The organism is Streptomyces sp. NPDC092369, assembly GCF_044755245.1.
GTDB lineage: Bacteria > Actinomycetota > Actinomycetes > Streptomycetales > Streptomycetaceae > Streptomyces.
In genome coordinates, this window is the sequence record NZ_JBIVQP010000002.1 from 307,010 (window position 1) to 364,324 (window position 57,315).

Annotated in this window: 46 protein-coding genes, 1 tRNA gene and 1 pseudogene (2 of these 48 only partly in view); 25 read left to right on the forward strand and 23 right to left on the reverse strand. The window is 70.5% G+C overall.

The genetic code is table 11. The features are described from left to right. On the reverse strand, positions 1-1,412 hold the 5' portion of the coding sequence (locus tag ACIQI8_RS11050; protein ID WP_402347338.1) for a lytic transglycosylase domain-containing protein. 316 nt of this gene lie to the left of the window's left edge; only the first 1,412 of its 1,728 coding nucleotides appear in the window; it begins with the start codon at positions 1,410-1,412; its stop codon lies beyond the left edge, outside the window. Between the two features lie 316 nt (positions 1,413-1,728). Here ACIQI8_RS11050 and ACIQI8_RS11055 point away from each other — a divergent pair, with 316 nt between their 5' ends. Further along, positions 1,729-2,586 (forward strand): DUF4184 family protein, encoded by an 858-nt coding sequence (locus ACIQI8_RS11055; RefSeq protein WP_402347341.1) that lies wholly within the window; start codon positions 1,729-1,731, stop codon positions 2,584-2,586. Here the strand turns inward: ACIQI8_RS11055 and ACIQI8_RS11060 are convergent. Together ACIQI8_RS11060 and polA are read right to left on the reverse strand one after the other, a co-directional pair. After that, the gene (locus ACIQI8_RS11060) at positions 2,543-2,818 is read right to left on the reverse strand and encodes a hypothetical protein (RefSeq protein WP_402347344.1); all 276 of its coding nucleotides are present in this window, start codon (positions 2,816-2,818) and stop codon (positions 2,543-2,545) included. The genes ACIQI8_RS11055 and ACIQI8_RS11060 overlap by 44 nt on opposite strands. A 141-nt stretch (positions 2,819-2,959) precedes the next feature. After that, positions 2,960-5,686, reverse strand: a complete 2,727-nt coding sequence (gene polA / locus ACIQI8_RS11065) for a DNA polymerase I (RefSeq protein ID WP_402347347.1) — start codon at positions 5,684-5,686, stop codon at positions 2,960-2,962. A gap of 188 nt (positions 5,687-5,874) precedes the next feature. On the opposite strand from polA, the gene ACIQI8_RS11070 reads away from it, so the two are divergent. The 8 genes from ACIQI8_RS11070 (at position 5,875) to ACIQI8_RS11105 (ending at position 15,385) form a co-directional block, all read left to right on the forward strand. Continuing rightward, entirely contained in the window at positions 5,875-8,154 is a 2,280-nt protein-coding gene (locus ACIQI8_RS11070) for an FdhF/YdeP family oxidoreductase (protein WP_402347350.1), read from the forward strand. A 56-nt stretch (positions 8,155-8,210) separates the two neighbouring features. Beyond that, positions 8,211-8,699, forward strand: a complete 489-nt coding sequence (locus tag ACIQI8_RS11075; RefSeq protein ID WP_402347353.1) for a hotdog fold thioesterase — start codon at positions 8,211-8,213, stop codon at positions 8,697-8,699. A gap of 75 nt (positions 8,700-8,774) precedes the next feature. Continuing rightward, positions 8,775-9,488 (forward strand): hypothetical protein, encoded by a 714-nt coding sequence (locus tag ACIQI8_RS11080; RefSeq protein WP_402347356.1) that lies wholly within the window; start codon positions 8,775-8,777, stop codon positions 9,486-9,488. Between the two features lie 224 nt (positions 9,489-9,712). Continuing rightward, on the forward strand, positions 9,713-10,930 hold the full coding sequence (locus ACIQI8_RS11085) for a branched-chain amino acid ABC transporter substrate-binding protein (protein ID WP_402350363.1): 1,218 nt from the start codon (positions 9,713-9,715) through the stop codon (positions 10,928-10,930). Positions 10,931-11,077: 147 nt separating this feature from the next. Then, on the forward strand, positions 11,078-12,007 hold the full coding sequence (locus ACIQI8_RS11090; protein ID WP_402347358.1) for a branched-chain amino acid ABC transporter permease: 930 nt from the start codon (positions 11,078-11,080) through the stop codon (positions 12,005-12,007). Between the two features lie 5 nt (positions 12,008-12,012). Beyond that, positions 12,013-13,803, forward strand: a complete 1,791-nt coding sequence (locus ACIQI8_RS11095) for a branched-chain amino acid ABC transporter permease (RefSeq protein ID WP_402347361.1) — start codon at positions 12,013-12,015, stop codon at positions 13,801-13,803. Positions 13,804-13,808: 5 nt separating this feature from the next. Next, entirely contained in the window at positions 13,809-14,672 is an 864-nt protein-coding gene (locus ACIQI8_RS11100; RefSeq protein WP_402347363.1) for an ABC transporter ATP-binding protein, read from the forward strand. Beyond that, positions 14,669-15,385, forward strand: coding sequence for an ABC transporter ATP-binding protein (locus ACIQI8_RS11105; protein ID WP_402347366.1), 717 nt, complete (start codon positions 14,669-14,671; stop codon positions 15,383-15,385). The genes ACIQI8_RS11100 and ACIQI8_RS11105 overlap by 4 nt, the downstream gene beginning before the upstream one ends. A 98-nt stretch (positions 15,386-15,483) precedes the next feature. On the opposite strand, the gene ACIQI8_RS11110 is transcribed toward ACIQI8_RS11105, so the two are convergent. Next, positions 15,484-16,140 (reverse strand): ANTAR domain-containing response regulator, encoded by a 657-nt coding sequence (locus tag ACIQI8_RS11110; protein ID WP_402347369.1) that lies wholly within the window; start codon positions 16,138-16,140, stop codon positions 15,484-15,486. Positions 16,141-16,239: 99 nt separating this feature from the next. On the opposite strand from ACIQI8_RS11110, the gene ACIQI8_RS11115 reads away from it, so the two are divergent. Next, positions 16,240-16,314, forward strand: a tRNA-Leu gene (locus ACIQI8_RS11115). A 104-nt stretch (positions 16,315-16,418) separates the two neighbouring features. Beyond that, positions 16,419-17,165, forward strand: a complete 747-nt coding sequence (locus ACIQI8_RS11120) for a hypothetical protein (RefSeq protein WP_402347372.1) — start codon at positions 16,419-16,421, stop codon at positions 17,163-17,165. Between the two features lie 17 nt (positions 17,166-17,182). Here the strand turns inward: ACIQI8_RS11120 and pyk are convergent, their stop codons facing one another. Both pyk and ACIQI8_RS11130 read right to left on the reverse strand, forming a co-directional pair. Continuing rightward, positions 17,183-18,619: a pyruvate kinase gene (gene pyk, locus ACIQI8_RS11125; protein ID WP_402347375.1), complete on the reverse strand. Its 1,437-nt coding sequence runs from the start codon at positions 18,617-18,619 to the stop codon at positions 17,183-17,185. A 141-nt stretch (positions 18,620-18,760) separates the two neighbouring features. Continuing rightward, positions 18,761-19,489, reverse strand: coding sequence for an SIMPL domain-containing protein (locus ACIQI8_RS11130; protein ID WP_402347378.1), 729 nt, complete (start codon positions 19,487-19,489; stop codon positions 18,761-18,763). A gap of 149 nt (positions 19,490-19,638) precedes the next feature. Between ACIQI8_RS11130 and ACIQI8_RS11135 the strand changes: the two genes are divergently transcribed. After that, positions 19,639-21,447, forward strand: coding sequence for a bifunctional metallophosphatase/5'-nucleotidase (locus ACIQI8_RS11135; RefSeq protein ID WP_402347381.1), 1,809 nt, complete (start codon positions 19,639-19,641; stop codon positions 21,445-21,447). Positions 21,448-21,507: 60 nt separating this feature from the next. Here the strand turns inward: ACIQI8_RS11135 and ACIQI8_RS11140 are convergent, their stop codons facing one another. The 7 genes from ACIQI8_RS11140 to ACIQI8_RS11170 form a co-directional block, all read right to left on the reverse strand. Next, on the reverse strand, positions 21,508-22,512 hold the full coding sequence (locus tag ACIQI8_RS11140) for a chitinase (RefSeq protein ID WP_402347384.1): 1,005 nt from the start codon (positions 22,510-22,512) through the stop codon (positions 21,508-21,510). A 189-nt stretch (positions 22,513-22,701) separates the two neighbouring features. Next, positions 22,702-23,850, reverse strand: coding sequence for a GDSL-type esterase/lipase family protein (locus ACIQI8_RS11145; protein ID WP_402347386.1), 1,149 nt, complete (start codon positions 23,848-23,850; stop codon positions 22,702-22,704). A 98-nt stretch (positions 23,851-23,948) separates the two neighbouring features. Further along, complete coding sequence (locus tag ACIQI8_RS11150; protein WP_402347389.1) at positions 23,949-25,370, reverse strand: lysine N(6)-hydroxylase/L-ornithine N(5)-oxygenase family protein; 1,422 nt, start codon at positions 25,368-25,370, stop codon at positions 23,949-23,951. Further along, complete coding sequence (locus ACIQI8_RS11155; protein WP_402347392.1) at positions 25,367-26,749, reverse strand: pyridoxal phosphate-dependent decarboxylase family protein; 1,383 nt, start codon at positions 26,747-26,749, stop codon at positions 25,367-25,369. Before ACIQI8_RS11155 ends, ACIQI8_RS11150 begins: the two co-directional genes overlap by 4 nt. 191 nt (positions 26,750-26,940) lie before the next feature. Next, positions 26,941-29,427, reverse strand: coding sequence for an aminopeptidase N (gene pepN, locus ACIQI8_RS11160; RefSeq protein WP_402347395.1), 2,487 nt, complete (start codon positions 29,425-29,427; stop codon positions 26,941-26,943). Between the two features lie 85 nt (positions 29,428-29,512). Further along, positions 29,513-30,049 (reverse strand): two-component system response regulator, encoded by a 537-nt coding sequence (locus ACIQI8_RS11165; protein ID WP_402347398.1) that lies wholly within the window; start codon positions 30,047-30,049, stop codon positions 29,513-29,515. Positions 30,050-30,198: 149 nt separating this feature from the next. Continuing rightward, entirely contained in the window at positions 30,199-30,549 is a 351-nt protein-coding gene (locus ACIQI8_RS11170; protein ID WP_402347401.1) for a chorismate mutase, read from the reverse strand. A 39-nt stretch (positions 30,550-30,588) separates the two neighbouring features. Here ACIQI8_RS11170 and ACIQI8_RS11175 point away from each other — a divergent pair. After that, a pseudogene (locus ACIQI8_RS11175) lies at positions 30,589-31,080 on the forward strand (beta-galactosidase); the annotation flags it as partial. A 96-nt stretch (positions 31,081-31,176) separates the two neighbouring features. On the opposite strand, the gene ACIQI8_RS11180 reads toward ACIQI8_RS11175, so the two are convergent. Beyond that, positions 31,177-31,971 carry a S1 family peptidase gene (locus tag ACIQI8_RS11180; protein ID WP_402347404.1) on the reverse strand — a complete coding sequence of 265 codons (795 nt, stop codon included), beginning with the start codon at positions 31,969-31,971 and terminating at the stop codon, positions 31,177-31,179. Positions 31,972-32,135: 164 nt separating this feature from the next. Here ACIQI8_RS11180 and ACIQI8_RS11185 point away from each other — a divergent pair, with 164 nt between their 5' ends. Then, positions 32,136-33,068 (forward strand): hypothetical protein, encoded by a 933-nt coding sequence (locus ACIQI8_RS11185; protein WP_402347407.1) that lies wholly within the window; start codon positions 32,136-32,138, stop codon positions 33,066-33,068. A gap of 127 nt (positions 33,069-33,195) precedes the next feature. Here the strand turns inward: ACIQI8_RS11185 and ACIQI8_RS11190 are convergent, their stop codons facing one another. Together ACIQI8_RS11190 and ACIQI8_RS11195 are read right to left on the reverse strand one after the other, a co-directional pair. Then, positions 33,196-34,101, reverse strand: coding sequence for an SDR family oxidoreductase (locus ACIQI8_RS11190; protein ID WP_402347410.1), 906 nt, complete (start codon positions 34,099-34,101; stop codon positions 33,196-33,198). A 1-nt stretch (position 34,102) separates the two neighbouring features. After that, entirely contained in the window at positions 34,103-34,909 is an 807-nt protein-coding gene (locus ACIQI8_RS11195; RefSeq protein ID WP_402347413.1) for an SDR family oxidoreductase, read from the reverse strand. Positions 34,910-34,962: 53 nt separating this feature from the next. Here ACIQI8_RS11195 and ACIQI8_RS11200 point away from each other — a divergent pair, with 53 nt between their 5' ends. The 4 genes from ACIQI8_RS11200 to ACIQI8_RS11215 are packed head-to-tail and all read left to right on the forward strand — an operon-like array spanning position 34,963 to position 38,367. Continuing rightward, a complete protein-coding gene (locus ACIQI8_RS11200; RefSeq protein ID WP_402347416.1) occupies positions 34,963-35,727 on the forward strand; it encodes an enoyl-CoA hydratase family protein in 765 nt (254 codons plus the stop codon). Positions 35,728-35,729: 2 nt separating this feature from the next. Then, positions 35,730-36,581 (forward strand): CoA transferase subunit A, encoded by an 852-nt coding sequence (locus ACIQI8_RS11205; protein WP_402347419.1) that lies wholly within the window; start codon positions 35,730-35,732, stop codon positions 36,579-36,581. Further along, entirely contained in the window at positions 36,578-37,318 is a 741-nt protein-coding gene (locus tag ACIQI8_RS11210; RefSeq protein ID WP_402347422.1) for a CoA-transferase subunit beta, read from the forward strand. Before ACIQI8_RS11205 ends, ACIQI8_RS11210 begins: the two co-directional genes overlap by 4 nt. After that, positions 37,315-38,367, forward strand: a complete 1,053-nt coding sequence (locus tag ACIQI8_RS11215) for an NAD(P)H-dependent flavin oxidoreductase (protein WP_402347425.1) — start codon at positions 37,315-37,317, stop codon at positions 38,365-38,367. The genes ACIQI8_RS11210 and ACIQI8_RS11215 overlap by 4 nt, the downstream gene beginning before the upstream one ends. Before the next feature lie 50 nt (positions 38,368-38,417). Here ACIQI8_RS11215 and ACIQI8_RS11220 read toward each other — a convergent pair whose 3' ends face one another. From ACIQI8_RS11220 to ACIQI8_RS11230, 3 genes are all read right to left on the reverse strand, one after another. Beyond that, positions 38,418-39,575 carry an acetyl-CoA C-acetyltransferase gene (locus ACIQI8_RS11220; RefSeq protein ID WP_402347428.1) on the reverse strand — a complete coding sequence of 386 codons (1,158 nt, stop codon included), beginning with the start codon at positions 39,573-39,575 and terminating at the stop codon, positions 38,418-38,420. Positions 39,576-39,601: 26 nt separating this feature from the next. Beyond that, the gene (locus ACIQI8_RS11225; RefSeq protein ID WP_124004331.1) at positions 39,602-40,213 is read right to left on the reverse strand and encodes a TetR family transcriptional regulator; all 612 of its coding nucleotides are present in this window, start codon (positions 40,211-40,213) and stop codon (positions 39,602-39,604) included. Positions 40,214-40,414: 201 nt separating this feature from the next. Then, entirely contained in the window at positions 40,415-41,221 is an 807-nt protein-coding gene (locus tag ACIQI8_RS11230; RefSeq protein ID WP_402347432.1) for an SDR family oxidoreductase, read from the reverse strand. 48 nt (positions 41,222-41,269) lie between these two features. Between ACIQI8_RS11230 and ACIQI8_RS11235 the strand changes: the two genes are divergently transcribed. After that, positions 41,270-42,409: an acyl-CoA dehydrogenase family protein gene (locus ACIQI8_RS11235; RefSeq protein WP_402347434.1), complete on the forward strand. Its 1,140-nt coding sequence runs from the start codon at positions 41,270-41,272 to the stop codon at positions 42,407-42,409. Further along, entirely contained in the window at positions 42,409-43,368 is a 960-nt protein-coding gene (locus ACIQI8_RS11240; protein ID WP_402347437.1) for an acyl-CoA dehydrogenase family protein, read from the forward strand. The genes ACIQI8_RS11235 and ACIQI8_RS11240 overlap by 1 nt, the downstream gene beginning before the upstream one ends. On the opposite strand, the gene ACIQI8_RS11245 is transcribed toward ACIQI8_RS11240, so the two are convergent. Beyond that, complete coding sequence (locus tag ACIQI8_RS11245; RefSeq protein WP_402347440.1) at positions 43,343-45,001, reverse strand: cytochrome bc complex cytochrome b subunit; 1,659 nt, start codon at positions 44,999-45,001, stop codon at positions 43,343-43,345. The two genes, ACIQI8_RS11240 and ACIQI8_RS11245, sit on opposite strands and share 26 nt — an antisense overlap. 208 nt (positions 45,002-45,209) lie before the next feature. Between ACIQI8_RS11245 and ACIQI8_RS11250 the strand changes: the two genes are divergently transcribed. Next, on the forward strand, positions 45,210-46,121 hold the full coding sequence (locus ACIQI8_RS11250) for a rhomboid family intramembrane serine protease (RefSeq protein WP_402347443.1): 912 nt from the start codon (positions 45,210-45,212) through the stop codon (positions 46,119-46,121). Positions 46,122-46,167: 46 nt separating this feature from the next. Then, complete coding sequence (locus tag ACIQI8_RS11255; protein ID WP_402347446.1) at positions 46,168-47,034, forward strand: chitosanase; 867 nt, start codon at positions 46,168-46,170, stop codon at positions 47,032-47,034. A gap of 130 nt (positions 47,035-47,164) precedes the next feature. On the opposite strand, the gene ACIQI8_RS11260 is transcribed toward ACIQI8_RS11255, so the two are convergent. From ACIQI8_RS11260 to ACIQI8_RS11270, 3 genes are all read right to left on the reverse strand, one after another. Then, on the reverse strand, positions 47,165-48,628 hold the full coding sequence (locus ACIQI8_RS11260; protein WP_402347449.1) for a glutamate synthase subunit beta: 1,464 nt from the start codon (positions 48,626-48,628) through the stop codon (positions 47,165-47,167). Then, positions 48,621-53,213, reverse strand: a complete 4,593-nt coding sequence (gltB, locus tag ACIQI8_RS11265; RefSeq protein WP_402347452.1) for a glutamate synthase large subunit — start codon at positions 53,211-53,213, stop codon at positions 48,621-48,623. Before gltB ends, ACIQI8_RS11260 begins: the two co-directional genes overlap by 8 nt. Before the next feature lie 402 nt (positions 53,214-53,615). Continuing rightward, positions 53,616-54,347: a VIT1/CCC1 transporter family protein gene (locus tag ACIQI8_RS11270; RefSeq protein WP_402347455.1), complete on the reverse strand. Its 732-nt coding sequence runs from the start codon at positions 54,345-54,347 to the stop codon at positions 53,616-53,618. A 274-nt stretch (positions 54,348-54,621) separates the two neighbouring features. Here ACIQI8_RS11270 and ACIQI8_RS11275 point away from each other — a divergent pair, with 274 nt between their 5' ends. The 3 genes in view from ACIQI8_RS11275 to ACIQI8_RS11285 are tightly spaced (at most 26 nt apart) and all read left to right on the forward strand, a layout consistent with a single transcriptional unit that may run on beyond the window. Continuing rightward, a complete protein-coding gene (locus ACIQI8_RS11275; protein WP_402347457.1) occupies positions 54,622-55,674 on the forward strand; it encodes an ADP-ribosylglycohydrolase family protein in 1,053 nt (350 codons plus the stop codon). A 26-nt stretch (positions 55,675-55,700) separates the two neighbouring features. After that, positions 55,701-57,245 carry an ADP-ribosylglycohydrolase family protein gene (locus ACIQI8_RS11280; RefSeq protein ID WP_402347460.1) on the forward strand — a complete coding sequence of 515 codons (1,545 nt, stop codon included), beginning with the start codon at positions 55,701-55,703 and terminating at the stop codon, positions 57,243-57,245. 8 nt (positions 57,246-57,253) lie between these two features. Then, positions 57,254-57,315 carry the start of an ADP-ribosylglycohydrolase family protein gene (locus tag ACIQI8_RS11285; protein WP_402347463.1) on the forward strand. It continues 1,114 nt past the right edge of the window, so 62 of the gene's 1,176 nt are visible here — the first part of the coding sequence; it begins with the start codon at positions 57,254-57,256; its stop codon lies beyond the right edge, outside the window.

Genomic DNA, 57,315 nt, shown 5'->3' on the forward strand with positions numbered 1-57,315 from the left:
TCCTTGTAGGTGGCCTTCACCTCGACCTGGTCGGCGAACTCTCCGCCCGCGACACAGGTCAGCGCGGTGGTGCTGGTGCGGACGAGGGTGTCGGCGACGCGCTCGGTGACGGTGGCCGTGTAGCCGAGGGCGGAGACAGAGCGGCCCACGACCGTGGCGCGGACGGTGAAGTCGCCGGTCTTCTCGCCCGCTTGGAGCGCGGGCGCGACGGCCACGCCGGACGCGTTGGTGACGACCGTGGCCACGCTCTCGCCGCCGGTGAAGGTGGCGTCCGTGGTGCCCACGATCGTGAAGCGGACCCGGACCTTGGCGACCGCCTTGCCGGCCTTGGTCTCCGCCTTGGTGCTGATCTTCTTGGTGAACGCCTCGCCCGCCGTCGCGGTGAGCTTGGCGGTGCCCGCGTCCTCCAGGTGGTCCACCGTGTCGGTGGGCGTCTGCGGAGGCGTCGTGGGCGGGGTGCTCGGGTCGGTCGGGTCGGCCGGCGGCGTGCTGGGGTCGGCCGGCTTCGACGGCGTCGTGGGAGGCGCCGAGGGCGTGTTCGACGGCTTCGGGTCGGGCTGGTCGTCGTCGCTGCGGTTCGACGGGATGGTGCCGGTGCCGTTCGGGATCTCGTGGGTGCCCTTGCGGTAGTACTCCAGCCACGACAGGACCGTGTGCAGATAGTCCTGCGAGTTGTTGTAGCTGAGGATCGCGTGGTTCAGGTCGGCCTGCACCGACAGGTCCCAGCCGTTGCGGCACAGGTAGTGGCCGGCGGCGAGGGCGGCGTCGTAGACGTTGTTCGGGTCCTTGACCCCGTCGTCGTTGCCGTCGCGGCCCGCCCACGCCCAGGTGGACGGGATGAACTGCATCGGCCCGACGGCCTGGTCGTAGGTGCTGTTGCCGTCGTACCGGCCGTTGTCCGTGTCCTGGATGAGCGCGAAGCCGTTGCCGTCGAGCTGCGGGCCGAGGATCGGGGTGATCGTGGTGCCGTCGGCGGTGACGTTGCCGCCGCGGGCCTGGCCCGACTCCACCTTGCCGATGGCGGCGAGCAGTTGCCAGGGCAGGTTGCAGCCGGCCTTCGACTGGGCCAGCTCGTCCGCGGCCCTCTTGTAGGCGTCCAGGACGGTCGCGGGTATGCCGGCCTCGCCGTCGCCCTGCACGACCGGGGTGCCCACGGTCGGACTCGGCGCGGGGTTGGGGCTGTTGAGCGGCGGGAGGTCCGTGTAGTACGGGGAGTTGCCGGTCGCGCCGCCCTCGTCGGAACCTGTGCCGGTGGCTTCGGGGGAGGACTGGGCGTCGGCGGCGCTGGTTCTGCCGTGGTCGTCGACCGTGGCTCCCGGTGCCTGGGACGCGGACAGCGCCGCGACCACGACCGCGGCGACCGCGGTGGTCGCCGCTCCCTTGCGCAGCCTCATGCCGAATTGCGCCGCCATAGAGTGAACCAGCCCCTCCGTTGGACGCGCCCGTGCGTCCGTCGCTGTCTGCCGCGGGCCTGTTGGGCCCACCCTGTTGTGACGATCAACCCGGTGCGTCGGTTGCCCTCGTCACGGATATCGGTGCTTTTCTCACCTGTTCGACCGCGCTCCCCCGGGTTCCACCGGCACGCCGACCCAGGCGACACTACGACAACTTCTTTTGCACGGGCACCCGTTCGTGCCCGATTTTCACCGGTTGGCCATATGAGGTTGGTGCCTTGGTGCGGCCCGCATACTGGATCGCGGCGATCACCCCTGCTGACCAGGAGCTCCCTTGCCGTTCACCCTGAGCCACGCGGCCGCCGTCCTGCCCGCCGTGCGCGCCGACGGAACGGGCCGGGGCCGACTGGTTCCGGCCGTGCTCGTGGCCGGTTCCTTCGCACCCGACATGACCTACTACGCGGCGAGTGCCCTCCCCGGGGCCATGGAATTCGGCGAATTCACGCATTCCTTCACGGGCGTCCTCACCTTCGACGTCCTGGTCTCCTGGACGCTGGTCGCCCTGTGGCTGCTCCTGCGCGAACCACTGGTGGCCCTGCTGCCCCGGTCCCGGCAGTCCCGTCCCGCCGCCCTCCTCCGGTGCGGCACGCCCCCCGCGCGCGTGGGCCCCGCTCTCCTGGCCCGGTGGTACGTCTCCGCGGTGCTCGGCGCGCTCACACACGTCGTCTGGGACGCGTTCACCCACCACGACCGCTGGGGCGTACGGCTGCTACCGGCACTGGACCGGGAGCTCGCGGGCACCCCGCTCTTCCAGTACGTCCAGTACGGCAGCTCGCTGGTGGCCGCGATCGTGATCGCCGTGTTCCTGCACCGCATGCCCACCACGGCCGGCCCCTCGGGCGTCCCCGCCCTCTCCGTGCGCGACCGTTGGTGGGCCGCCGCCGTGATCGGGGGCTGCGCGCTGGTCGCGGCGGTGCAGCGGGCGACGCGCTGGTGGGCGTACTGGGGCTCGACGGCCAGGCTCTGGGAACTCATCCCCACGGTCTGCTTCGGCGCGGGCGCGGGACTCGTGCTGGGGTTGCTCGTCTACGCCGTGGGGGTACGGGTGTGGCGGCCGGCGCCGGACGCGGAGGGCTTGGCGGGTGTGCTCACGGGGTCGAGTCGTCGGGGCGGGGACCGGCCAGCCGGATGAGGTGATCGCCCAGCAGACCGGCCCAGAGCCGCCAGGCGGACGGCTCTCCCGAGCCGGCGCCGAGGGCCGCTCGGGGCAGCCCGCGCCCCAGGACCAGAGCGGGTTCGGCAGGGATGCGGGCGGTGCTCGCGTCGGCCGCGAAGACCGGGACCGGGGTGGACGTCGGGCGGGGGCTCGCATCGGTGCTCGCCTGCGCTGACGCCGTCCGGCGGTGGAGCGTGCGTATACCCATGCCCGCATCCTTACGGGAGGACACGGACGGGGGCGCTTCTGCGGGGGCCACGTGAGTGACGGGCCCTGCGGGCGCGCGTCGGCGCCGGGCTCTGTCGCAGAGCCCCGCACCGACCCGCCCCTGCCGCCGAACCGCCGGAGGCTAGTGCGCGGCCGACTCCCAGTCCGGCCCCACGCCCACCGACACGTCCAGCGGGGCCCTCAGGTGCACGGCGTCGGCCATTTCGTGGCGGACGATCTCCTCCACCGCCGCGCGCTCGCCGGGGGCGATCTCCAGGACGATTTCGTCGTGGACCTGGAGGAGCATGCGGGAGGTGAGGTCCGCCGCGCGCAGGGCCTTGTCGACGTTCAGCATGGCGATCTTGACGATGTCGGCCGCGGTGCCCTGGATCGGCGCGTTCAGCGCCATCCGCTCGGCGGCCTCGCGGCGCTGGCGGTTGTCGCTGTTGAGGTCGGGGAGATAGCGGCGACGGCCGAACAGGGTCGCCGTGTAGCCGGTCGCCCGGGCCTCGTCGACCGCCCTGCGCAGGTAGTCGCGGACCCCGCCGAAGCGCTCGAAGTAGGTGTCCATCAGGACCCTGGCCTCGCCCGCGTCGATGTTCAGCTGCTGGGAGAGCCCGAAGGCCGACAGGCCGTACGCCAGGCCGTACGACATCGCCTTGATCTTGCGGCGCATCTCCGCGTCGACGTGGTCCTTGTCGACCGAGAAGACCTGCGCGGCCACCGTGTTGTGCAGGTCCTCGCCGGAGGTGAACGCCTCCAGGAGTCCCTCGTCCTCGGAGAGGTGGGCCATCACGCGCAGTTCGATCTGGCTGTAGTCGGCCGTCATCAGCGACTCGTAGCCCTCGCCGACCACGAAGCCCCGGCGGATCGCGCGGCCCTCGTCGGTGCGGACCGGGATGTTCTGCAGGTTCGGGTCGGTCGAGGAGAGGCGTCCGGTGGCCGCGACCGTCTGGTTGAAGGTGGTGTGGATGCGGCCGTCCGTCGCGATGGTCTTGATCAGGCCCTCGACGGTGACGCGGAGCTTGGCCTGCTCGCGGTGGCGGAGCATGATCACCGGCAGCTCGTTGTCCGTCTGGCCCGCCAGCCAGGCCAGCGCGTCGGCGTCCGTGGTGTAACCGGTCTTCGTCTTCTTGGTCTTGGGCAGGCCCAGTTCGCCGAAGAGGACCTCCTGGAGCTGCTTGGGCGAGCCCAGGTTGAACTCGTGCCCGGCCGCCGCGTGCGCCTCCTTCACCGCCTGCTGGACGGCGCCCGCGAACATCTGCTCCATGGCCTCCAGATGCGCCCGGTCGGCCGCGATGCCGTGCCGCTCCAGGCGGGCGAGCAGGGCCGAGGTCGGCAGCTCCACGTCACGCAGCAGCTCCGCGGCGCCGACCTCCTGGAGGCGGCCCTCGAAGGCCTCGCCCAGGTCGAGGACGGCACGCGCCTGGATCATCAGGGCCTCGGCCTCGGCACCCTCGTCGGTGCCGAACGCCAGCTGGCCGTCCGCCGCGGCCGCGGGGGTCAACTCGCGGCCCAGGTACTCCAGGGACAGCGCGTCCAGGTCGAAGGAGCGGCGGCCCGGCTTGACCAGGTACGCGGCGAGCGCGGTGTCCATGTCGACGCCGGCGACGCTCCAGCCGTGCTCGGCGAAGACCCGCATCGCACCCTTGACGTTGTGGAAGACCTTGGGCTTCGCCGCGTCGGCCAGCCAGCCGGCGAACGCCTTCTCGTCGGCCTCGTCCAGCTGGGTCGGGTCGAACCAGGCGGCCGCGCCGTCGGACGCGGCGAGCGCGACCTCGGCGACCGAGCCGGTGCCCAGCGCCCAGGTGTCGACCGTGGCGACCCCGAGGCCGGCGGTGCCGTGCTCGGTGAGCCAGCCGGGCAGCTCGCCCGTGCCGAGCACCGTGCCGTCGACCTCCACGCCGTCCGCGACGACCGGGGTGCCCTCGGCCTCCTCGGCGCCCGGGTCCACGGCCAGCAGCCGCTCGCGCAGCGAGGGGTTCCTGATCTCCAGGGTGTCCAGGACCAGCGCGAGCGCCTTGCGGTCGTAGGGCTCGCGCGCCAGGTCGGTGACCGCCTTGGGCAGCTCGACCGTGCGCACCATCTCCGTCAGGCGGCGGTTGAGCTTGACCGCGTCCAGGTGGTCGCGCAGGTTCTGACCCGCCTTGCCCTTCACCTCGTCGACGCGCTCGACCAACTCGGCGAAGGAACCGAACTGGTTGATCCACTTCGCCGCCGTCTTCTCACCGACTCCGGGGATGCCCGGCAGGTTGTCGGACGGGTCGCCGCGCAGGGCCGCGAAGTCGGGGTACTGCGCGGGGGTGAGGCCGTACTTCTCCTCGACCTTCTCCGGGGTGAACCGGGTCAGCTCGGAGACGCCCTTGGTCGGGTACAGCACCGTCGTGTGCTCGGAGACCAGCTGGAAGGAGTCGCGGTCACCGGTGACGATCAGCACCTCGAAGCCCTCGGCCTCGGCCTGGGTGGCGAGCGTGGCGATGACGTCGTCCGCCTCGAAGCCGTCGATCGCGAACCGCGACACGTGCATCGTGTCCAGCAGCTCGCCGATCAGCTCGACCTGGCCCTTGAACTCGTCCGGGGTCTTGGAGCGGTTCGCCTTGTACTCGGTGAACTCCTCCGAGCGCCAGGTCTTGCGGGAGACGTCGAAGGCCACCGCGAAGTGCGTGGGCTCCTCGTCACGCAGGGTGTTGGCGAGCATCGACGCGAAGCCGTAGATCGCGTTGGTCGGCTGGCCCGTCGCCGTCGTGAAGTTCTCCGCGGGCAGCGCGAAGAACGCGCGGTACGCCAGCGAATGCCCGTCCATGAGCATCAGCCTGGGACGCTTGCCGCCGGCGGTTTTCTCGGTCTTCTTCGCTGCTGTCTCTGCCACGCCCCCGATCCTGCCACGCCGCACTGACAGTCGGCCCCGCCCACCGCCGACGACGGCACGGACGGACGACCCCGGCCGTCCGCGAGCACTGCCGGTGCCGTCTACACCGACCGGGCTCCGGAGCTGTCGGCGACGGGTGAGAGGATCGATGAGGTACCCGACGTGCGCGTGTGTGAGGAGAGTGGGCGATGGCCACCAAGCCGCCTCAGGGCGATCCGGTCCAGGACGCCCCGAAGGTCGTCGAGCCCAAGCACGCGGCGGCGGGACTGCCGGCGATCGGGCACACCCTGCGCATCGCCCAGCAGCAGATGGGCGTCAGGCGCACCGCGTTGACGCTGCTGCGGGTCAACCAGAAGGACGGCTTCGACTGCCCGGGCTGCGCCTGGCCGGAGCCGGACCACCGGCACGCGGCGGAGTTCTGTGAGAACGGCGCGAAGGCGGTGGCCGAGGAGGCCACCCTGCGCCGGGTCACCCCGGAGTTCTTCGCCGCGCACCCGGTCGCCGACCTCGCGACCCGCAGCGGCTACTGGCTCGGCCAGCAGGGCCGCCTCACGCACCCCATGTACGTCCCCGAGGGCGGCACGCACTACGAACCGGTGTCCTGGGAGCGCGCCTTCGACATCGTCGCCGAGGAGCTGCACGCCCTCGCCTCCCCCGACGAGGCGCTCTTCTACACGTCCGGCCGCACCAGCAACGAGGCCGCGTTCCTCTACCAGCTCTTCGCCCGCGAGTTCGGCACGAACAACCTGCCGGACTGCTCCAACATGTGCCACGAGTCGTCCGGTTCGGCGCTCAACGAGACGATCGGCATCGGCAAGGGCAGCGTCCTGCTTGAGGACCTCTACAAGGCCGACCTGATCGTCGTCGCCGGCCAGAACCCCGGCACCAACCACCCGCGCATGCTCTCCGCCCTGGAGAAGGCCAAGGCCAACGGCGCGAAGATCATCAGCGTCAATCCGCTGCCCGAGGCGGGCCTGGAGCGCTTCAAGAACCCGCAGACCCCGCAGGGCATGCTCAAGGGCGCCGCACTCACCGACCTGTTCCTGCAGATCCGCATCGGCGGCGACCAGGCCCTGTTCCGGCTCCTCAACAAGCTGATCCTGGAGACGGAAGGCGCCGTCGACCGGGCCTTCGTCGACGAACACACCCACGGCTACGAGGAGTTCGCCGACGCCGCCCGCGCCGCCGACTGGGAGCAGACGCTCGCCGCGACGGGCCTCACGCGCGCGGAGATCGAGCAGGCGCTCGCCATGGTGCTCGCCTCCGAGCGCACCATCGTGTGCTGGGCGATGGGCCTGACCCAGCACAAGCACTCGGTGCCCACCATCCGAGAGGTCGTCAACTTCCTTCTGCTGCGCGGCAACATCGGCCGCCCGGGCGCGGGCGTGTGCCCGGTGCGCGGCCACAGCAACGTGCAGGGCGACCGCACGATGGGCATCTTCGAGCGCCCCGCGCCGGCCTTCCTGGACGCCCTGGAGAAGGAGTTCGGCTTCGCCCCGCCGCGCGAACACGGCTATGACGTCGTCCGGGCCATCGGCGCCCTGCGCGACGGCGTGGCGAAGGTCTTCTTCGCGATGGGCGGCAACTTCGTGTCCGCCTCCCCCGACACGGAGGTCACCGAGGCGGCCATGCGGCGCGCCCGGCTCACCGTGCACGTGTCGACCAAGCTCAACCGCTCGCACGCCGTCACGGGCGCGCGGGCGCTGATCCTGCCCACCCTCGGCCGCACCGAGCGCGATCTGCAGGGCGGCGGCGAGCAGTTCGTCACCGTCGAGGACTCCATGGGCATGGTGCACGCCTCCCGGGGCCGCCTGGAGCCCGCGAGCAGCCACCTGCTGTCCGAGCCGGCCATCGTGTGCCGCCTCGCCCGGCGCGTCCTGGGCGAGGAATCCCGCACTCCCTGGGAGGAGTTCGAGAAGGACTACGCGACGATCCGCGACCGCATCGCGCGCGTGATCCCCGGCTTCACCGACTTCAACGCGCGCGTGGCCCGCCCCGGAGGCTTCGCCCTCCCGCACGCCCCCCGCGACGAACGCCGCTTCCCGACGGCCACCGGCAAGGCCAACTTCACCGCCGCGCCCGTCGAGTTCCCCCAACTGCCCGAGGGCAGGCTGCTGTTGCAGACCCTGCGCTCGCACGACCAGTACAACACCACGATCTACGGCCTGGACGACCGCTACCGCGGCATCAGGAACGGCCGCCGGGTGGTGCTCGTGAACGCCGAGGACGCGCGCGTGCTGGGCATCGCCGACGGGTCCTACGTCGATCTGGTCGGCGAGTGGAAGGACGGCGTCGAGCGGCGCGCGCCGGGCTTCCGGGTCGTGCACTACCCGACGGCGCGGGGATGCGCGGCCGCGTACTACCCGGAGACCAACGTCCTGGTGCCGCTCGACGCCACCGCGGACACCAGCAACACCCCGGCCAGCAAGTCCGTGGTCGTCCGTCTGGAACAATCGACCACCGACTGAGCGTTTGCTCAGCCGACAGGTCCCCGCGTCAGGCGTACGAGAACGGAGCCGGCCCCATGGGCGAGCAGCAGCACGTGAAGTTCCCGCAGGAAGTCATCGACGAGTACGCGGCGCTGGGCGTCGACCTGCCGGCTCTGTTCTCCGCGGGGCACCTGGGCACCCGGATGGGCGTCCAGATCCTGGAAGCCTCCGTGGACCGCGTCGTCGGCACCATGCCGGTGGAGGGCAACACCCAGCCGTACGGGCTCCTGCACGGCGGCGCCTCCGCGGTGCTGGCCGAGACCCTCGGCTCGGTCGGGTCGATGCTGCACGGCGGCAGCTCCAAGATCGCGGTCGGCGTCGACCTGAACTGCACCCACCACCGCGGCGCCCGCTCCGGCCTGGTGACCGGCGTGGCCACGCCCGTGCACCGGGGGCGCTCGACGGCGACGTACGAGATCGTGATCAGTGACGAGGAGGGCCGGCGGGTGTGCACCGCGCGGCTGACCTGTCTGCTGCGGGACGTGCGCCCCGGGGACGGGGAGCACGTGCGCGCCGCCGGCTGACCGGTACCGCCCACCGGCACAGCGTCTTTCCAGCTCCGGCGCCCTGACCTACCGTTTCCCCATGGGGCTGCGGTCATGAGCGGCATCGGGCCCGTCGAACCCGTCAACGGGCCCGAGGCGGACGAGAGTGACGACGTCATCGGCTCCGACGCGCCGCGTCTCGCCGACCGGTTCAGGGACCGTCGTCCCACAAGGAGCCTCGCCGAGCACTGGGGCGCGCTGCCGCCCAGGACCCGCGGGGTCGTCCTCGCCGCGGGTGTGATCGCCGTGGCGGCGGCCGGAGTTGTGCTGCTGCCGACCGCCGGCGCCCCCGACCGGGCCGAGCCGCCCGAGCCCCTCCCGTATCCCGCGAACGTCACCGTCTGGGAGTACCTGGGACGCACCGCCCCTCCCGCCGCCCCCGACTCCCGTGCCACCAGCGGCCTCTTCCGGTTCGCCGTGTCCGTCGACCACGGGCCGCCGGTCACCGTGCGGGTCGACGGCGCCGCCTTCCCCGGCCTCACCGCACACGTCGCACCCGAGCGGAGTTTCACCGTGCGCGCCGGGACGCCCCGGCGGATCACCGTCGAAATATCCGTATCCGACTGTTCGGGACTGCCCCGGAACGCGGAGCTACCTTTTCTTGACGTAACGCTGCGTAACACACGCGCAATACAACGCCACAGCTTCATCTTCGACGGCGGGTACGCCCGGGACCTCTCCGAGCTCCTGCACGGGGCCTGCGGACCGGCAACCTTGCGACCAGGCCCGCGGCCAACCGGAAGTGCGGGTTCTCAGAATGCGGACTGAGCAGAAAATCCGCCAAAACGGCTGAGAGCCCGCTTTCGCCGGGCTTCTCCCGCATCACGGCATAACAAGAAAGTCACAAGCGCGGCTACGGCGATGCCGCCGCCTACAGACGGGCTTAGAGTCACGGCCAGTCACCGCTCCATCGGGAGTTCGGTACCAGAGGCATCTGCCGCCCTCACCCAGGCGAGCGGGCTGCGAAAGGACTGATTGTGCGACAGCGTTCCTTGGTGATACTTACCTCCGTTCTTGCGAGTGGAGCTCTGACCCTCACCGCCTGCGGGTCCCGAGACGACAGCGGTGACAAGAGCGACGGCGGCACCACGACCTACACGATCGGCGTGGACGCCCCGCTCTCCGGCGAGAACTCCACCACCGGCCTCGGCATCCAGTACGGCGTTCAGGTCGCCGTCGACGACGCCAACAAGAACAACTGGGTCCCGGGCGTCAAGTTCAAGGTCAAGGCCCTGGACGACAAGGCCCAGCCCGCCAGCGGCCAGCAGAACGCCACGGCCCTGGTCGGCGACAAGAGCGTCATCGGCACCGTCGGCCCGCTGAACTCCGGCGTGGCCCAGTCGATGCAGCAGGTCTTCGCCTCCGCCAACATGGTCGAGATCTCCCCCTCGAACACCAACCCCGAGCTGACCCAGGGCAAGAACTGGCAGACGGCCAAGAAGCGGCCGTACAAGACGTACTTCCGCACCGCCACCACCGACGAGCTGCAGGGCAGCTTCGCCGCCGACTACGCGTACAACGGCCTCAAGAAGAAGAAGGCCTTCGTCGTCGACGACAAGCAGACCTACGGCGCCGGCCTCGCCAAGATCTTCGGCGAGAAGTTCAAGGGCCTCGGCGGCACGGTCGTCCAGACCGACCACGTCAACACCGGTGACAAGGACTTCGGTTCGCTCGTCACCAAGATCAAGAACTCCGGCGCCGACCTGCTCTACTACGGCGGCCAGTACGACGAGTCCTCGCTGATCACCAAGCAGCTCAAGGACGCCGGCGTGAAGATCCCGCTGTTCGGCGGTGACGGCATGTTCGCCTCGACCTACATCGAGACCGCGGGCAAGGCCTCCGAGGGCGACCTCGCCACCTCCGTCGGCGTCCCGGTCGACACCCTGCCGGCCGCCAAGCAGTTCGTGGACACCTACAAGGCCAAGGGCTACAAGGGTGACTACGGCGCCTACGGCGGTTACTCCTACGACGCCGCCTCGGCGATCATCAAGGCGCTGAAGGCCGTCAAGGACGCCAACGGCGACAAGCTGCCCAGCGACATCAACGACATCCGCTCCAAGCTCATCCCCGAGGTCCAGAAGTCGGACTTCGAGGGCATCACCGGCAAGGTCTCCTTCGACCAGTACGGTGACACCGGCAACAAGCAGCTCACGGTCTACCAGGTCACGAACGGTGAGTGGAAGGCTGTCAAGACGGGCACCGCGGGCTGATCTGTCAGCCCCAGCACGTCGCACCACGGGCCGCGCGGAAGGAGGATCCCGACCGCGCGGCCCGTTTCCACACCCAGACCTTGTACACGCCCCGTGCACACCACCACCGAATCTGTGCACACGACCCAGCGACATGGAGGCCATGCGGTGAACACCCTGCCGCAGCAGCTGGCCAACGGGCTGCTTCTAGGCTCGATGTACGGGCTGATCGCCATCGGCTACACGATGGTGTACGGCATCGTCCAGCTCATCAACTTCGCGCACGGCGAGATCTTCATGACCGGGGCCTTCGGCGCCCTCACGGTCTACCTCTACATCCTCCCCGACGGCACCAACCTGGCCGTCGCCGTCCCCCTGATGCTGATAGGCGGTGCGATCGTCGCCGTCCTCATCGCCGTCGGAGCGGAACGGTTCGCCTACCGACCACTGCGCGGAGCACCACGCCTGGCACCGCTCATCACCGCCATCGGTCTCTCCCTGGCCCTCCAGGAACTGGTACGCAACTTCTACCCCGGTGCCGACCGCGCCCGCGCCTTCCCCGGCCTGGACACCACGCACGACATCGGCTCCGTCACCATCAAGGACGCCGACATCTTCCTCGTCGTCGCCGCCATCGTCTGCATGTCGGGCCTCGCCTGGTTCGTGCGCAAGAGCCGGACCGGCCGCGCGATGCAGGCCACCGCGCAGGACCCGGACACCGCGCAGCTGATGGGCATCGACACCAACCGCATCATCGTCATCGCCTTCGCCATCGGCGGTCTCTTCGCCGCCGTCGCCGCGGTCGCCTACGGCCTCAAGTACGGCAGCATCGACTACCGCATGGGCTTCCTGATGGGCCTGAAGGCCTTCACCGCGGCCGTCCTCGGTGGCATCGGCAACATCTACGGCGCCATGCTCGGCGGTATCGTCCTCGGCGTCGCCGAGACCCTCGCCTCCGCCTACATCGACGGCATCCCCGGCATGGACAAGCTCGGCGGTCAGAGCTGGGCCAACGTCTGGGCCTTCGTTCTTCTCATCCTCGTGCTCCTGTTCAGGCCTCAGGGGCTGCTCGGTGAGCGCGTCGCGGACAGGGCGTGATCAGCGTGACCGAGACGACCAAGACCCCGTCCGCGGACACCGCCACGCGCGGTCTGATCCCCCTGCCCCTGTCCGCCGCCCGCGCGCTCCTCCTCGTCGGCGGCATCGCCACGGCGGCCTCCGCGTTCCTGAAGTGGACGTGGACCTCCGAGTTCCCCGGCGACCTCACCGTCACCGGCTACCCGGGCGGCCTGCAGTGGCTCACCTTCACCGCAGGTGTCCTCACCGCCCTCTTCGCGCTCGCCACGTACGGCATCCGCGGCCTCGGCTGGCTGCTGCCCGCCCGTAACAACGCGCCCCTGGTGCTGCTGGCCCTCGGCGGTTTCGGCACCACCTGGTACACGGTCATCGCGATCGCCACCAAGCTCGACGGCCTCGCCAACCTGGAGCCCGGCGGCTGGGTCGCCGCCGTCGCCTCCCTGCTGCCCGTCCTCGGCGCCCTCGCCCTCCCGGAGCAGCACGGCGAGACCGTCAAGGACACGCTCAAGGCGTACATCGCCAAGCCCGACCGCATCCCCGCCGCCGCGCCCACCTCCGCCTGGATCCAGCGGGCCGTGATCACGGTGGTCAGCATCATCGGGCTCGCCGTCTTCACCTACGGCATCGACACCGAGTACGGCGAGCTCTTCGTCGGCTACCTCATCGTCGTCGTCTTCGCGCTGTGGGCGATGCACACCGCCGGTCTGGTGGACCGGTTCTCCCAGATCGTCGCCGCGAACCGCAGCTTCGCCCTCGCCATGGGCTTCGTCGCGGCCATCGCCTTCCCGTTCACCCAGACCGACGACCACTACGCCAACATCGGCGTGAACATCCTGATCTTCGGGACGGTCGCCCTGGGCCTGAACATCGTCGTCGGCCTCGCCGGCCTCCTGGACCTCGGATACGTCGCCTTCCTCGGCGTCGGCGCCTACACCGCGGCCCTGGTCTCCGGCTCGGAGTTCTCCAAGTTCTCCGGCGTCCAGTTCCCCTTCTGGGCCGCCGCCCTCGCCGGTGCCGCCGCCTCGCTGATCTTCGGCGTGCTCATCGGCGCACCGACCCTGCGGCTGCGCGGCGACTACCTGGCCATCGTCACCCTCGGCTTCGGAGAGATCTTCCGTATCGCCGTGAACAACATGGACGGCCAGTCCGGACCGGACATCACCAACGGCCCCAACGGCATCCCGTCCATCCCGGACCTGTCGTTCTTCGGCTTCAACTTCGGCAACCCGCACGACATCGGCGGCATCACCCTCGGCCGCTTCGCCAACTACTACCTGCTGATGGTCCTGATCATGGCCCTCGTGGTCCTGATCTACACCCGGGCCGCCGACTCCCGTATCGGCCGCTCCTGGATCGCCATCCGCGAGGACGAGACCGCCGCCACCGCCATGGGCATCAACGGCTTCCGGGTCAAGCTGATCGCCTTCGCGCTCGGCGCCTCCCTGGCCGGCCTCGCCGGTACGGTCAGCGCGCACGTGACGTACAGCGTGGTGCCCAACCCGTACCAGTTCGCCGGTTCCACCCCGCCCAACTCGGCCTTCCTTCTCGCCGCCGTCGTACTCGGCGGCATGGGCACGGTCGCGGGCCCGCTGCTCGGCGCGGCGCTGCTCTACCTGCTCCCGGAGAAGCTCGTCTTCCTCCAGGACAAGTCGCTGCTCGCCTTCGGCATCGCGCTCATCCTCCTGATGCGCTTCCGCCCCGAGGGCATCATCGCCAACCGCCGCCGACAGCTCGAGTTCCACGAGACCGGCCAACTCGACGTACCAGACACCGAAACGCTCAGCGACGAGCCGGCCGTCACGAAGACAGGGGCGTAGGAGCCATGACGACACCTGTACTCGAAGCCCGCGACGTCACCATGCGCTTCGGCGGCCTGACCGCCGTGCGTTCGGTCGACTTCACCGTCAACTCCGGTGAGATCGTGGGTCTGATCGGCCCGAACGGCGCCGGCAAGACAACGTTCTTCAACTGCCTGACCGGCCTGTACATCCCGACGGAGGGCACGGTCTCCTACAAGGGGACCGTCCTGCCGCCGAAGCCGCACCTGGTGACGAAGGCGGGCATCGCCCGTACGTTCCAGAACATCCGGCTGTTCGCGAACATGACCGTCCTGGAGAACGTCCTGGTCGGCCGGCACACGCGGACGAAGGAAGGCCTCTGGTCGGCGCTGCTGCGCGGGCCCGGCTTCAAGCGGGCCGAGCGCGCCAGCGAGGAACGGGCCATGGAACTCCTGGAGTTCATCGGTCTCGCCCACAAGCGCGACCACCTCGCCCGCAACCTCCCCTACGGCGAGCAGCGCAAGCTGGAGATCGCCCGGGCACTGGCGTCCGAGCCCGGTCTGCTGCTGCTCGACGAGCCGACGGCCGGCATGAACCCGCAGGAGACGCGGGCGACGGAGGAACTCGTCTTCGCCATCCGCGACAAGGGCGTCGCCGTGCTCGTCATCGAGCACGACATGCGCTTCATCTTCAACCTCTGCGACCGCGTCGCCGTCCTCGTCCAGGGCGAGAAGCTGGTCGAGGGCACCTCCGAGGTCGTCCAGGCCGACGAGCGGGTCATCGCGGCCTACCTGGGCGAGCCCTTCGAGGGCGACCCCGGGGCGGCCGACGCCCCGGAGAACGCCGCCGCGGAGGCCGGCGCCGTCGCGGACAGCACCCCCGGCACCACAAAGGGAGACGTCCAGTGACCACGCTGCTCGAGGTCGAGGACCTCCGCGTCGCCTACGGCAAGATCGAGGCCGTGAAGGGCATCTCCTTCAAGGTCGAGGCCGGCCAGGTCGTCACCCTCATCGGCACCAACGGCGCCGGCAAGACGACGACCCTGCGCACCCTCTCGGGGCTGCTGAAGCCCAGCGGCGGCAAGATCACGTTCGAGGGACAGCCGCTCAACGGCGTCGCCGCGCACAAGATTGTCGCGCTGGGCCTGGCCCACTCCCCCGAGGGCCGGCACATCTTTCCGCGCCTGACCATCGAGGACAACCTCCGGCTCGGCGCCTTCCTCCGCAAGGACAAGGACGGCATCGAGAAGGACATCCAGCGTGCCTACGACCTCTTCTCGATCCTCGGGGAGCGGCGCAAGCAGGCCGCGGGCACCCTCTCGGGCGGTGAGCAGCAGATGCTGGCGATGGGCCGCGCGCTCATGTCCCAGCCCAAGCTGCTCATGCTGGACGAGCCCTCCATGGGTCTGTCGCCGATCATGATGCAGAAGATCATGGCGACGATCGTCGAGCTGAAGTCCCAGGGCACGACGATCCTGCTGGTCGAGCAGAACGCGCAGGCGGCCCTGTCGCTGGCCGACCAGGGTCACGTCATGGAGGTCGGCAACATCGTCCTGTCCGGCACCGGCCAGGACCTGCTGCACGACGAGTCGGTACGCAAGGCGTACCTGGGCGAGGACTAGCCGCCCCTCGCACGACCACGGAGGCCCGCACCCTGTCAGGGGGTGCGGGCCTCCGTCATGTCCGGCCAGGGGTTGTCGTCCGGATCAACCCCTCGGGCTCAGCCCTTGCTGTTCTTCTTCTCGTCGGCGTCCAGGATGACCGCCTCGGCGACCTGCTGCATCGACATCCGGCGGTCCATGGAGGTCTTCTGGATCCAGCGGAACGCGGCGGGCTCGGTCAGCCCGTACGCGGTCTGCAGGATGGACTTCGCGCGGTCGACCAGCTTCCGCGTCTCCAGACGCTGGCTGAGGTCGGCGACCTCCTTCTCCAGCTCCTTCAGCTCGGTGAAGCGGGAGACGGCCATCTCGATCGCCGGTACGACGTCGCTCTTGCTGAACGGCTTGACCAGGTACGCCATCGCGCCGGCGTCCCGGGCCCGCTCGACGAGGTCGCGCTGCGAGAACGCGGTGAGCATCAGGACCGGGGCGATGCGCTCCTCGGCGATCTTCTCGGCGGCGGAGATGCCGTCCAGCTTGGGCATCTTCACGTCGAGGATGACCAGGTCGGGCCGGTGCTCGCGGGCCAGCTCGATCGCCTGCTCGCCGTCACCGGCCTCGCCGACGACGCTGTAGCCCTCTTCCTCCAGCATCTCCTTGAGGTCGAGGCGGATCAGCGCCTCGTCCTCGGCGATGACGACACGGGTCGTCAGCGGAGGCACGTGCGACTTGTCGTCGTCGGGCGCGTCCACGGGCTGGGGCGACTCGGGGGCGGTCACGGGGGCTCCTCGTTCAGGGCGGGGTGCTGCTGACAAGAGCCTACCTAGCTGCGATATGGTGGACGCGCGGAGGGTCGGGGGAAACCTTTGATTCCGCGAGCCCCGGTAGCCCAATTGGCAGCAGGCAACGGATTCAAAACCCGTACAGTGTCGGTTCGAGTCCGACTCGGGGCACTTTTCCTTCGAAACGAAGGTCAGGAGCGGAAGCGGACGTCCACGTTCTGGTGGACATCCGCTTTTTTCGCGTGTCGCCGGGACAGCTCTCGCACAGTGTCCACATGTACGACATGAGCACACGCAGGCGGGTACTCGCACTGGTCGCCGAGGGCCGCAGCCTGAATTCCGTGAGCCGGGAAACCGGAGTCTCGCGTGCGGCGATTCGCTCCTGGCAGCAACGGCTTGAACCGCTGCCCCGCATCGCCTCCCCCGACGCCGGACCACCCGCCGACCATCACGCCTACGCCTACCTGCTGGGGCTCTACCTCGGTGACGGCTGTATCAGCGCGCACCCCCGAGGGACGGGCCATTACCTCAGGATCGCCTGTGCCGACGCATGGCCAGGGCTGATCCAGCTGTGCCGCGAGGCCATCACCAAAGTGCGCCCCGGCGTCGGCGTCCACTGCCTCCAGAAGGTGGGATACACGATGGTGACCAGCTACTCCCGGCACTGGCCACGGCTCTTCCCCCAGCACGGGCCCGGCAAGAAACACGAGCGTCCGATCGCCCTCGCCACCTGGCAGCAGGACATCGTCGACGCCCATCCATGGGAATTCATCCGCGGACTCATCCACTCCGACGGTTGCCGGGCCACCAACAGCACGACCCGTCTCGTCAACGGTGAGCGGAAGCGTTACGAATATCCCCGATACTTCTTCACCAATCTCTCTGCGGACATCAGGCGGCTCTACACCGACACTCTCGACAGGGTCGGAGTCGATTGGAAGCGGGCGAACGCCTACAACGTCTCCGTCGCCCGCAAAGCCTCCGTCGCCCTCATGGACACCCACGTGGGCCCCAAACACTGACCCCGCCCCGCGAGTCGCTACTTCGGGCTGTCGTCCTCGCCGATGTGGTGCACCCGGACCAGGTTCGTCGCGCCGGAGACCCCGGGCGGGGAGCCCGCCGTGATGACGACGATGTCGCCCTTCTCGCAGCGGCCGAACTTCAGGAGCAGTTCGTCGACCTGGTCGACCATGGCGTCGGTGGAGTCGACGTGCGGGCCGAGGAAGGTCTCGATGCCCCAGGTGAGGTTGAGCTGGGAGCGGGTGGCCGGCTCCGGGGTGAAGGCCAGCATCGGGATCGGCGAGCGGTAGCGGGACAGCCGGCGGGCCGTGTCGCCGGACTGGGTGAAGGCGACCAGGAATTTGGCGCCGAGGAAGTCGCCCATCTCCGCCGCCGCGCGGGCCACCGCGCCGCCCTGGGTGCGGGGCTTGTTCCGCTCGGTCAGCGGCGGCAGGCCCTTGGCGAGGATGTCCTCCTCGGCGGCCTCGACGATCCGGGACATGGTGCTGACGGTCGCGACCGGGTACTTGCCGACGCTGGTCTCGCCGGACAGCATCACCGCGTCCGCGCCGTCGATCACCGCGTTCGCCACGTCGCTCGCCTCGGCCCTGGTGGGGCGGGAGTTCTCGATCATCGAGTCGAGCATCTGGGTGGCCACGATGACCGGCTTGGCGTTGCGCTTCGCCAGTTTGATCGCGCGCTTCTGGACGATCGGGACCTGCTCCAGGGGCATTTCGACGCCGAGGTCGCCTCGGGCGACCATGATGCCGTCGAAGGCGGCGACGATGTCGTCGATCGCGTCCACGGCCTGCGGTTTCTCGACCTTGGCGATCACCGGGAGGCGGCGGCCCTCCTCGTCCATGATCCGGTGGACGGCGTCGATGTCCTTGCCGCTGCGGACGAAGGAGAGGGCGATGACGTCGCAGCCGATGCGCAGGGCCCAGCGGAGGTCGGCCTCGTCCTTGTCGGAGAGGGCGGGGACGGAGACGGCGACGCCGGGGAGGTTGAGGCCCTTGTGGTCGGAGACCATGCCGCCCTCGACGACGGTGGTGTGGACGCGGGGGCCGTCGACGGCGGTGACTTCGAGGCAGACCTTGCCGTCGTCGACCAGGACGCGCTCACCGGGGGTGACGTCGCCCGCGAGTCCGGCGTAGGTGGTGCCGCAGGAGCTGCGGTCGCCCTCGGCGCCTTCCTCGACGGTGATGGTGAAGGTGTCTCCGCGTTCAAGGAGTACCGGGCCCTCGGTGAAGCGGCCGAGTCGGATCTTCGGGCCTTGAAGGTCGGCGAGGATTCCGACGCTGCGGCCGGTCTCGTCCGAGGCCTTTCGCACGCGCTGGTAGCGCTCCTCGTGCTCGGCGTAGCCGCCGTGGCTGAGGTTGAGTCGGGCGACGTCCATTCCGGCTTCGACCAGTGCCTTGATCTGGTCGTACGAGTCGGTGGCGGGCCCCAGAGTACAGACGATTTTTGCTCGGCGCATGATTCGAGCCTAGGCCTTACCGGCCAGTAGAGAATTGGTCGCGTATGACCACTCAACAACCTTTGAGTGAAGGGCTATTGACAAGTATTGAATTGTGCGGAGGGGCGCTCCGATGAGCATTTTTCAGCCCGCCGCGCTTTTCTACAACCGGGGCGGTGTCATGGTGAAGCGGGCGTTGACCTGGGCGAGGACGTGCTGGCGCTGGGGTTCCAGGTCGAGGGCCGGGGCTCCGGCGTCCTCGGCGGCGGCCCCGTAGGCCATGGAGCGCATGCGGCCGGGCGACTGCGGATACGGCTGGGCGTTCTCGGCGCCGATGTCGGCCAGCTCGACGAGCGCGGCGAGGCCGGCGCCCAGGGCCTCGGCGTATTCACGGGCACGCTGGACGGCCTCGCGCACCGCCTGCTGCCGGGCCTGTCGGTGGACGGGCGAGTCAGGGCGCAGGGCCCACCAGGGGCCGTCGACGCGGGTGAGGTCGAGGTCGGCGAGGCGGGTGGTGAGTTCGCCGAGCGCGGTGAAGTCGGTGAGTTCGGCGGTGATGTGGACGCTGCCGTGATAGGTGCGCACGCGCTCGCCGCGACCACGCTGGGTGAGTTCGGGGGTGATGGAGAAGTGTCCGGTCTCCAGCCGCTCGACGGCGTCCCCGTACGTCTTCACGAGCTCCAGCGCCGTGGCGTTGCGGCGGGTGAGGTCCTCCAGGGCGGCGCGGCGGTCCTTGCCGCGGGAGGCGACCGTGATGCCGATGCGGGCGATCTCGGGGTCGACTTCGAGTCGCGCCTCGCCGCGGACGGCGATGCGGGGGGCGTCGGGGGTGCCGTAGGGGACCGCGGGCTGGGAGGTGTCCGGCGACGGGGTGCTCGAAGCGGTGGTCATACGCCCAACTCTGTCACTTCTCAGCCGGGTACGGCCCGGGAGCGCACAGGTTAGGTCACCAGATCGCAACCTCAGGGACCTGTTGCCGTCGGTCGTGGACGCGTCAGAATCTACGCGCGTTGTTGACCGTTCCCCGAGGAGAGCCAGAGATGCCCTTGAACCGCCGGAAGTTCCTGAAGAAGTCCGCCGTGACGGGCGCCGGGGTCGCGCTGGCCGGCGCGGCGGCGACGCCCTCGGCCGAGGCAGCGGAGAGCGCGATGAAGAAGCCGGCGAAGGCGAAGCGGTACTCGCTCACCGTCCTGGGCACCACCGACCTGCACGGGCACGTCTTCAACTGGGACTACTTCAAGGACGCGCAGTACACCGACGCGGCCGGCAACGCGCAGGGCCTGGCCCGCATCTCGACGCTGGTGAACGGGATCCGCAAGGAGCGGGGCCGCGAGAACGTGCTGCTGCTGGACGCGGGCGACACGATCCAGGGCACCCCGCTGACGTACTACTACGCGAAGGTCGACCCGATCACCGCCAAGGGCGGCCCGGTGCACCCGATGGCGCAGGCGATGAACGCGATCGGGTACGACGCGGTGGCGCTGGGCAACCACGAGTTCAACTACGGCATCGAGACGCTGCGCAAGTTCGAGGAGCAGTGCCGCTTCCCGCTCCTCGGGGCGAACGCGCTGGACGCGAAGACGCTGAAGCCCGCCTTCCCGCCGTACTTCATCAAGAAGTTCTGCGTGAAGGGCGCGCCGCCGGTCAAGGTGGCCGTGCTCGGTCTGACCAACCCGGGCATCGCGATCTGGGACAAGGCGTACGTGCAGGGCAAGTTGACGTTCCCGGGCCTTGAGGAGCAGGCCGCGAAGTGGGTGCCGAAGCTGCGGTCGATGGGCGCGGACGTGGTCATCGTGTCGGCGCACTCGGGTTCGTCCGGCACGTCGTCCTACGGTGACCAGTTGCCCTACGTGGAGAACTCGGCTGCGCTGGTCGCGCAGCAGGTGCCCGGCATCGACGCGATCCTGGTGGGCCACGCGCACGTGGAGATCCCGGAGTTGAAGGTCACCAACGCCAAGTCCGGGAAGACGGTGGTGCTTTCGGAGCCGCTGGCATTCGCGGAGCGCCTGTCGCAGTTCGACGTCGAGCTGGTCTTCAGCAAGGGGCGGTGGAGCGTCGAGTCGGTCGCCTCCAAGGTCCTCAACACCAACACGGTCGCCGACGACCCGAAGATCACCCGACTCCTCTCGGACGAACACGCGAAGGTCGTCAGTTACGTCAACCAGGTGGTCGGCACGGCCACGCAGACGCTGACGACGGTCGAGGCGCGCTACAAGGACGCCCCGATCATCGACCTGATCACCAAGGTCCAGGAGGACGTGGTCAAGGCGGCCCTGGCGGGCACCGCGTACGCCTCGCTGCCGGTGGTCGCGCAGGCCTCGCCGTTCTCGCGGACCTCGGAGATCCCGGCGGGCGAGGTGACGATCCGGGACCTGTCGGGTCTGTACGTGTACGACAACACGCTGGTCGCGAAGGTGCTGACGGGTGCGCAGATCCGGGCGTACCTGGAGTACTCCGCTGAGTACTTCGTGCGGACGGCCGCCGACGCGGTGATCGACACGGAGAAGCTGACCAACGCGAACAACCGCCCGGACTACAACTACGACTACGTGTCGGGGTTCCGGTACGACATCGACATCGCGCAGGCGGCCGGTGCGCGGATCAAGAACCTGACGTACAACGGGGCGGCGCTGGACGACGCCCAGCAGTTCGTGCTCGCGGTGAACAACTACCGGGCCAACGGCGGCGGCGCGTTCCCGCACGTGGCCTCGGCGACCGAGGTGTGGTCGGAGTCGACGGAGATCCGCACCCGCATCGCGGAGTGGGTGACCGCGAAGGGCGAGCTGGACCCGGCGGACTTCGCGTCGGTGGACTGGAAGCTCACGCGGAACGGGACGCCGGTCTTCTGACGTTCGGTCAACTGGTGGGCGGTGCTTCGGACATGGGGTGTCCGAAGCACCGCCGTCCCGTCAGCGCAGGGTGCGGGTGAACTGGTAGGCGCTCTGGGAGGTGCCGCTGCAGGTGTCGGAGAGCTGGCCGTTGGTCGCGCAGGCCTTGTCGCGGCCGAGGGACCAGAAGGAGAGCTCCTGGATGCCCTTGCTGGCCGCGAAGTTGGCGAGGGTCGTCGCGTTGGCGGTGGTGAACACCTCGGCCTGGGTGTCGTTGACCCCGATCATGGGGGTGTTGCCCTCCATGGCCCACAGCTGCGCCGAGGTCTTGGTCGTCCAGATCCGGCCCAGCTGGTCGTGCAGGGCCGTCGCCGCGTCGGTGGCCGCCTTGCCCATGTCCATGGCCGGCCCGTAGTCCATGGTCATGATGTTGACCAGGTTGACGGTCAGCGCGTTGCTCTTGGCGTTGTTGAGCAGGTTGATCGAGTTCTGCTCCAGGCCGGTCGGGTTGACCGGCAGGGTGTACTGGACGTCGAGCTTGCGCCCCGCCGCCGCGTATTCGGTCTGCAACTGCTGCAGGGCCTTGTTGCGCCGGTCGTTGGCGGCCGTGTTGTTGAGGGTCGAGCCCTCGATGTCGAGGTCGACACGGGTGAGGTTGAGTGTGTCGATGACCTTCTTGTACTGGGCCTTGAGGGTGGAGACCGACGTACAGGCGAGACCCAGTTCCGTGCCGGAGGCGCCGCCGAAGGAGGCGATGACGTCCCCGCCCGCCGCGCGCAGCGAGTTGATGGCGGAGGTCCAGGAGGCGTTGTTGATGGCCGTGTCGCCGTTGAACGTCGCGTTGCAGCCGTTGCCGGCGATGACGAAGGCGAGGGTGAAGTACTTCTGGCCGGTGGCGTTGCGCGCGTTGGCGAGGGCGGAAGGCGAGTTCCAGGTCTCCGCGTAGGGCGCGGAGTAGCGGGCGGGGAAGCCGGGGCCGGGGTTCGCCGCCGCCGGGGCGGCGGACGCCGAGGGGGCGAGCACGGCGGCCACCGTCGCACCTGCGGCAGCGGCAACGGCCAGCGCGTATCGGCTGTTTCGACGCATGAGTCCTCCAAGATGCGGCGCACACGGCGCCGGTGGGGGTAGAGGAAGTCACGCCCAGTTCACGAACCTGAACAACCTCTGTTCATGTGAACGGACTGTGAGCCATTAAGGCCTAGACCAATACCCCCGTCAACCCATGAGTCAGAAAAGGAGCGTTGGCGTCGACGCCGGTCCTCCGGCGATCAGGCCCTAGAGGTCCAGCAGCGTGATGTCGACGGCGTCCGCGATGGCCTTCGCGCCGGCGTCGTTGACGTGCAGGCCGTCGCCGGAGTCGAACTCCGCGCGGATACGGTCCCGTTGGTCCGGGTCGGCGACGGCGGCGGCCACGTCGACGACGCCGTCGAAGGGGTGCTCGTCGCCGAGCAGCCAGGCGTTGACCTCACGGCGTGCGACCTGGCCGGCCTCGCTGTCGTAGCCGGGGTAGACGGTGCCGGCGTACGGGCCCAACGTGCTGCCGATGACGGTGAGTCCGGCGGTGTGCAGCCGGGCCGCGAGCATGCGCAGGCCCGCGATGAGGTCGGCGGAGGTGGGACGAGCTGCGGGGTCGGGGTACGCGAGGGTGCCGGGCAGGCCGAGGTCGTTGAGGCCGATGTGGACCAGGACGTGGCTGACGCCGGGCACCGCGAGGACGTCTCGGTCGACGCGCGCCAGCAGGTGGCCGCCGACCCCGTCGATGAGCAGGCGGTTGGCGGAGATGCCCTGGTTGACGATCCAGCCGCGGGTGAGCCGGCGGCCGAGTTGGGCGGGGAAGCTGCTGTCGGTGCCGGGGGTGGTGGCCGCGCCCTCGATCCAGGAGTCGCCGAACGCGACGGCGATCCGGGTCCCTTCGGGGGCCAGGACGTCCACCCCGGTGAGGTAGTGGCCGGTCGACAACTCCTCGGCGCCCTCCAGGACTTCGGCGGAGAGCCGGTCGCCGGGCACGGCGTGGCCGATGTCGTAGGGAATCGCCGAGTATGTGCTCAGGCCGGTGTCGTCGGGCAGGTAGAGGCTGACGGTGAGCTCCTCCCCCGCGCTGACCGGCAACTCGACCGGGTCGCTGACGAGTTCCTCGCCGACCGGGATCGTGGTGTGCTCGGCGCCCGCGAAACGCAGGGGTGTGTCGCTGGTGGGGTCGATCCGGCTGCCCCGGGTGCGGACGGCGAGGTGGGCGCCGCCGACGCGCAGGGGCTCCTTGCCGTAGCGGTTGCTGAACCGGACGCGCAGCGCCTCGCCGCCGCCGGCCAGGCGCAGGGACTGGCGCACGGTCCGGTCGGTGAAGCCGCGGGTCTCGAAGAGGGCGAAGGCCTCGTACGGGTCGATGACGGCGGAGCGGTGAGCGGCGATCCAGGTCGAGGTCATGGCGGCCCAACGCCCCCGCCGGACGGATTCTTCCCCCGTCGGCCTTTTGCGCCTTTTCTTCGCCGGCGCCTCGCCCCGATGTCACCGCGCCGGTGGTGTCACGTCCCCTCGACGAGCGGGGTGAGGACCTGGGCCTGGCGGGCCTGCGGGATGTGCGGTTGGCGCTGGTCGAGGCCGAAGGTGGTGAAGGCCGTGCGGTTCGGCAGCGCGTAGGCCTCCTTGCCCGTCAGGGAGTTGAGGATGGTCGCGCTGCGCCAGGCGGCGAGGCCGAGGTCGGGGGTGCCGACGCCGTGGGTGTGGCGTTCGGCGTTCTGGACGTACACCGAGCCGGTGACGGCGGGATCGGTCACCAGCCTGAACTGCTCGTCGATTCGCGGGCGTTCGCGGCTGTCGCGGCGCAGATAGGGGTCGATGCCGGCGAGGATGCGGTCCAGGGGGCGTTCCTGGTAGCCGGTGGCGAGGACGACGGCGTCGGTGGTGAGGCGGGAGCGGGTGTTCTGCTGGACGTGTTCCAGGTGGAGTTCGACCTTGGTGGCGCCGATCCGGCCGGCGGTGCGGACGCGGACGCCCGGGGTGAGGACGGCGTCGGGCCAACCGCCGTGCAGGGTGCGGCGGTAGAGCTCCTCGTGGATGGCGGCGATGGTGTCGGCGTCGATGCCCTTGTGGAGCTGCCACTGGGTGGTGCCGAGCCGGTCGCGGACGCCTTCGGGCAGGGCGTGGAAGTAGCGGGTGTAGTCGGGGGTGAAGTGCTCCAGGCCGAGCTTGGAGTACTCCATGGGCGCGAAGGCCTCGGTGCGGCCGACCCAGTGCAGTCCCTCACGGCCGGCCGGGCGGGCGCGCAGCAGGTCGAGGAAGACCTCGGCGCCGGACTGTCCCGAGCCGACGACGGTGACGTGTTCGGCGGCCAGCACCGTCTCGCGGTGGGCGAGATAGTCGGCGGCGTGCACGACGGGCACGGCGGGCGCCTCGACGAGCGGCTTCAGCGGCTCGGGGACGTAGGGCTCGCTGCCGACGCCGAGCACGATGTTCCTCGCGTACGTCCGCCCGAGCGCCTCGGCCTCGCCGTCGGCGTCTAGCTGGGTGAAGTCGACCTCGAAGACGTCGCGTTCGGGGTTCCAGCGGACGGCGTCGACCTGGTGGCCGAAGTGCAGTCCGGGCAGACTCTCGGCGACCCAGCGGCAGTAGGCGTCGTACTCGGCGCGCTGGATGTGGAAACGCTCGGAGAAGTAGAACGGGAAGAGCCGGTCACGGCTCTTGAGGTGGTTGAGGAACGACCAGGGGCTGGCGGGGTCGGCGAGGCTCACCAGGTCGGCGAGGAACGGGACTTGGACCCGGGCCCCGTCGATGAGCAGTCCCGAGTGCCAGCCGAACACGGGCCGCTGCTCGTAGAAGGCGATGTCGAGTTCGGCGAGCGGATGGGCGAGGGCGGCCAGGGAGAGATTGAAGGGACCGATACCGACACCGACGAGGTCACGGGGCGCGTCGGGTTCGGGGTGCGGGGGGTTGGGGGTGGTGCTCATCGGGGGGTGTTTCCTTCCGCGGGTGTCTCTACGAGTTCTTCGACGACCTTGAGAAGCGCGGCCAGGTCGGCGGACCGGGTGGCGGGGTTGAGGAAGGTGGCCTTGAGCCAGAGCCGGTCGTCCATGCGGGCTCGGCCGAGGACCGCGCGGCCGTCGGTCAGGAGTCTGCGGCGTATGGCGGCCACGGCGTCGTCGGTCGCGTGTGCGGGCCGGAACAGGACCGTGCTGATGGTGGGCCGGTCGTGGAGCTCGAAGCCGGGGTGGTCGCGGACGAGGGCGGCGAACTCGCGGGCGTGGTCGCACACTTGGTCGACGAGCGCGCCGAGTCCGCTGCGGCCGAGGGTCTTGAGGGTGACGGCGATCTTGAGGATGTCGGGGCGTCGGGTGGTGCGCAGCGAGCGTCCGAGGAGGTCGGGCAGGCCCGCCTCGGTGTCGTCGTCGGCGTTGAGGTAATCGGCACGCTGGTTCAGGGCGGCGAGGTCGCGGGGGTGGCGGACCGCGAGGAGTCCGGCGGCGACCGGCTGCCAGCCGAGTTTGTGCAGGTCGAGGGTGATGGTGTGGGCGCGCTCCAGACCGGCGAGCTTGTCGCGGTGACGGTCGCTGAAGAGCAGGCCACCCCCGTAGGCGGCGTCGATGTGGAGGCGGGCGCGGTGGGCCGAGCAGAGGCCGGAGATCTCGGGCAGCGGGTCGATGAGCCCGGCGTCGGTCGTGCCGGCGGTGGCGGCGACCAGGCAGGGGCCCGGCAGGGCGGTGAGGGCCGCGTCGAGGGCGGCGGGGTCGAGGGTGCCGGCGGGGGCGGGCACGATCACCGGTTCGGGCAGGCCGAGCAGCCAGGCGGCGCGGGCCAGCGAGTGGTGCGCGTTGGCCCCGCACACCAGGCGGACGTCGGCGCCCTGGGTCTCGCGGGCGAGCAGCAGCGCGAGCTGGTTGGACTCGGTGCCGCCGGTGGTCACCAGGGCGTCCGAGACGCCGGCCGCCAGGGCCAGCTCCCGTGCCACCTGGGCCTCCAGCTCGGCGGCGGCCGGGGCCTGGTCCCAGGAGTCCAGGGACGGGTTGAGGACGCTCGCGGCCAGGTCGGCGGCGGTGGCGACGGCGAGCGGCGGGCAGTGCAGATGCCCGGCGCACAACGGATCGGCCGGGTCGGCGGCCCCTTCGGCCAGCGCCCGCACGAAGGCGTACAGGGCGTCCGGATCCCCCTCGTCCGGCAGTACGTCCCCCACGGCCTCCCGCACCCGCGCGGCGACCGTGTCCGGGCCGCCCGAGGGCAGCGGCCCGCCCCGCGCGCGCGTGCCGTCCCGCAGCGCGTCGAGCACGGTGTCCAGCAGAGGCCGCAGGGCGCGGGGGCCTTCGGGACCTGAGGCGAGGGGCGGCGTGCTCATGCGGTGACCTCCGGGGCGCCGGGCAGAGGGAGTTCCAGCTTGTACGCGGATGCGATGGCGCGCCCGAAAAGTTCAACGATTCAAACCCGAAAGAAGGTACTTCCGTACGAGGAAAACGTGTGGGGGTGGGCCGAATCGTGCCCTCGGCCCACCCCACCGTCCGTCGGTTGTCCGTCGACGCGTCCCGCCGGCTAGACCTCCCGCACCCGCAACGCCCGCGCCAGGTCGTCCAGTTCGTCGACCAGCCGCCGGCGCAGGGCCGGTGTCAGGTCGGCGGAACGCAGACACTCCTCGCCCGCCCGGAGGTTCTCCTCGTCGACGGCGTACCCGGGGAAGGCCCAGCGGCCGACGGCGACGGCGATCGCGGGGCCCCGGCGGGCGGCCACGGCGACGGCGTCCTCGTAGTAGCGCGGGACGTACTCCCGTACGAGGTCCGCCTGTTCGGGCTGCCAGAAGCCCTGGGCGGTGGCCGTGAAGAGGTAGTTGGAGAGGTCGTCGCCGGCGAACATCGCGTCCCAGGCGCGGCGCTTGGCCTCGGGGTCGGGCAGGGCCGCGCGGCAGCGGGCGGCGCCCTCCTGGCCGGTGGCGGAGGGGTCGCGGTCGAGTTCGGCGGCGATGGCGGCCTCGTCGGTGGCACCGAGGACGGCGAGCCGGCCCAGGACCCGCCAGCGCAGCTCGGGGTCCAGCTCCGGGCCGCCGGGCACGGTGCCCTCGGCGAACCAGGCCGCGATGGTCTCGGGTTGGGCCGCCACGTCGATGAAGTGCCGGACCGCGATCAGCCGCAGGCCCGCGCTGTCGCCGTCCTCGGTGCGGCGGATCAGGTCGCGGCACAGGTCGGTGAGGGTGGCGAGGGCGACCGGGCGGGCCTCCGTGGTGATGTAGCGGTCGGTGACCTGGCCGGAGGCGAAGGCGAGGACGCCCTGGACGAGGGCGAGGTCGGTCTCGTACGGGAGGTGGGCGCGGGCGGCGTCCAGGTAGGCGGTGGCGGGCAGTTCGCCGTCGCGGACCGCGTCCCGCAGCGCGTTCCACACGACCGCGCGGGTGAGCGGGTCGGGCAGTCCGGACAGGCCCGCACGGACGGCCTGGAAGGACTCGGCGTCGAAGCGGATCTTGGCGTAGGTGAGGTCGCTGTCGTTGAGCAGCAGCAGCGCGGGCCGCTTGCCCAGGGGTTGCGGGGCGCTCTGCGGGATGTCGAGGTCGAGGCGCTCGCGCAGGACGAGGCGGCGGCCCTCGTCGGCGGTGTCCTGGTCGTAGAGGCCCACGCCGATGCGGTGCGGGCGGCTGCCGGTGTGCTCGACGGTGAGGGCGCAGGTGCCGTCGTCCCCACGGGCCACAACCGGGGTGAGGGTGTCGACGCCGGTGGTGCGCAGCCAGGCGTCGGCCCAGGCGTGCACATCGCGTTCGGTGGCGGAGGCGAGGGAGTCGATGAAGTCGGCGAGGGTGGCGTTGGCGAACCGGTGACGGGCGAAGTGCGTGTTGATGCCCGCCAGGAAGTCCTTCTCGCCGAGCCAGGCGACGAGTTGGCGCAGCGCGGAGGCGCCCTTGGCGTAGGAGATGCCGTCAAAGTTGAGGAGGGCGGAGGCCGTGTCGTCGACGGCATCGGGGGCGACGGGGTGGGTGGACGGGCGCTGGTCGGCGTCGTAGCCCCAGGGCTTGCGGGCGACCCCGAAGTCGGTCCAGGTGTCGGAGAAGCGGGTCGCCTCGGTGAGGGTCTGGTAGCCCATGTACTCGGCGAAGGACTCGTTCAGCCAGATGTCGTCCCACCAGCGCAGCGTGACGAGGTCGCCGAACCACATGTGGGCCATCTCGTGCGCGATGACCATGGCGCGGGTCTGCCGCTCGGTGTCGGTGACGGCGGAGCGGTAGACGAACTCGTCGCGGAAGGTGACCAGGCCGGGGTTCTCCATGGCGCCGGCGTTGAACTCGGGGACGAACGCCTGGTCGTAGGAGTCGAAGGGGTAGGGCTCCTCGAACTTCTCGTGGTAGCGGTCGTAGCACTGCCGGGTGATCTCGAAGAGTTCGTCGGCGTCCACGTCGAGGTGCGGCGCGAGCGAGCGGCGGCAGTGGATGCCGAAGGGCAGGCCGCGGTGTTCGGTGCGCACGGAGTGCCAGGGTCCGGCGGCGACGGCGACGAGGTAGGTGGAGATCAGCGGGGTGGGGGCGGCCCGCCAGCGGCCCTCGTCGAGGTCCTCGGTGATGCTGTTGGCCAGGACCGTCCAGCCTTCGGGGGCCTTGACGGTCAGCTCGAAGACGGCCTTGAGGTCGGGCTGGTCGAAGGCGGCGAAGACGCGCTGGACGTCCTCCATGAAGAGCTGGGTGTAGAGGTAGGTCTCGCCGTCGGTGGGGTCGGTGAAGCGGTGCATGCCCTCGCCGGTGCGGGAGTAGCTCATGACCGCGTCGACGGTCAGCTCGTGCTCGCCCTCGGTGAGGCCGCTCAGCGGGAGCCGGTTCTCCTCCAGTGTCCCCGGGTCGAGGGGCTGTCCGTCGAGGACGACCGTGCGCAGTTCGGCCGGCTTGAGCTCGACGAAGGTGTCCGCGTCCGCGCGGGCCGTGAACCGGATGACGGTCCGGGAGTCGAAGTGCTCGTCGCCGACGGTCAGATCGAGGTCGATCGTGTACCGCTGGACGTCGAGGAGCCTGGCACGGGTCTGCGCTTCGTCGCGCGTGAGTACGGACATGCAGGACATGCTGCCTGATGGCACCGACAAGGCACAGAGGAGGGCCGGTACGCGTCCTACGTCCGGTACGCGGATCAGCGCCCCGCTATGTCCGTTCCTGTGCGGTCGTCCGCTGCTCGCCGTCGCGCTGCGGCGGGACGTGGGGGTCGGGATGGGGGCGGGCCGGGCGCGGGGTGTCGGGACCGTGGTCCTTGACCAGGGCGCGCAGTTCGCGGACCTCGCTCTCCAGGGCCAGGTGGCGCTGGTGGGCGTCGTACAGGTAGCGGACCTTGGTGCGCAGCGACCAGGGGTCGACGGGTTTCATGACGAGGTCGGCGACGCCCAGGGCGAAGGCGGCGGCGGTCAGTTCGTGGTCGGTGCCGAAGCCGGTGAGCAAAATGACCGGGATGTGCTGGGTCTGTTCCAGACGGCGCAGGTAGCGCACCACGTCCAGGCCGCTGACGCCGGGCATGCGGACGTCGAGCAGCAGGAGACCGACGTGTCCGCGCAGGACCTGCTTGAGCGCCTCGTCGCCGCTGGTGGCGCGGCCGAGCCGGTAGCCCAGCGGGGCCAGGGCGCTCTCCAGCGCGTACAGCGTGTCCTCGTGGTCGTCGACAATGAGGATCTTGGCGTCCGACGGCATGGCCCGGTGTCCCTCCCGCGTGGCCCACCAGTTTAGGTGCGGGTCGCTGACGGCGTGTGTCCGTCGCCTGACAAGGAGTGCACAGAAGCATGCACCGCCGGGGCCCGTCTGTCACGCCCCTTTCGGTGTCCCCCGGACATCTCCCTAGGTCAATTCCCCGCGCGCGGGGAGCCGTTCACGGCGTCCTCGGCGATGCGCTCGTGGTGGCGGATCACCTCGCCGATAATGAAATTCAGGAACTTCTCAGCGAACGCCGGGTCCAGCTTGGCGCTTTCGGCCAGCGCGCGCAGGCGCTCGATCTGGCGGGCCTCGCGGGCCGGGTCGGCGGGCGGCAGTTGGTGCGTGGCCTTGAGGATGCCGACCTGCTGGGTGCACTTGAAGCGCTCGGCGAGCATGTGGACGACGGCCGCGTCGATGTTGTCGATGCTGTCGCGCAGCCGGGCGAGTTCCTCGCGCACGGCGGGGTCGACGTCACCGGTACCGGTGTTGCTGGTGGTCATGGGCGTCCACCCTACGTGACCTGGGTTCACCGGTTCAGCCCGATGACCTTCGCGGAGCTGGACGTGGACCGGGGGCTCGTGCGGTACGCGGTGACCGTGCCGGGGCCCCGGCGGCCGTACCCGCTGACCGCGCGCGGGCTGCGCGATCTGGCGGTGGTGTACGTCGACGGGGAGCGGGCCGGGGTGCTCGCCGAGGGCGAGGAGCGGCTGAAGGAGCCGGTCGCCGGGCACGCGCGCGTGGAGCTGTGGGTGGAGTCGCTGGGGCGGGTCAACTACGGCCGCGCTCCGGGGAACCCGAGGGCGGGACGGTGCCCCGGGGTTGTGCCGGGGCACCGTCGAGGTGCGGGGCGCCGGGGGCGCCCGGCTCGAACTGCCGGGCCGGACCCGGGGTTCGCGTGGATCAACGGGTTCGGCCTCGGCCGCTACTGGTCCGTCGGCCCCCAACGCTCGCTGTACGTGCCCGCGCCCGTGCTGCGGGAGGGCGTCAACGAGGTGTGGGTGCTGGAGGTGGAGGAGGCGGGGCCGGAGGGGGTGCGGCTGCGGCCCGTGCAGCCATGCCGTCGCGCCCGTCCGGAGGCTCCGGCGTCCCGTCCCGAGAACCCCTGCGTTCCCCTAAAGGGCGTTCGCCTAAAGGGCGTTCACCGCCTTCGCTATGTCGGCCGCGAAGGTGCTGACCTGCGTGTACACGCCGGCCACTCCGGGGCGGGCGCAGCCGTCGCCCCAGCTGACGATGCCGACCTGGACCCACTTGTCGGCCGCGTCCTTGCGGAACATGGGGCCGCCGGAGTCGCCCTGGCAGGTGTCGACGCCACCCTGGGGGTAGCCGGCGCACAGCTCCTGCTGGGGCACCAGCTCGTTCCCGTAGTGCCAGCCGCACTGTGTGTCGGGGACGAAGGGGACGTTCGCCTTGAGGAGCTTGGTGGAGCCGGTGTTGGCGTTCTCCTTGGTGTCGCCCCAGCCGGCGATGGTGAAGACGCCACGGTTGTACCGCGTGTCGGTGGCGATCTTCAGGGTCGGCAGGTCGATCGGGCGGGCCAGCTTGATCAGCGCCCAGTCCCGGCCGACGCCGTTGTAGCCGGGGGCCTGCTTGACCTTGGTCGACTTCACCTTGATCGCGGCGGTGGAGGTGAGGTCGGCGACCCCGGCGGTGGCGGTGATGCGGGTGTTGCTCCCGGAACCCGACACGCAGTGGGCGGCCGTCAGCACGACGTCCTTCTTGTAGAGCGCCCCGCCGCACCCCATGGAGAGGTGGACCATGAACGGGAACTCGCTCGACCCGGCGGGCGTTCCTCCGACGACGGGTGAGGGCGCGGCCTGCGCGCCCACGGGCTGGAGGCCGGCCGCGGCGAGGGCGACGACACCGACGGCCGCGGCTCTGCGCCCCAGGGCCGAGCGGGTTCTCCTGGGCGGGGTGGAGGTCAACGTGGATCCTTTCGTGGCAAGTTGGGCGGCCCGCATTATGAAGATCGAACGGACTCTTTGACAAGGGGTGATCTCACGTCCGGGCCAGGGAACCCGACCCGGGAGAATCGGCTCGCCTCGCCGTAGAGTGGAATCGGGTTCACGGCGTCTGAAGGGGGTCGGACGTGGCGCAGGACGGACCGGTCGAGCACGGCTACCCACACCTGGAGACGGTGCGGGCCGCCGTCACCGCGCTCTACAAGCGCCTGTCGTACGACACCGTCCAGACCTTCTCGACCAGCGTGCTCCCCGCCGACGTGGCCTTCGCCGACACCGACGACCTGCATCTGGGCGCCCAGCGCGTGGCCCGCGAACTGGTCCGGCACTACCGCCTGCCCGACGCCCGGATGATCGTCGGCTTCCGCGAGATGACCCATGCCGCGAACGTCGAACTCGCCGCGGGACCCGAGTACTTCATCGAGCTGAACGACCGTTTCCGCACCCACCGCCGGGACATCGGCGCGGCCCTCGCCCACGAGGTCATGCACGTCTATCTGCACCGCCTCGACCTGTCCTTCCCCGGCACCCGGGACAACGAGATCCTCACGGACACGGCGACGACGTATCTGGGCGCAGGCTGGCTGCTGCTCGACGCCTACCGGGAGGACGCGGCCTCCTCCCAGAAGCTGGGCTACCTCACCCCGGAGGAGTTCGGCTACGTCCTCGCCAAGCGCGCCCTGGTCTTCGGCGAGGACCCGTCGATCTGGTTCACCAGCCCCCAGGCCTACGAGGCCTACACCCGAGGCATGGCCAAGGCCCGCAGCGACGAACAGCAGCCCCCGCTGACGGCGGCGGGATGGGCGGGGCGGCGCCGGTACGCGCGCGATCGGCGGCATGCGCAGGCCCACCACACCGGCCCGGCGTCGGGCTCCGCGGCAGGCTCGGCCGGTTCGAAGGTCCCGTACTCCTTCATGCCCGACGGCGCTTCCGACGGCCACGGCCCGCTGCGGGTGTCGTTCCCGTGTCCGACCTGCCACCAGCGGATCAGGGTGCCGGTGAAGGGGAGGGTCAGGGCGCGGTGCGGGCTGTGCCGGACGGTGTTGGAGTGCGACACGTAGAAGGGCGGGCCGCGCCTCTCCGCGATCCGTGGACGGCCAGGCCGTGTTTCTCCGCGGTGCGGCTCTGTGTGGCGACTGGGAATCCGAGCGATCCGTGGACGGCGAGCCATGCCTCTCAGGGGACCGTCTACGCCCCGTACACCGCCCCCGGCACCCCCGCCTCCGCCAGCAGCTTCAGCGCCGTCTCCCCCGCCTCCGCCGGGCTCCACCGCGCCCCCTTGTCCGCGCTCGGCCCCGGCCGCCAGCCCTCCATGACCGTGATCCGGCCGGCCTCCGTCTCGAAGACCCGGCCGGTCACCCCGGCGCTCGCCGCCGAGCCGAGCCAGACGACCAGCGGGGAGACGTTCTCGGGGGCCATCGCGTCGAAACCGGCGTCCGGGGCGGCCATGGTCTCGGCGAAGGCGCGTTCCGTCATGCGGGTGCGGGCTGCGGGGGCGATGGCGTTGATCTGGACGCCGTAGCGGGCGAGTTCGGCCGCGGCGACGAGGGTCAGTGCGATGATGCCGGCCTTGGCCGCGCTGTAGTTCCCCTGCCCGACCGAGCCCAACAGCCCTGCTCCGCTACTGGTGTTGACGACCCGGGCGGTCGGTGCGCGACCCGCCTTGGCCTCGGCCCGCCAGTGCGCGGCGGCGTGCTTGAGCGGAAGGAAGTGGCCCTTGAGATGGACGCGTACGACGTCGTCCCAGTCGTCCTCGTCGAGGTTGACGAGCATCCGGTCGCGCAGGAAGCCCGCGTTGTTGACGAGGGTGTCGAGCCGGCCGTACGCCTCCAGGGCGGCGGCGACCAGGGAGGACGCGCCTTCCGTGGTGGCGATGTCACCGCCGTGGGCGATCGCCTCACCGCCGGCCGCGCGGATCTCGTCGACGACCTGCGCGGCCGGGCTGTCCGGGCCCGGTGAACCGTCCAGCCCGACGCCCAGGTCGTTGACGACGACCCGCGCGCCCTCCGCAGCGAAGGCGAGCGCATGGGCCCGGCCGAGCCCGCGCCCGGCACCGGTGACGACGACGACCCGGCCGTGACAGATTCCGCTCATCTCACGCCTCCTTCTGGGGAGTTGACGTCTCCCGATCGACGGACCTCTCGCTGTCGCCCTTCGTGTCGGCGCCCTCCTTGTTGGCGGTGGCCGCGTCCAGGAACGCCGGCGCCTCCCCGCCCCCGTGCACCAGCAGGCTCGCCCCGCTGATGTACGCCGCCGCGTCGGAGGCGAGGAAGACGGCCGCAGCGCCGATGTCGGAGGGCACGGCGAGCCGGCCGAGGGGCACCGTGCGGGAGACCGCCTCGATGCCGTCCTCGCCGCCGTAGTGCAGATGGGACAGCTCGGTGCGGACCATGCCGACGACGAGCGTGTTGACGCGCACCTCCGGCGCCCACTCCACGGCCATGGACCGGGCCAGGCTCTCCAGACCGGCCTTGGCCGCCCCGTACGCCGCCGAACCGGGTGAGGGGCGATCGCCGCTGACGCTCCCGATCATCACGACAGCACCTCGCGCGCGACGGAGCTGCTCGTACGCGGCGAGCGAAGCGCCCAGCGCGGTGGTGAGGTTGAGCTCGATCACGCGCGCGTGCCATTCGACCGGGGCCCGGTCGAGCCGCCGGTAGGGCGCCCCGCCCGCGTTGTTGACGAGCGCGTCGAGCCGGGGCAGGCCGGCGAAGAACTCCCGTACGGCGTCCGGGTCCCGCAGATCGAGGGGGACGAACTCCGTTCCCTTGAGCGGCTGTTCGGGCGGTCTGCGTGCGCAGATGACCACCTCGGCGCCGGCCTCGACGAAGGCCCGCGCGATCCCGGCCCCGACACCTCGGGTGCCGCCGGTGACGACGGCGACCTTCCCGTTCAGATCCATCGCCGCTACCCTCCACCTAACAAACGTTTGGTGGAAAGGTAGCTGATGCGCGCATGGGTGTCTCCACCTCGTCCCCGGAAAAAGGGCCCGAAAAAGACGGCATCGCGGTCGTCACGGTCGACTTCCCGCCGGTGAACGCGCTGCCGGTGAGCGGCTGGTTCGCTCTGGCCGACGCCGTGCGCTCGGCGGGCCGTGACCCACGCACGCGTTGCGTGGTGCTCACCGCCGCGGGCCGGGGCTTCAACGCGGGTGTGGACATCAAGGAGCTCCAGGCCCAGGGGCCGAGCGCGCTGGTCGGCGCCAACCGCGGCTGTTTCGAGGCCTTCGCGGCCGTGTACGAGTGCGAGGTTCCGGTCATCGCGGCGGTGCACGGCTTCTGTCTGGGCGGCGGGATCGGCCTGGTCGGCAACGCGGACGTGATCGTCGCGAGCGAGGACGCCACTTTCGGGCTGCCCGAGCTGGATCGCGGCGCGCTGGGCGCGGCGACGCATCTGTCCCGGCTGGTCCCGCAGCACCTGATGCGCGCCCTCTACTACACCTCGCGCACGGCGACCGCGGCCGAGCTGCACGCACACGGCTCGGTGTGGCGGGTCGCGCCGCGCGCCGAACTCCTGGATGCGGCCTTGGAGTTGGCCCGGGAGATCGCCGCCAAGGACGGGGAGCTGCTGCGCCTGGCCAAGGCCGCCATCAACGGCATCGACCCGGTCGACGTACGCCGCAGCTACCGCTTCGAGCAGGGCTTCACCTTCGAGGCGAGCGCGGTCGGGGTGGCGGACCGGGTCCGCGACACATTCGGTGCGCGGAAAGAGGAGGCGTAGGCGTGAGCGACAAGACGATGACCGCCGAGGAGGCCGTCTCCCGCCTGGAGAGCGGCATGACCCTCGGCATCGGCGGCTGGGGCTCGCGCCGCAAACCGATGGCCCTGGTCCGGGCGTTGCTCCGCTCGGAGATCACCGACCTGACCGTCGTCTCGTACGGCGGCCCCGACGTCGGCATGCTGGCCGCGGCCGGCCGGATCCGCAGGCTGGTCGCCGCCTTCGTCACCCTCGACTCGATCCCGCTGGAGCCGAACTACCGCGCGGCACGCGAGCGCGGCGCCTTCGACCTGACGGAGATCGACGAGGCGATGTTCATGTGGGGCCTGCGCGCGGCGGCGAACCGGCTGCCGTTCCTGCCGGTGCGGGCGGGCCTCGGCTCGGACGTGATGCGGGTCAACCCCGGCCTGCGGACGGTCACTTCACCGTACGAGGACGGCGAGACGTTCGTCGCGATGCCGGCCCTGCGCCTCGATGCCGCCCTGGTGCACGTCAACCGCGCCGACCGGCTGGGCAACGGGCAGTACCTGGGCCCGGACCCGTACTTCGACGACCTCTTCTGCGAGGCCGCGGACACGGCGTACGTGTCGTGCGAACGGGTCGTCGACACGGCCGAGTTGACGAAGGAGGCACCGCCCCAGTCACTGCTGATCAAACGGCACACCGTCACCGGCGTGGTCGAGGCCCCCGGCGGCGCGCACTTCACCTCCTGCGCTCCCGACTACGGCCGGGACGAGGCCGCACAACGCGAGTACGCGACCACGCCCTGGCCGGAGTTCGCCGAGCGGTACCTCACCGCGCCCGATACGTCGCCCGAGACCTCGCCCGAGACCTCGCCCGAGGGGGCCGCCTCATGACCGTCACCCGAGCCCCGCTCGCTCCACCCACGCGCGCCGAGTACTGCGTGATCGCCTGCGCCGAGGCCTGGCGGGACGCGGGCGAGATCCTGGCCAGCCCGATGGGCCTGATCCCGTCCGTGGGGGCGCGGTTGGCGCGGTTCACCTTCTCGCCCGACCTGCTGCTGACCGACGGCGAGGCGACGATCGTCCGCCCGGACGGAACACCCGAGGGCTGGTTGCCGTACCGGCAGCATCTGGCCCTGGTCGCGAGCGGCCGCCGGCACGTGATGATGGGCGCGAGCCAGATCGACCGGTTCGGCAACCAGAACATCTCGTGCATCGGCGACTGGGAGCGGCCGAAGCGGCAGCTGCTCGGGGTGCGCGGTGCGCCGATCAACACCCTGAACAACCCGACCAGTTACTGGATCCCGAAGCACTCCCGGCGGGTCTTCGTGGAGAAGGTCGACATGGTCTGCGGAGTCGGTTACGACCACGCGGACGGCGCCCGTCACCACCGTATCCCGCGTGTCGTCAGCGACTTGGGCGTCTTCGACTTCGCCACTCCGGACCACTCGATGCGGCTCGCCGCGCTGCACCCCGGCATCACCGTGGACCAGGTCAGGGAGGCGACCGGCTTCGACCTTGCCGTCCCGGACGAGGTCCCGGCGACCCGTGAACCCACCGCCGAGGAGCTGCGGTTGATCCGGGAGGTCATCGACCCGGCCGGCTCCCGGGCCAGGGAGGTCGGTTCGTGAGGGAGACCGCGCTCACCCGCCTTGTCGGGGTCCGGCATCCGATCGTGCAGACCGGGATGGGCTGGGTGGCGGGCCCGCGACTGGTCTCGGCGACGGCGAACGCGGGCGCGCTGGGTGTCCTCGCCTCCGCGACCATGACCACGGACCGGCTGCGCGAGGCGATCCGGGAGGTCAAGTCCCGTACGGACGCGCCCTTCGGGGTCAATCTGCGGGCCGACGCGTCGGACGCGGGCGACCGGGTGCGGATCATGATCGAGGAGGGCGTCCGGGTCGCCTCCTTCGCCCTCGCGCCCTCCCCCGAGCTGATCGCCGAGCTGAAGGCGGCGGGCGTGGTCGTGATCCCCTCGATCGGAGCCCGGCGGCACGCCGAGAAGGTCGCGGCTTGGGGGGCGGACGCCGTGATCGTGCAGGGCGGGGAGGGCGGCGGGCACACCGGGGAGGTGGCGACGACCGTGCTGTTGCCGCAAGTCGTGGACGCGGTGGACATCCCGGTGGTGGCGGCGGGCGGCTTCTTCGACGGGCGGGGGCTGGTCGCGGCGCTGGCGTACGGGGCGGCCGGGGTCGCGATGGGCACGCGGTTCCTGCTGACCTCGGACTCGACCGTGCCGGACGCGGTGAAGGCCAGGTATCTGGCGGCGACGGTGAAGGACGTCACCGTCACCACGGCGGTCGACGGCCTGCCGCACCGCATGCTGCGCACGGAGTTGGTGGACTCCCTGGAGAACTCGGGCCGCACGCGGGCCCTGTCGCACGCCGTCCGCCGCGCGGCCGGGTTCCGCAAGCTGTCGGGACTCACCTGGCGGCAGTTGGTCCGCGACGGACTCGCCATGAAGCACGGCAAGGAGCTGAGCTGGAGCCAGGTCCTGCTCGCCGCGAACACTCCGATGCTGCTCAAGTCGGCGATGGTGGACGGCCGTACGGACCTCGGGGTGATGGCCTCCGGGCAGGTCGCCGGGGTGATCGGGGACCTGCCCTCGTGCGCCGAGCTGGTGGACCGGATCATCAAGGAGGCGGACGAGGTGACGGAACGGCTCACGGCCGCTCGGTGACCGCGCGGCTCATGACCGTGCATCTCGGAGCCGCTTGATGACCGTGCGGCTCAGAGCCGTTCGATGATCGTCACGTTCGCCTGCCCCCCGCCCTCGCACATCGTCTGCAGGCCGAACCGGCCGCCCGTGCGCTCCAGTTCGTGCAGCAGGGTCGTCATCAGCTTGACGCCGGTGGCGCCGAGCGGGTGGCCGAGCGCGATCGCGCCGCCGTTGACGTTGACCCGGTCGGGGTCCGCGCCGGTCTCCTTCAGCCAGGCCAACACCACCGGCGCGAACGCCTCGTTGATCTCCACAAGGTCGATGGCGTCGATGGTCATGCCGGTCTTCTTCAGAGCGTGGGCGGTGGCGGGGATGGGCGCGGTGAGCATGCGGATGGGGTCCTCGCCGCGCACGGAGAGGTGGTGCACCCGCGCGCGGGGCGTCAGTCCGTGTTCCCGTACCGCCCGCTCCGAGGCGAGCAGCATCGCCGCCGCCCCATCGGAGACCTGTGAGGAGCAGGCCGCGGTGACGGTTCCGCCGTCGATGACCGGCTTGAGTGCGGCCATCTTCTCCAGGGAGGTGTCCCGGCGCGGCCCCTCGTCGACGGTCACATGGCCGTAGGGCACGGTCTCGCGCTCGAAGCGGCCCTCGTCGATGGCCGACAGCGCCCGCCGGTGCGAGCGGAGCGCGAACTCCTCCTGGTCCTCCCGGCTGATCCCCCACTTCGCGGCGATCATCTCGGCGCCGGCGAACTGGTTCACCGGCCGGTCCCCGTACCGCGCCCGCCAGCCCTCGCTGCCCGCGAAGGGGCCCTGCGTGAAGCCGAGGGGCTCGGCGGCCTGCCGGGTCGCGAAGGCGATCGGGATCTGCGACATGTTCTGCACACCGCCCGCGACCACCAGGTCCTGGGTTCCGGACAGCACGCCCTGCGCCGCGAAGTGCACGGCCTGCTGCGAGGATCCGCACTGCCGGTCGATCGTCACGCCGGGCACCTCCTCGGGCAGCCCGGCCGCCAGCCAGGCGGTCCGCGCGATGTCCCCGGCCTGCGGCCCCACCGTGTCCAGGCAGCCGAAGACGACGTCCTCAACGGCGGCCGGATCGATGCCGGAGCGCGCGACCAGTTCCTTGAGCACATGCGCCCCGAGATCGGCCGGGTGGACCCCGCTCAGTCCCCCCCTGCGCCGCCCGACGGGCGTCCGGACCGCTTCGACGATGTAGGCCTCGGCCATGCCAACTCCCCAAACTCGCCCTTGAGTTATGTGCGTACGGCGATCCCGTCCAGCACCATCGACAGGTACTGCCGGGCGATCTCCTCCGGGCTGTGCTGTCCGCCGGGCCGGTACCAGGACGCGGCCACCCACACCGTGTCGCGCACGAACCGATAGGTGAGCCGGACGTCGAGGTCGGCCCGGAACACCCGGGCGGCGACCCCTCTCTCCAGCGTGGACAGCCACGCCTTCTCGAACTTGCGCTGCGACTCGGCGAGGAACGCGAACCGCTCCTGTGCGACGAGCTGCTTGCTCTCCTTCTGGTAGATCGCGACGGCGGCGCGGTGCCGGTCGATCTCCCGGAACGACTCGGTGACCAGCGCCTCCAGCGTCTCGCGGGGCCCGAACTCGGCGTCCAGGACGGCGTCGTAACCGCTCCAGAGCTCGTCGAGGAAGGTCCGCAGGATCTCCTCCAGCATCGATTCCTTGGAGTCGAAGTGGTAGTAGAGACTGCCCGCGAGCATGCCCGCGTGGTCCGCGATCTTGCGTACGGTGGTGGCGTTGTAGCCCTGCTCGGCGAAGACCTCGGCGGCGGTGTCGAGGAGTTCGCGGCGGCGCGCGGGGGCGGCGGTCACCTGGGGCTTCTTCTTGGTCGGCACGGGACCATTGTCCAGCTAGGGGCTGTCGTTTGGATCAGCCTGGCTGTGAGGTGCGGTGGCTCTTGGCCGAGCCGAGCGGGGTCTGGTGCGTGCGGCTGCAAGGCGGAGGAGGGAGTCATGGCGGAGCCATGGCGAGTGACGACAACGCCGCAGATGCGCGTGCCAGACCCCGCGACGCCGGGCTGATCCAAACGACAGCCCCTAGGCATGCTGGCTGCTGACGGAGACGATCTCGCCCGTCATGTACGAGGAGTAGCCGGAGGCCAGGAACACGATCACGTTGGCCACCTCCCAGGGCTCCGCGTACCGCCCGAACGCCTCGCGCGCGGTGAGCTTTTCCAGCAGCTCGGGCGTGGTCACCTTCGCCAGGTGCGCGTGCATGGCGAGGCTCGGCGAGACCGCGTTCACCCGCACCCCGTACGCGGCGGCCTCGATCGCCGCGCACCGGGTCAGTGCCATCACGCCCGCCTTGGCGGCTGCGTAGTGCGCCTGTCCGGCCTGGGCGCGCCAGCCCACCACGGAGGCGTTGTTGACGATCACCCCGGCGGTGCCCCCGGACCCGGTCCCGGTCTCGCGCATCAGCCGCAGGGCCGCCCGGGTGCAGCGGAAGGTGCCGTTGAGGGTGACGTCCAGGACCCGGCCCCACTGCTCGTCGGTCATGTCGACGAGGTCCGAAGTCCCGCCCAGGCCCGCGTTGTTGACGACGACGTCGAGCCGCCCGTGCTCCCGTACGGCTGTGTCGAAGAGCGCCCGCACCTGCCCCTCGTCGGTCACGTCGCACGGCTGCGCGGTGACGGCGTCCGCGCCGAACTCCCCGGCCAGCTCCGCCTCGTGCTCCTTGAGCCGGCGCACATGCGCGTCGCTGATCAGCACGCGCGCGCCCTCCTCCAGGAAGCGCCGGGCGGTGGCGCCGCCGATGCCGGCTCCGGCGGCGGCCGTGACGACCGCGGACCGCCCCGCCAGCAGCCCGTGTCCCGGCTCGTACGCCGGACTCTCGACGCCTGTCATGGGCCCACGCTAACCTACCAAACACTTGTTAGGGAAGGATGGCAGCCCATGGATCTCGCCTTCACGCAGGACGAGGAGGCCTTCCGCGCGAAGGCCCGGGCATGGCTCGCGGACCATGTGCCGCGCACCGCGCTGCCGTCCCTGGAGACCGAGGAGGGCTTCGCGGCGCACCGCGCGTGGGAGGCCGAACTGGCGGCGGACCGCTGGTCGGTGGTCAACTGGCCGGTGGAGTACGGCGGTCGGGGCGTCGACCTGATCTCCTGGCTGGTCTTCGAGGAGGAGTACTGGGCGGCGGGCGCACCGGGCCGGGTCGGGCAGAACGGGATCAGTCTGCTCGCGCCCACCCTCTTCGACCACGGCACGGAGAATCAGCGGGCGCGTGTGCTGCCGTCCATGGCCACCGGCGAGGTCGTCTGGGCGCAGGCCTGGTCGGAGCCCGAGGCCGGTTCCGATCTGGCCTCCCTGCGGTCCAAGGCCGTGCGCACGGACGGGGGTTGGCTGCTGAGCGGGCAGAAGACGTGGTCCTCCCGGGCCGCCTTCGCCGACCGCGCCTTCGGACTGTTCCGCAGCGATCCGGACACCCCGAAGCCGCACCAAGGCCTGACCTACCTGATGTTCGACCTGCGCGCGCCCGGCGTCACGGTCCGTCCGATCGGGCGTCTGGACGGGAAGCCGGCGTTCGCGGAGCTGTTCCTGGACGAGGTGTTCGTGCCGGACGAGGACGTGATCGGCGAGCCGGGCGCGGGCTGGCGGATCGCCATGTCGACGGCGGGCAACGAGCGGGGGCTGATGCTGCGCTCCCCCGGCCGCTTCCTGGCGGGCGCGGGACGGCTGCACCGGCTGTGGCAGGCGCAGGGTGCCCCGGAGTCGGTACGGGACCGGGTCGCCGACGCGGTGATCGGCGCCCGTGCCTACCGCCTGTTCACCTACGCCCACGCCTCCCGTTTCCTCGACGGCGAGTCCCTCGGCCCGGAGTCCAGCCTGAACAAGGTCTTCTGGTCGCGGTACGACATCGCGCTGCACGAGACCGCCCTCGATCTCCTCGGCGAACAGGGCGAGTTGACGGAAACCGAGTGGGCCGAGGGCTACGTCTTCTCCCTCGCCGGCCCCATCTACGCGGGCACGAACGAGATCCAGCGCGACATCATCGCCGAGCGCCTGCTCGGCCTGCCGAAGGGACGCCGTTGATGCGCTTCCTGCTCGACACGGAACAGCGCGCGTTCGCGGCTTCCCTGGACGCGATGCTGGCGTCCGCGGACACCCCGTCCGCGATCCGGTCCTGGAGCGCCGGCGACCACACACCCGGCTTCGACCTGTGGGGCCGTATCGCCGGGGCGGGGGTGTTCGCGCTGGCGGTGCCGGAGGCTTACGAGGGCCTGGGGCCCAGACCTGTCGAACTGGCCGTCGCCTTCGTGGAGTTGGGCCGGCACGCGGTGCCGGGGCCGCTGGTGGAGACGGTGACGGCGGCGGCCCTGCTGACCGAGCCGGGCCCGGCGAAGCGGTATCTGCCGGCGCTGGCCTCGGGCGAGACGGTGGCCACGCTCGCCACCGCGGGCGGCTACGCGCTGGACGGGGACGCGGCGACCGCCCTGTTCACGCTGACCGACGGGGAACTGCGTCTGGCCCCCGGCCACGGTCCCGTACGCGCCTCGCTCGACCCGGCGCGGCGACTGACCCTCCCGGCCGCCGGCGGCGAACTCCTGCGCGCCGAGGCGCACTTCGGCGAGGCCCTCACCTGGGCCCGGCTCGCCACCGCCGCCCAGGCCCTCGGTGTCGGGCTCGCCCTGCTCGACCGGACCGTCGCCTACGTCAAGCAGCGCCTGCAGTTCGGCGTCCTCATCGGGTCGTTCCAGGCGGTCAAGCACCAACTGGCCGACGCCAAAATCGCGTTGGAGTTCGCGAGACCGCTGCTCTTCGGCGCCGCGCTCACCCTGGATCCGGCCGATGTGGCCGCCGCCAAGGTCGCGGCCTGCGAGGCGGCGTACACGACGGCCCGTACAGCACTGCAGTTGCACGGCGCGATCGGCTACACCGCGGAGTACGACCTGTCCCTCTGGCTGACCAAGGCCCGTGCGCTGCGCACGGCTTGGGGCGGCCCCGCTGAGTGCCGAGAGACAGTGCTCAGTGGTGGTGGTCGCCGCTGGTGAGTTCCCTGTACTCCTCCGGTGTCGGCTTCGCGATCCGTGACTCGGGCCCGAACATCGCCCGGGCCAGCTGGGCCCGTACCCGCTGGGAGACCGTGACCTGACGGCGTACACCGTTGGCGTCGACCATCGGGCCGATCCCGTAGGCCGGTTCCTGCTCGTGCTGGGTGAGGGTGTGCAACTGGTCCTGCGGGAGTCGCTCGTGCACCTCGACGAACTCCCCGTGCGGCAGCCGCCGGATGACCCCGGTCTCCCGTCCGTGCAACACCTTGTCCCGGTCCCGGCGCTGAAGCCCCATGCAGAACCGCTTGGTGACCAGGAAGGCCAGCACCGGCACCACGAAGAAGGCGATCCGCACGAACCAGGTGATCGCGTTGATGGACAGATGCAGATGCGTGGCGACGATGTCGTTGCCGCCGCCGATCAGCAGCACTCCGTACAGGCTGAGCCAGGCGACGCCCAGGCCGGTGCGCACGGGCGCGTTGCGCGGCCGGTCCAGGATGTGGTGCTCACGTTTGTCGCCGGTGATCCACGCCTCGACGAACGGGTAGACGCCGAGGGCGAGCAGGATCAGCGGGAAGAGCGAGAAGGGGATGAGGACACCCGGGATCAGCGTGTGGCCCCAGATGTTGATCTCCCATCCCGGCATCACCCGGATCAGCCCCTCGGAGAAGCCGAGGTACCAGTCCGGTTGGGCGCCTGTCGTCACCAGGTCGGGCCGGTAGGGGCCGAAGGCCCACACGGGGTTGATGCTGGCGATACCACCCATGATCGTCAGGACGCCGAAGACGAGGAAGAAGAAGCCGCCCGCCTTCGCCATGTAGACCGGCAGGAAAGGCATGCCGACGACGGACTTCTGGTCGCGGCCGGGCCCGGGGTACTGGGTGTGCTTGTGGTAGAAGACCAGGATCAGATGGGCGACCACCAGGCCCAGCATGATCCCGGGCAGCAGCAGGACATGGACCGGGAAGAGCCGCGAGATGATGTCGTGCCCCGGGAACTCGCCGCCGAACAGGAACATCGACAGATACGTGCCGACGATCGGGATCGACAGGATCGCGCCGTCGGCGAAGCGGATGCCGGTGCCGGACAGCAGGTCGTCGGGGAGCGAGTAGCCGGTCAGCCCTGTGATGATGCCGAGCATCAACAGGGTCCAGCCGAAGATCCAGTTGACCTCGCGCGGCTTGCGGTAGGCGCCGGTGAAGAACACCCGCATCATGTGGATGAGCATGCCGGCGATGAAGACCACGGCCGCCCAGTGGTGGATCTGCCGGATCAGCAGCCCGCCGCGCACATCGAAGCTGATGTCGAGCGAGGACTCGTAGGCCCGGGTCATGACGACACCGTTGAGGGGCTCGTACGAGCCGTGGTAGACGACCTCGACGCCGCTGGGCTCGAAGAACAGGGTGAGGTAGATGCCGGTCAGGATCAGGATGATGAAGCTGTAGAGGCAGATCTCGCCGAGCATGAAGGACCAGTGGTCCGGGAAGACCTTGCGCATGTTGGCCTTGGCCAGGCCGTAGAGACCGAGCCGTCCGTCGGCCCAGTCGGCGAGCTTCTCGCCCTTCCCCGCCGAGGCCCCGCGGGCCGAACCACCCGTCTCCGCAGCCCCGTTGACCGATCGCGCCCCGTCCATGCAGCAGCCTCCCCGTCGGATCGACATCAGGGTGGCACGGGCGCGGGACTTAGCCAACGGTGCGTGCGGCCCGTGCGACCGGCCGACCCGTTTTCCTGGTCACGCCAGGCGTTCGCTATTTTGTTCGCCGCCGTCCCAACCGGCTCGCTCTTCCGCCCCACCCCTCCGCCCCATCCCTCCGTCCACCCCCCTGTCCGAGGAGCCGGCCGTGGATTCCGAGTCCGCCGTCACCACCTGCTATCGCCATCCCAAGGTGGAGTCCCACGTCCGGTGCACCCGTTGCGAGCGGTACATCTGCCCGGAGTGCATGCGGGAGGCCGCCGTCGGTCATCAGTGCGTGGAGTGCGTACGCGAGGGCGCGCGGTCGGTGCGCGAGCCGCGGACGGCGTTCGGCGGCCGGATCTCGACGGTGCCGCTGGTGACGTACGTGCTGATCGGGCTCAACGTGCTCGCCTACGTGGCCGAGGTGGCGCGGCCGGCGGTCGTGGACCGGTTCGAGATGCTGGGCCGGGGGCTGGTCGGACCGGACGGCGGGCACTACGTGTGGCAGGCGGCGTATCCCGACTCCTTCCACGCCGAGGGGGTCGTGGGCGGCGAGTGGTACCGGCTGCTGACCAGTGCCTTCCTCCATCTCCCGCCCACCGGTGGGTCGTTCGGGATCCTGCACATCGTGATGAACATGGTGTCGCTGTGGAACATCGGGCGGGTCGTCGAGTCCCAGCTCGGCCGGGTCCGCTACCTCGCCCTCTATCTCCTGTCCGCCCTCGGCGGCTCGGTCCTGGTGCTGCTGCTCGCCCCCGACACCCCGACCCTCGGCGCGTCCGGCGCGATCTTCGGGCTCGGTGCCGCCTACTACGTCATGGCCCGCAGGCTGGGCGCCGACATGGCGACCGTCAACCGCTTCATGGCCGGCCTGCTGCTGTGGCTGGTGATCTCCGCGGGCCTCACCTCCTGGCAGGGCCATCTCGGCGGTCTGCTGGCCGGCAGCCTGGTGACGGTCGCCTACGCGTACGCCCCGCGCGACCGGCGCCGCCCCCTCGTCCAGGCGGGCGCGTGCGGGGCGCTGCTCGTGCTTCTGGTGGTCCTGGCACTGGCGCGGGTCGCGGAACTGAACGTGTGAGCGGCCTGGCACGGTTGGCTCAAACACGTGGCCTAATCTGTACGTCATGAGACGTGCCGGTTTCCTCGTGTTCGCGGCGATCCCCGTCGTTTTCGCGGCGGGGGTCTACTTCCTGCCCGAGGAGACGCCCGCCGCCTCCCACGGCACATCGAGGAGCCCGTCCTCCGTCGCCTCGCCGGACGACAGGGCGCTCGCCGACCTGCCGCCGGGGCTCGCCGCGCCCGCGAAGAAGGAGCTGGCGCAGAAGCTGGTGGCGAGCGCCGAGAACTCGACGCTGGACTGGCGCAGCGCCTACGGCTACATCGAGGACATCGGCGACGGCCAGGGCTACACGGCCGGCCTCGTCGGCTTCTGCTCCGGCACCCACGACCTGCTCACGCTGGTCGAGCGCTACACAAAGGCCCACCCGGACAACGGACTCGCCGCCTATCTTCCCGCCCTGCGCAAGGTCGACGGTACGGACTCGCACGAGGGCCTGGACCCCGGTTTCACCGCCGCCTGGAAGGCCGAGGCGAAGCTGCCCGCCTTCCGCGCGGCCCAGGACGAGGAGCGCGACCGCGTCTACTTCGACCCGGCGGTCCGCCAGGCCAAGCTCGACGGCCTGGGCACCCTGGGCCAGTTCATCTACTACGACGCCATGGTCTTCCACGGCCCGGGCAACGACGCGACCAGCTTCCACGGCCTGCGCGAGCGCACGCTGCGGGAGGCGGACACCCCCGCCCAGGGCGGCTCGGAGAAGGCGTACCTGGACATCTTCCTGGACCTCCGCCGCGCCGCCATGAAAGCCAAGGACGCCGACCTCGACACCTCCCGCGTCGACACGGAGCAGCGGCGCTTCCTGTACGACGGGAACCTGGACCTGAAGACCCCGCTGACGTGGCAGGTGTACGGGGAGACGTACAAGGTGCCGTAGCGGGCGGCCGGTTCACCCTGTCCGCGGCCGGACATGCGGCGGCGCCTGCCCTTGTGTCCGGTCGGGGACAGGTCGGGCAGACGCCGTCAGTCCTCCGTACGCCTTTGTACGGACGTCTCTTGATGAACCGTCAGACCATCAGCGCGCGGTCCGTCGGGCGGATCGGCGCGGGCAGGTCGCTCGCGCCGGCCAGGAAGCGGTCGCAGCCGCGGGCGGCCGAACGGCCCTCGGCGATCGCCCACACGATGAGCGACTGGCCGCGGCCGGCGTCACCGGCGACGAAGACGCCCGGCACATTGGTCTGGAAGTCGGCGTCGCGGGCGATGTTGCCGCGCTCGTCGAGGTCCAGGCCGAACTGGTCCACCAGGCCGTTCTCGCGGTCGGTGCCGGTGAACCCCATGGCGAGGGTGACCAGTTGGGCGGGGATCTTGCGCTCGCTGCCCGGCTTCGGGGTCAGCCTGCCCTCGACGAACTCGACCTCGGTGAGGTGCAGCCACTGGACGTTGCCGTCCTCGTCGCCCTCGAAGTGGGTGGTCGAGACGGAGTAGACCCGCTCGCCGCCCTCCTCATGCGCGGAGGTCACCTTGTAGAGCATCGGGAAGGTCGGCCACGGCTGGGAGACCGGGTTCCGCTCGTCGCCCGGGCGGGGCATGATCTCCAACTGCGTGACGGAGGCGGCGCCTTGCCGGTGGGCGGTGCCCACGCAGTCGGCGCCGGTGTCGCCGCCGCCGATGACCACGACGTGCTTGCCCTCGGCCGAGATCGGGGAGGTGACGTAGTCGCCCTCCTGGACCTTGTTCGACAGCGGCAGGTACTCCATCGCCTGGTAGACGCCGGTCAACTCCCGCCCCGGGACGGGCAGATCACGGGCGGTGGTGGCACCGGCGGCGATCACGACGGCGTCGTAGCGCTTCCTCAGGTCGGTCGCCTTGAGGTCGACACCGATCTCGATGCCGGTCCGGAAGCGGGTGCCCTCCGCGCGCATCTGCTCGATACGGCGGTTGATGTGCCGCTTCTCCATCTTGAACTCGGGGATGCCGTACCGGAGCAGGCCCCCGATGCGGTCCGCGCGCTCGTAGACGGCGACCGTGTGGCCGGCCCGCGTGAGCTGCTGGGCGGCGGCGAGACCCGCCGGGCCCGAGCCGATCACGGCGACGGTCTTGCCCGACAGCCGCTCGGGGATCTGCGGGGCGACGTCACCGGTCTCCCACGCCTTGTCGATGATCGAGACCTCGACGTTCTTGATGGTGACGGCCGGCTGGTTGATGCCGAGCACACACGCCGACTCGCACGGAGCCGGGCACAACCGCCCGGTGAACTCGGGGAAGTTGTTGGTCGCGTGCAGCCGCTCCTGGGCCGCCGACCAGTCCTCGCGGTACGCGTAGTCGTTCCACTCGGGGATCAGGTTCCCCAGCGGACAGCCGTTGTGGCAGAACGGGATGCCGCAGTCCATGCACCGGCCGGCCTGCTTGCTGATGATCGGCAGCAGCGAACCGGGGACGTAGACCTCGTTCCAGTCCTTCAGCCGTACCTCGACGGGACGGGACTTGGCGACCTCGCGCCCGTGGTTCAGGAAGCCCTTCGGGTCAGCCATTGATCGCCGCCTCCATCATCTTCTCGGTGATCTCGGACTCGGAGAGTCCCGCCTGCTCGGCGGCGTCCTTGGCGGCGAGCACTGCCTTGTACGTACTGGGGATGATCTTGGTGAAGCGCTCGACGGCGGTGTCCCACTCGGCCAGCAGCTTCTCGGCGACCGTCGAGGCGGTCTCCTCCTGGTGACGGCGCACCACGTCGTGCAGCCACTGCTTGTCGGCGTCGTCCAGCTCCTGGATCGCGCCCAGGTTGCCGACGTTGACGTTGTCGCGGTTCAGGTCGATCACGTACGCGATACCGCCGGACATGCCGGCCGCGAAGTTGCGGCCCGTCTCGCCCAGGACCACCGCGTGACCGCCGGTCATGTACTCGCAGCCGTGGTCGCCCACGCCCTCCGAGACCACCGTGGCACCGGAGTTGCGGACACAGAACCGCTCGCCGGTACGCCCGCGCAGGAACAGCTCCCCGCCGGTCGCGCCGTAGGCGATGGTGTTGCCCGCGATGGTGGAGAACTCGGCGAGGTGGTCGGCGCCCCGGTCGGGACGGACGATGACCCGGCCGCCGGAGAGGCCCTTGCCGACGTAGTCGTTGGCGTCGCCCTCCAGGCGCAGCGTGACACCGCGCGGCAGGAAGGCTCCGAAGGACTGGCCCGCCGAGCCGGTGAAGGTGATGTCGATGGTGTCCTCGGGCAGTCCCGCCCCACCGAACTTCTTCGTCACCTCGTGGCCGAGCATCGTGCCGACCGTGCGGTTGATGTTGCGGATCGCGACCTGGGCACGCACCGGCTGGGCGTCGGTGGCGCTGGACGCGGCGAGGGCGTCGGCGGCGAGCTTGATCAGCTCGTTGTCGAGCGCCTTCTCCAGGCCGTGGTCCTGCTGGATGACCTGGTGCAGCGCGGCACCCTCGGGCATCTCGGGCACGTAGAACAGCGGGGCCAGGTCGAGGCCCTGCGCCTTCCAGTGGTTCACCGCGCGCTCGACGTCGAGCGCGCCGGCCTGGCCGACGGCCTCCTCGATGGTGCGGAAGCCCAGCTCGGCGAGGATCTCGCGGACCTCCTCGGCGATGAACTTGAAGAAGTTCACGATGTACTCGGCCTTGCCGGCGAACCGGTCGCGCAGCACCGGGTTCTGGGTGGCGATGCCGACCGGGCAGGTGTCGAGGTGGCAGACGCGCATCATGACGCAGCCGGAGACGACGAGCGGCGCGGTCGCGAAACCGAACTCCTCGGCACCGAGCAGCGCGGCGATGACGACGTCACGGCCGGTCTTCAGCTGGCCGTCGGTCTGCACGACGATCCGGTCGCGAAGTCCGTTGAGCAGCAAGGTCTGCTGGGTCTCTGCGAGCCCCAACTCCCAAGGCCCACCAGCGTGCTTGAGCGAGGTCAGCGGCGAGGCACCCGTACCGCCGTCGTGCCCGGAGATGAGGACGACGTCCGCGTGCGCCTTGGAGACACCCGCGGCGACCGTGCCGACACCGACCTCGGAGACCAGCTTCACGTGGATCCGCGCCTGCGGGTTCGCGTTCTTCAGGTCGTGGATCAGCTGGGCCAGGTCCTCGATGGAGTAGATGTCGTGGTGCGGCGGCGGCGAGATGAGCCCGACACCCGGCGTCGAGTGACGCGTCTTCGCGACCCACGGGTAGACCTTGTGGCCGGGCAGCTGGCCGCCCTCGCCGGGCTTGGCGCCCTGCGCCATCTTGATCTGGATGTCGTCCGCGTTGACCAGGTACTCGGAGGTGACGCCGAAGCGGCCGGAGGCGACCTGCTTGATGGCGCTGCGCCGGGCCGGGTCGTAGAGCCGGTCCGCGTCCTCGCCGCCCTCACCGGTGTTGGACTTGCCGCCCAGCTGGTTCATGGCGATGGCGAGGGTCTCGTGCGCCTCGCGCGAGATGGAGCCGTAGGACATGGCTCCGGTGGAGAAGCGCTTGACGATCTCGGAGACGGGCTCGACCTCGTCGATGGAGATCGGCTCACGGCCGCTCTTGAAGCCGAACAGGCCGCGCAGCGTCATCAGGCGCTCGGACTGCTCGTTCACGCGGTCCGTGTACTTCTTGAAGATGTCGTAGCGGTTGGCCCGCGTGGAGTGCTGGAGGCGGAAGACCGTCTCCGGGTCGAACAGGTGCGGCTCACCCTCGCGACGCCACTGGTACTCGCCGCCTATGTCGAGCGCGCGGTGCGCGGGCGCGATGCCGGAGGCCGGGTACGCCTTGGCGTGCCGGGCGGCGACCTCCTTGGCGATGACGTCGATGCCGACGCCGCCGATCTTGGTGGCGGTGCCGCTGAAGTACGTGTCCACGAAGGTCCGGTCGAGGCCGACGGCCTCGAAGACCTGGGCGCCGCGGTAGGAGGCGACCGTCGAGATGCCCATCTTGGACATGACCTTCAGGACGCCCTTGCCGAGCGCGTAGATCAGGTTGCGGATGGCCTGCTCGGGCTCGATGCCCGGCAGGAACGTGCCCGCGCGGACCAGGTCCTCGACGGACTCCATCGCCAGGTACGGGTTGACCGCGGCGGCGCCGAAGCCGATGAGCAGGGCCACGTGGTGGACCTCGCGGACGTCGCCGGCCTCGACCAGCAGGCCCACCTGAGTGCGCTGCTTGGTACGGATGAGGTGGTGGTGGACGGCCGCGGTGAGCAGCAGCGACGGGATCGGCGCGTGCTCGGCGTCGGAGTGACGGTCGGACAGGACGATCAGCCGGGCGCCGTTCTCGATCGCCGCGTCGGCCTCGGCGCAGATCTCCTCTATCCGCGCGGCGAGGGAGTCGCCGCCGCCGGAGACCCGGTAGAGACCGGAGAGGGTCGCGGCCTTGAAGCCGGGCATGTCGCCGTCGGCGTTGACGTGGATGAGCTTGGCCAGCTCGTCGTTGTCGATCACCGGGAAGGGCAGGGTGACGCTGCGGCACGAAGCGGCCGTCGGCTCGAGGAGGTTGCTCGCGGGCCCGAGGGACGAGCGCAGCGAGGTGACGAGCTCCTCGCGGATGGCGTCCAGCGGCGGGTTGGTGACCTGTGCGAACAGCTGGGTGAAGTAGTCGAAGAGCAGGCGCGGACGCTCGCTCAGCGCGGCGATCGGCGAGTCCGTACCCATCGAACCGATCGGCTCGGCACCGGACTTGGCCATCGGCGCGATGATGACGCGCAGCTCCTCCTCGGTGTAGCCGAAGGTCTGCTGGCGGCGGGTGACCGAGGCGTGGGTGTGGACGATGTGCTCGCGCTCGGGCAGGTCGCCCAGCTCGATCTCGCCGGCCTCGATCCACTCGGCGTACGGCTTCTCGGCGGCGAGTTCCGCCTTGATCTCGTCGTCCTCGATGATGCGGTGCTCGACGGTGTCGACGAGGAACATGCGGCCGGGCTGGAGACGGCCCTTGCGGACGACCTTGGCCGGGTCGATGTCCAGGACGCCGACCTCGGAGCCGAGGACGACCAGGCCGTCGTCGGTGACCCAGTAGCGGCCGGGACGCAGGCCGTTGCGGTCGAGGACCGCACCGACCTGCTTGCCGTCGGTGAAGGTGACGCAGGCCGGGCCGTCCCAGGGCTCCATCATCGTGGAGTGGAAGGTGTAGAAGGCGCGGCGGGCCGGGTCCATGGAGTCGTGGTTCTCCCACGCCTCCGGGATCATCATCAGCACCGAGTGCGGCAGTGAACGCCCGCCCAGGTGCAGCAGTTCGAGCACCTCGTCGAAGGACGCCGAATCGGAGGCGTCCGGCGTACAGATCGGGAAGACGCGCTCCAGGCCGTTGTCCTTGAAGAGGTCCGAGGCGATCTGGGACTCGCGGGCCGCCATCCAGTTGCGGTTGCCCTTGACGGTGTTGATCTCACCGTTGTGCGCGACGAAGCGGTACGGGTGGGCCAGCGGCCACGACGGGAAGGTGTTCGTGGAGAAGCGGGAGTGCACGAGCGCGATCGCGGAGGCGAAGCGGCGGTCGGACAGGTCCGGGAAGAAGGGCTCCAGCTGGCCGGTGGTCAGCATGCCCTTGTAGACGATGGTCCGCGCGGACAGCGAGGGGAAGTAGACACCGGCCTCGTGCTCGGCACGCTTGCGCAGCACGAAGGCCCTGCGGTCCAGGACGATGTCCGTCGACTCGCCGTCGGTCACGAAGATCTGCCGGAAGGCGGGCATCGTCGAACGGGCGGTGGCGCCGAGGAGTTCGGGAGCGACCGGCACGTCACGCCAGCCGAGGACGGTGAGGCCCTCCTCGGCCGCGATCGTCTCGATCCGCGAGACGGTGTCCTGCAGCGCGTCCTCCGGCAGGAAGGCGATGCCGACCGCGTAGGCGCCCGCCTCGGGCAGCTCGAATCCGGCTACCTCGCGGAAGAACGCGTCGGGGACCTGGGAGAGGATGCCGGCGCCGTCGCCGGAGTCGGGCTCGGAGCCGGTGGCGCCGCGGTGTTCGAGGTTCCGCAGGACCGTCAGGGCCTGCTCGACCAGGGTGTGGGACGCCTCGCCGGTGAGGGTGGCCACGAAGCCGACGCCACACGCGTCGTGCTCGTTGCGGGGGTCGTACATACCCTGCGCAGCAGGGCGAGCATCCATGAAGGACCAGTTCTGGCCATTCTCGGAGTGCTGGGACGGCTGGCGCGGCGTACGCATCGGCTCTCCCGTCGTCGTCTCAAGTGGCTGGGGGCACCTCCCAGGCCCTTGAGGCTCTGGGGGAGCGAATTGCCGAGGGACGACGTTGGCCCTCTGCGAAGTGCAAAATTTCGTGCAGGTTACATGATGGGGCGGTTCTCGGAAACTGGATACTGCGTCCCAACATGCGGACGTCACGGGGTCGCGGTGGGGGTACCGGGTCCAGCGACGGAAGCCATAGGGGACCTGAGCGGACAGATCGATGCCCGTCGGTCCGAGCGCGAGGAGGGCTGCGTCGCCCACCTCACGGATGCGCGACAGGCCTCATTGCCCGCAGCGCTTACGGCTCATGCCCGGTGGTTAAGCACTCGAAACCAGCTAGTAACGGCTACTTATGCGTCACGCCGCATACCTAGCGGACCCCTATCCTACGGCCGTCCCGAACACCCCGCCCAGGGCGTACGTCACACCGGCCGCGGCACCCCCCAGCGCGAGCTGCCGAAGCCCACTGAACCACCAGCTGCGAGCAGTCACCCGAGCCACCACGGCACCACACGCGAAGAGCCCGACCAGCGCGAGCAGCACCGCAGGCCACAGCGAGGTCGCACCGAGCAGATACGGCAGTACGGGCAGCAGCGCCCCCAGCGCGAAGGCCCCGAACGACGACACGGCCGCGACCGCCGGCGAGGGCAGATCCCCCGGATCGATCCCCAGCTCCTCACGCGCGTGGATCTCGAGAGCGAGCTCGGGATCACGAGACAGCTGCCGGGCCACCTCACGCGCGAGGTGAGCATCGACCCCTCGCGCCTCGTACAGGGCGGCCAGCTCGGCCTCCTCATCCTGCGGGTGCTTCCGCAGCTCCCTGCGCTCGACATCCAACTCGGCCTCGACGAGCTCGCGTTGGGACGCCACGGAGGTGTACTCACCGGCGGCCATGGAGAAGGCGCCGGCGGCGAGCCCCGCAAGCCCGGTGAGCACGATCGCCTGATGACCGACGGAACCGCCGGCGACACCGGTCATCAACGCGAGGTTGGACACCAGCCCGTCCATGGCCCCGAACACGGCGGGGCGCAACCACCCGCCCGTCACATCCCGGTGCGTGTGGTTGTCACGGTGCGCCTCATGAAGGGCGGCCTCGGTCTCGATGATGGCCATGCGTGAATCTCCCCAGGAAGCTAAGCCAAAGCTAACTTTAGACACGTTCTACTGTTGAACAACGCCAAAGATACACACGCCCATTCCCGCCCACCACCAAGGAAAGGCTGCGCTAACCTGCGGCTTTACCACCTTCCGCTCACCCGTGCGCGTCTCTGCCCAGATGTCGACCGGGTGACATGAGACCTCCGGACGCTCTGGTCAACCGCCGATGGTGGGACACATCCGCAAAGGTGCCGCGCCCTGTGCGGACCCCCTCCCGGAGAGGCCGTCCATGACATCGATCGCCTGCATCCCCTCGGCCCCGGCCCCCGGGAACGCCCCCGAACTGCGCGAGCGAGCCCGTGGCGCCCTGCTCGGCCTGGCCGTCGGGGACGCCCTCGGGGCGCCCGCCGAGAACATGAAGCCCTCCGAGATCCGCGCCCGCTGGGGCCGCATCACGGGCTACGTGGCCCAGGAGCCGGCGGGCACGGACGACACGGAGTACGCGATCTTCTCGGGCCTTCTGCTGGCCCGCCACGGCTCGGCCCTCTCCCCCTCCCATGTGGAGGCGGCCTGGCACGAGTGGATCGCGGACCGGGACGAGGGCCCGTTCCGGGGGGCGGGCTTCAGCGAACGCGGCACTTTGGAGAACCTCCGCCGAGGCCTGGCGGCCCCCATCTCAGCCCAGCACCGCCACGCCTGGAGCGACGGCCTGGCCATGCGGGCGGCCCCCTTCGGCGTCTTCGCCGCGGGCCGCCCCGCCGAGGCGGCCCGCCTGGTCGCGATCGACGGCTCGGTGAGCCATGACGGCGAGGGCATCTACGGCGGCCAGGCGGTGGCGGCAGGCGTCGCGGCGGCGATGGCGGGCGCCCCCACGATCGCGGTGGTGGCCTCGGCCCTCGCCGTGATCCCGGACGACTCGTGGACGGCCCGCTCCCTGCGCCGAGCGGTGGCGGTCGCCCACCGAGGCGAACGCGCCGTCCGCTCCGCGGTCGTCATCGGCGGCTACCCCTGGACCGACCTGGCCCCCGAGGCGGTCGCCCTGGCCTTCGGCGCGTACGCGTCGGCGGACGGCGACTTCACCGAAGCGGTCCTGACGGCGGTCAACATGGGCCGAGACGCGGACACGACAGCGGCGGTGGCAGGCGCGTTGGCGGGAGCGACCCGAGGAGTGTCATCAATCCCGGAGGAATGGGCCACGGGCATCGGCCCAGCAAGGGGAAGCTGCCTACCGGCAATGGCGGGCCACCACGTACTGGAGGTGGCGGACCTGCTGACCCGGCCGATGCCCAGCCCCCACGAGCCCGCTGAACCGACGCTCATGGAACCGGCGGCGACCCGATGAGGCCGCCGGGTCCGTGGACGGGGGGAATGGTCACGGGGACGGACGCGGACGCGGACATGGCCACGGGCACGGGCACGGGCACGGGCACGCCGACGATCACTCCGCCTACCGGCGAGCCGACGCCCACGCTCACTCCGACCCCCGTCGAGCCGACGCCAACAATCACTCCGACCACCGACGAGCCGACGCCAACGCTCACTGCGACCACCGACGAGCCGATGCCAACGCTCACTGCGACCACCGTCGAATCGACGCCCACGCTCACTCCGCTCACCGTTGAGCCGACGTCCACGGCGAAGCCGATCGGACGGGAGGTCGCCGATGGCGGGTTCGCCCCACAGGGGCCACTCGCACCCGACAACGAAAGCTGCACGGGTGGTGCGGGTGGGAGCAGAAACGCCGAAGGCGAAGCCGAGGCGTCCACCGACGAGACCAACCCCACCCCCACCACAGCCAACCCGCACAGAACCCTCGGCCTCCTGCTGGGGCTATCCGCAGGCGACGCCGCCGGCTGGCCCTCCGCCCGCCACAGAGCAACCCGCATGCCCGACTGGACCCGCCGCCTCACCCGCGAACTCGACACCTTCGCCGAACAGAACGCGACCACGACCCTCCCCGTCCCCATCGCCCTGAACCAACCCCCCGAGCCCCTCAAACTCGGCCCCTCCGACGACGCGGAATGGGCAGCGTTCGCCGCAGAAGCCCTCCTGAAGGCCGGCGACGACACCGCCCTCGGCGACCTCTCAAGAGACCGCCGCACAAGAGCCGCCATCGACCTCACCTGGAACGCCCTGGCCGCGGAAGTAGCCGCCGCAGCGAACCGCGCCCCGGAAGTCGAATCCGCCGTCCTCCCCCTCCGCGCCCGCATCTCGGTCAGAGCAGGACTCGGCAACCTCGCAGCCGGCCTACGCCCACCCGCCACCGGCCACGACAACCCGCACTACTTCGACGACGCGGCCTGCGTAAGGGCGTGCGTCCTCGCGGTAGCCCACCCCGGCGACCCCGAACGCGCCGCCGCCCTCGCCGAGTTCGACGCCCGCTACACCCAGGACGGCGACGGCGTACACGGAGCAAGGGCCATGGCCGCAGCCGTATCCCTGGCCCTGACCGGAGCCGACGTAAAGACCTGCGTGTCCGCGGCCCTCACCGAACTCCCCGAATCCACAGAGATCGGCCGCAACGCCCGCCACGCCCTGCACCTGGCCGAATCCGCCGAATCCGCCTTCGCTCTGATCCCCCTCCTCGAACACCAAATCGTCGACCACGTCTACAGCTACGGCATCGCAGCCGCCGAAACCGTCCCCGTCGCCCTCGCCCTGGCAACCGCCGCACAGGGCCGCATCGCCGAGGCAGTCCCCGCCGCGGCCTGCCTCTCCCGCGTCGCCGACTCCGCCCCCGCCCTGGCCGGCGCCCTCACCGGCGCACTGAGCGGCGGCGACGCCATCCCCGCCACCTGGCGGGACGCCTGCCGCACCCTCTCCGGCTGCGCACTCCCCCGCCTCACCGGCACCGACCTCGTGGAACTCGCCGGACTCCTGGAAGCAGCACAACCGGCCCCGCCGGGAGGATGATTCGGTGCATGTCTCTCAAACAACCCACACAACAAGAAACCACCCTTGAGGACCGCATCACCGAAGCCCT

Coding starts and splice junctions, on each gene's coding strand:
- ACIQI8_RS11245 (WP_402347440.1), bottom strand. CDS start 45,001: ATGGACGGGGCGCGATCGGTCAACGGGGCTGCGGAGACGGGTGGTTCG.
- ACIQI8_RS11235 (WP_402347434.1), top strand. CDS start 41,270: ATGGATCTCGCCTTCACGCAGGACGAGGAGGCCTTCCGCGCGAAGGCC.
- ACIQI8_RS11220 (WP_402347428.1), bottom strand. CDS start 39,575: ATGGCCGAGGCCTACATCGTCGAAGCGGTCCGGACGCCCGTCGGGCGG.
- ACIQI8_RS11150 (WP_402347389.1), bottom strand. CDS start 25,370: ATGAGCACCACCCCCAACCCCCCGCACCCCGAACCCGACGCGCCCCGT.
- ACIQI8_RS11165 (WP_402347398.1), bottom strand. CDS start 30,049: ATGCCGTCGGACGCCAAGATCCTCATTGTCGACGACCACGAGGACACG.
- pyk (WP_402347375.1), bottom strand. CDS start 18,619: ATGCGCCGAGCAAAAATCGTCTGTACTCTGGGGCCCGCCACCGACTCG.
- ACIQI8_RS11240 (WP_402347437.1), top strand. CDS start 42,409: ATGCGCTTCCTGCTCGACACGGAACAGCGCGCGTTCGCGGCTTCCCTG.
- ACIQI8_RS11280 (WP_402347460.1), top strand. CDS start 55,701: ATGGTCACGGGGACGGACGCGGACGCGGACATGGCCACGGGCACGGGC.
- ACIQI8_RS11230 (WP_402347432.1), bottom strand. CDS start 41,221: ATGACAGGCGTCGAGAGTCCGGCGTACGAGCCGGGACACGGGCTGCTG.
- ACIQI8_RS11060 (WP_402347344.1), bottom strand. CDS start 2,818: ATGGGTATACGCACGCTCCACCGCCGGACGGCGTCAGCGCAGGCGAGC.
- ACIQI8_RS11120 (WP_402347372.1), top strand. CDS start 16,419: ATGTACGACATGAGCACACGCAGGCGGGTACTCGCACTGGTCGCCGAG.
- ACIQI8_RS11255 (WP_402347446.1), top strand. CDS start 46,168: ATGAGACGTGCCGGTTTCCTCGTGTTCGCGGCGATCCCCGTCGTTTTC.
- gltB (WP_402347452.1), bottom strand. CDS start 53,213: ATGCGTACGCCGCGCCAGCCGTCCCAGCACTCCGAGAATGGCCAGAAC.
- ACIQI8_RS11100 (WP_402347363.1), top strand. CDS start 13,809: ATGACGACACCTGTACTCGAAGCCCGCGACGTCACCATGCGCTTCGGC.
- ACIQI8_RS11260 (WP_402347449.1), bottom strand. CDS start 48,628: ATGGCTGACCCGAAGGGCTTCCTGAACCACGGGCGCGAGGTCGCCAAG.
- ACIQI8_RS11190 (WP_402347410.1), bottom strand. CDS start 34,101: ATGAGCGGAATCTGTCACGGCCGGGTCGTCGTCGTCACCGGTGCCGGG.
- ACIQI8_RS11195 (WP_402347413.1), bottom strand. CDS start 34,909: ATGGATCTGAACGGGAAGGTCGCCGTCGTCACCGGCGGCACCCGAGGT.
- ACIQI8_RS11130 (WP_402347378.1), bottom strand. CDS start 19,489: ATGACCACCGCTTCGAGCACCCCGTCGCCGGACACCTCCCAGCCCGCG.
- ACIQI8_RS11275 (WP_402347457.1), top strand. CDS start 54,622: ATGACATCGATCGCCTGCATCCCCTCGGCCCCGGCCCCCGGGAACGCC.
- ACIQI8_RS11135 (WP_402347381.1), top strand. CDS start 19,639: ATGCCCTTGAACCGCCGGAAGTTCCTGAAGAAGTCCGCCGTGACGGGC.
- ACIQI8_RS11145 (WP_402347386.1), bottom strand. CDS start 23,850: ATGACCTCGACCTGGATCGCCGCTCACCGCTCCGCCGTCATCGACCCG.
- ACIQI8_RS11200 (WP_402347416.1), top strand. CDS start 34,963: ATGGGTGTCTCCACCTCGTCCCCGGAAAAAGGGCCCGAAAAAGACGGC.
- ACIQI8_RS11080 (WP_402347356.1), top strand. CDS start 8,775: ATGAGCGGCATCGGGCCCGTCGAACCCGTCAACGGGCCCGAGGCGGAC.
- ACIQI8_RS11070 (WP_402347350.1), top strand. CDS start 5,875: ATGGCCACCAAGCCGCCTCAGGGCGATCCGGTCCAGGACGCCCCGAAG.
- ACIQI8_RS11170 (WP_402347401.1), bottom strand. CDS start 30,549: ATGACCACCAGCAACACCGGTACCGGTGACGTCGACCCCGCCGTGCGC.
- pepN (WP_402347395.1), bottom strand. CDS start 29,427: ATGTCCGTACTCACGCGCGACGAAGCGCAGACCCGTGCCAGGCTCCTC.
- ACIQI8_RS11155 (WP_402347392.1), bottom strand. CDS start 26,749: ATGAGCACGCCGCCCCTCGCCTCAGGTCCCGAAGGCCCCCGCGCCCTG.
- ACIQI8_RS11075 (WP_402347353.1), top strand. CDS start 8,211: ATGGGCGAGCAGCAGCACGTGAAGTTCCCGCAGGAAGTCATCGACGAG.
- ACIQI8_RS11210 (WP_402347422.1), top strand. CDS start 36,578: ATGACCGTCACCCGAGCCCCGCTCGCTCCACCCACGCGCGCCGAGTAC.
- ACIQI8_RS11140 (WP_402347384.1), bottom strand. CDS start 22,512: ATGCGTCGAAACAGCCGATACGCGCTGGCCGTTGCCGCTGCCGCAGGT.
- ACIQI8_RS11270 (WP_402347455.1), bottom strand. CDS start 54,347: ATGGCCATCATCGAGACCGAGGCCGCCCTTCATGAGGCGCACCGTGAC.